General features: G+C 69.4%; 44 protein-coding genes and 1 pseudogene. 30 read left to right on the top strand and 15 right to left on the bottom strand.

Features of this window, described 5'->3' with window-relative positions:
- Positions 1-73: 73 nt before the first annotated feature.
- Complete coding sequence (locus tag BST10_RS19255; RefSeq protein ID WP_083039993.1) at positions 74-406, bottom strand: hypothetical protein; 333 nt, start codon at positions 404-406, stop codon at positions 74-76.
- A gap of 70 nt (positions 407-476) precedes the next feature.
- Here BST10_RS19255 and BST10_RS19250 point away from each other — a divergent pair, with 70 nt between their 5' ends.
- From BST10_RS19250 to BST10_RS19215, 8 genes are all read left to right on the top strand, one after another.
- Positions 477-1,109 (top strand): TetR/AcrR family transcriptional regulator, encoded by a 633-nt coding sequence (locus tag BST10_RS19250; protein WP_371869221.1) that lies wholly within the window; start codon positions 477-479, stop codon positions 1,107-1,109.
- A 139-nt stretch (positions 1,110-1,248) separates the two neighbouring features.
- Entirely contained in the window at positions 1,249-1,617 is a 369-nt protein-coding gene (locus BST10_RS19245; RefSeq protein WP_083039987.1) for a YraN family protein, read from the top strand.
- Entirely contained in the window at positions 1,617-3,128 is a 1,512-nt protein-coding gene (locus BST10_RS19240; RefSeq protein ID WP_083039984.1) for a YifB family Mg chelatase-like AAA ATPase, read from the top strand. The genes BST10_RS19245 and BST10_RS19240 overlap by 1 nt, the downstream gene beginning before the upstream one ends.
- The gene (dprA, locus tag BST10_RS19235; RefSeq protein ID WP_083039981.1) at positions 3,125-4,261 is read left to right on the top strand and encodes a DNA-processing protein DprA; all 1,137 of its coding nucleotides are present in this window, start codon (positions 3,125-3,127) and stop codon (positions 4,259-4,261) included. The genes BST10_RS19240 and dprA overlap by 4 nt, the downstream gene beginning before the upstream one ends.
- 40 nt (positions 4,262-4,301) lie before the next feature.
- Positions 4,302-5,159 (top strand): siderophore-interacting protein, encoded by an 858-nt coding sequence (locus tag BST10_RS19230; RefSeq protein WP_083039978.1) that lies wholly within the window; start codon positions 4,302-4,304, stop codon positions 5,157-5,159.
- Positions 5,160-5,163: 4 nt separating this feature from the next.
- Positions 5,164-6,324, top strand: coding sequence for an alpha-hydroxy-acid oxidizing protein (locus BST10_RS19225; protein WP_013829545.1), 1,161 nt, complete (start codon positions 5,164-5,166; stop codon positions 6,322-6,324).
- 4 nt (positions 6,325-6,328) lie between these two features.
- Complete coding sequence (locus tag BST10_RS19220) at positions 6,329-7,255, top strand: tyrosine recombinase XerC (protein ID WP_275987129.1); 927 nt, start codon at positions 6,329-6,331, stop codon at positions 7,253-7,255.
- Entirely contained in the window at positions 7,252-8,121 is an 870-nt protein-coding gene (locus BST10_RS19215; RefSeq protein ID WP_083039975.1) for an alpha/beta fold hydrolase, read from the top strand. Before BST10_RS19220 ends, BST10_RS19215 begins: the two co-directional genes overlap by 4 nt.
- A 2-nt stretch (positions 8,122-8,123) precedes the next feature.
- On the opposite strand, the gene BST10_RS19210 is transcribed toward BST10_RS19215, so the two are convergent.
- Positions 8,124-8,618: a M23 family metallopeptidase gene (locus BST10_RS19210; protein ID WP_083039972.1), complete on the bottom strand. Its 495-nt coding sequence runs from the start codon at positions 8,616-8,618 to the stop codon at positions 8,124-8,126.
- Between the two features lie 233 nt (positions 8,619-8,851).
- On the opposite strand from BST10_RS19210, the gene rpsB reads away from it, so the two are divergent.
- The 3 genes from rpsB (at position 8,852) to BST10_RS19195 (ending at position 12,032) form a co-directional block, all read left to right on the top strand.
- A complete protein-coding gene (gene rpsB / locus BST10_RS19205; protein ID WP_013829541.1) occupies positions 8,852-9,694 on the top strand; it encodes a 30S ribosomal protein S2 in 843 nt (280 codons plus the stop codon).
- A gap of 15 nt (positions 9,695-9,709) precedes the next feature.
- Positions 9,710-10,537 (top strand): translation elongation factor Ts, encoded by an 828-nt coding sequence (tsf, locus tag BST10_RS19200; protein WP_083039969.1) that lies wholly within the window; start codon positions 9,710-9,712, stop codon positions 10,535-10,537.
- A gap of 85 nt (positions 10,538-10,622) precedes the next feature.
- Entirely contained in the window at positions 10,623-12,032 is a 1,410-nt protein-coding gene (locus BST10_RS19195) for an amidase (RefSeq protein ID WP_013829539.1), read from the top strand.
- Positions 12,033-12,089: 57 nt separating this feature from the next.
- Here BST10_RS19195 and BST10_RS19190 read toward each other — a convergent pair whose 3' ends face one another.
- Genes BST10_RS19190 through BST10_RS19155 form a run of 8 tightly spaced genes read right to left on the bottom strand, consistent with a single transcriptional unit; the run spans position 12,090 to position 19,850 of the window.
- The gene (locus tag BST10_RS19190) at positions 12,090-12,509 is read right to left on the bottom strand and encodes a MarR family winged helix-turn-helix transcriptional regulator (RefSeq protein WP_013829538.1); all 420 of its coding nucleotides are present in this window, start codon (positions 12,507-12,509) and stop codon (positions 12,090-12,092) included.
- 39 nt (positions 12,510-12,548) lie between these two features.
- Positions 12,549-14,027 carry a hydrogenase large subunit gene (locus BST10_RS19185; protein ID WP_083039966.1) on the bottom strand — a complete coding sequence of 493 codons (1,479 nt, stop codon included), beginning with the start codon at positions 14,025-14,027 and terminating at the stop codon, positions 12,549-12,551.
- Positions 14,027-15,490, bottom strand: coding sequence for a proton-conducting transporter transmembrane domain-containing protein (locus BST10_RS19180; RefSeq protein WP_083039962.1), 1,464 nt, complete (start codon positions 15,488-15,490; stop codon positions 14,027-14,029). The genes BST10_RS19185 and BST10_RS19180 overlap by 1 nt, the downstream gene beginning before the upstream one ends.
- Positions 15,490-16,146 (bottom strand): hypothetical protein, encoded by a 657-nt coding sequence (locus tag BST10_RS19175; protein WP_013829535.1) that lies wholly within the window; start codon positions 16,144-16,146, stop codon positions 15,490-15,492. The genes BST10_RS19180 and BST10_RS19175 overlap by 1 nt, the downstream gene beginning before the upstream one ends.
- Entirely contained in the window at positions 16,143-17,096 is a 954-nt protein-coding gene (locus tag BST10_RS19170) for a respiratory chain complex I subunit 1 family protein (protein WP_013829534.1), read from the bottom strand. The genes BST10_RS19175 and BST10_RS19170 overlap by 4 nt, the downstream gene beginning before the upstream one ends.
- A 5-nt stretch (positions 17,097-17,101) precedes the next feature.
- A complete protein-coding gene (locus BST10_RS19165) occupies positions 17,102-19,048 on the bottom strand; it encodes a proton-conducting transporter transmembrane domain-containing protein (RefSeq protein WP_109559589.1) in 1,947 nt (648 codons plus the stop codon).
- Positions 19,045-19,524: an NADH-quinone oxidoreductase subunit B family protein gene (locus BST10_RS19160; RefSeq protein WP_013829532.1), complete on the bottom strand. Its 480-nt coding sequence runs from the start codon at positions 19,522-19,524 to the stop codon at positions 19,045-19,047. Before BST10_RS19160 ends, BST10_RS19165 begins: the two co-directional genes overlap by 4 nt.
- On the bottom strand, positions 19,521-19,850 hold the full coding sequence (locus BST10_RS19155; RefSeq protein ID WP_085975774.1) for an ArsR/SmtB family transcription factor: 330 nt from the start codon (positions 19,848-19,850) through the stop codon (positions 19,521-19,523). The genes BST10_RS19160 and BST10_RS19155 overlap by 4 nt, the downstream gene beginning before the upstream one ends.
- Positions 19,851-20,031: 181 nt before the next feature.
- Between BST10_RS19155 and pyrH the strand changes: the two genes are divergently transcribed.
- Genes pyrH through rlmN form a run of 4 tightly spaced genes read left to right on the top strand, consistent with a single transcriptional unit; the run spans position 20,032 to position 23,400 of the window.
- Positions 20,032-20,781: a UMP kinase gene (gene pyrH / locus BST10_RS19150; protein ID WP_041318244.1), complete on the top strand. Its 750-nt coding sequence runs from the start codon at positions 20,032-20,034 to the stop codon at positions 20,779-20,781.
- A 48-nt stretch (positions 20,782-20,829) separates the two neighbouring features.
- Positions 20,830-21,387 (top strand): ribosome recycling factor, encoded by a 558-nt coding sequence (frr, locus tag BST10_RS19145; RefSeq protein ID WP_013829529.1) that lies wholly within the window; start codon positions 20,830-20,832, stop codon positions 21,385-21,387.
- A gap of 21 nt (positions 21,388-21,408) precedes the next feature.
- Positions 21,409-22,266 (top strand): phosphatidate cytidylyltransferase, encoded by an 858-nt coding sequence (locus BST10_RS19140; protein WP_083039959.1) that lies wholly within the window; start codon positions 21,409-21,411, stop codon positions 22,264-22,266.
- Positions 22,267-22,290: 24 nt separating this feature from the next.
- Positions 22,291-23,400, top strand: a complete 1,110-nt coding sequence (rlmN, locus tag BST10_RS19135) for a dual-specificity RNA methyltransferase RlmN (protein ID WP_083039957.1) — start codon at positions 22,291-22,293, stop codon at positions 23,398-23,400.
- A gap of 3 nt (positions 23,401-23,403) precedes the next feature.
- On the opposite strand, the gene BST10_RS19130 is transcribed toward rlmN, so the two are convergent.
- From BST10_RS19130 to BST10_RS19115, 4 genes are read right to left on the bottom strand one after another with little or no spacing between them, the layout of a single operon-like run.
- Entirely contained in the window at positions 23,404-23,655 is a 252-nt protein-coding gene (locus tag BST10_RS19130) for a DUF2631 domain-containing protein (protein ID WP_013829526.1), read from the bottom strand.
- Between the two features lie 50 nt (positions 23,656-23,705).
- Positions 23,706-24,326 carry a TetR/AcrR family transcriptional regulator gene (locus tag BST10_RS19125; RefSeq protein ID WP_013829525.1) on the bottom strand — a complete coding sequence of 207 codons (621 nt, stop codon included), beginning with the start codon at positions 24,324-24,326 and terminating at the stop codon, positions 23,706-23,708.
- 4 nt (positions 24,327-24,330) lie between these two features.
- Positions 24,331-24,567, bottom strand: a complete 237-nt coding sequence (locus BST10_RS19120) for a hypothetical protein (RefSeq protein ID WP_041318237.1) — start codon at positions 24,565-24,567, stop codon at positions 24,331-24,333.
- Complete coding sequence (locus BST10_RS19115; RefSeq protein WP_013829523.1) at positions 24,564-25,649, bottom strand: oxygenase MpaB family protein; 1,086 nt, start codon at positions 25,647-25,649, stop codon at positions 24,564-24,566. The genes BST10_RS19120 and BST10_RS19115 overlap by 4 nt, the downstream gene beginning before the upstream one ends.
- 182 nt (positions 25,650-25,831) lie before the next feature.
- Between BST10_RS19115 and BST10_RS19110 the strand changes: the two genes are divergently transcribed.
- The 15 genes from BST10_RS19110 to BST10_RS19040 all read left to right on the top strand — a co-directional run bounded on the left by BST10_RS19110 (position 25,832) and on the right by BST10_RS19040 (position 41,948).
- Positions 25,832-26,686: a helix-turn-helix transcriptional regulator gene (locus BST10_RS19110; RefSeq protein WP_083039996.1), complete on the top strand. Its 855-nt coding sequence runs from the start codon at positions 25,832-25,834 to the stop codon at positions 26,684-26,686.
- Positions 26,628-27,041: a VOC family protein gene (locus BST10_RS19105; RefSeq protein WP_049792892.1), complete on the top strand. Its 414-nt coding sequence runs from the start codon at positions 26,628-26,630 to the stop codon at positions 27,039-27,041. Before BST10_RS19110 ends, BST10_RS19105 begins: the two co-directional genes overlap by 59 nt.
- A 19-nt stretch (positions 27,042-27,060) precedes the next feature.
- Complete coding sequence (gene dxr / locus BST10_RS19100; RefSeq protein ID WP_232062417.1) at positions 27,061-28,242, top strand: 1-deoxy-D-xylulose-5-phosphate reductoisomerase; 1,182 nt, start codon at positions 27,061-27,063, stop codon at positions 28,240-28,242.
- Positions 28,239-29,456, top strand: coding sequence for a M50 family metallopeptidase (locus BST10_RS19095; RefSeq protein ID WP_041318233.1), 1,218 nt, complete (start codon positions 28,239-28,241; stop codon positions 29,454-29,456). The genes dxr and BST10_RS19095 overlap by 4 nt, the downstream gene beginning before the upstream one ends.
- A gap of 13 nt (positions 29,457-29,469) precedes the next feature.
- On the top strand, positions 29,470-30,642 hold the full coding sequence (gene ispG / locus BST10_RS19090; RefSeq protein ID WP_013829518.1) for a flavodoxin-dependent (E)-4-hydroxy-3-methylbut-2-enyl-diphosphate synthase: 1,173 nt from the start codon (positions 29,470-29,472) through the stop codon (positions 30,640-30,642).
- 111 nt (positions 30,643-30,753) lie between these two features.
- Positions 30,754-31,605: a GNAT family N-acetyltransferase gene (locus BST10_RS19085; protein ID WP_013829517.1), complete on the top strand. Its 852-nt coding sequence runs from the start codon at positions 30,754-30,756 to the stop codon at positions 31,603-31,605.
- Between the two features lie 158 nt (positions 31,606-31,763).
- Positions 31,764-33,584, top strand: coding sequence for a penicillin-binding transpeptidase domain-containing protein (locus tag BST10_RS19080; protein WP_041318229.1), 1,821 nt, complete (start codon positions 31,764-31,766; stop codon positions 33,582-33,584).
- Between the two features lie 47 nt (positions 33,585-33,631).
- Positions 33,632-34,204, top strand: coding sequence for a DUF1707 SHOCT-like domain-containing protein (locus tag BST10_RS19075; RefSeq protein ID WP_083039954.1), 573 nt, complete (start codon positions 33,632-33,634; stop codon positions 34,202-34,204).
- Positions 34,205-34,305: 101 nt separating this feature from the next.
- A complete protein-coding gene (gene map, locus BST10_RS19070; RefSeq protein WP_013829514.1) occupies positions 34,306-35,163 on the top strand; it encodes a type I methionyl aminopeptidase in 858 nt (285 codons plus the stop codon).
- Positions 35,164-35,243: 80 nt separating this feature from the next.
- Positions 35,244-35,807 carry an alpha/beta fold hydrolase gene (locus BST10_RS19065; RefSeq protein WP_013829513.1) on the top strand — a complete coding sequence of 188 codons (564 nt, stop codon included), beginning with the start codon at positions 35,244-35,246 and terminating at the stop codon, positions 35,805-35,807.
- A gap of 93 nt (positions 35,808-35,900) precedes the next feature.
- Positions 35,901-37,640, top strand: coding sequence for an AMP-binding protein (locus BST10_RS19060; RefSeq protein ID WP_013829512.1), 1,740 nt, complete (start codon positions 35,901-35,903; stop codon positions 37,638-37,640).
- A gap of 63 nt (positions 37,641-37,703) precedes the next feature.
- Positions 37,704-39,068 (top strand): glutamine synthetase family protein, encoded by a 1,365-nt coding sequence (locus BST10_RS19055; RefSeq protein WP_083039951.1) that lies wholly within the window; start codon positions 37,704-37,706, stop codon positions 39,066-39,068.
- A 22-nt stretch (positions 39,069-39,090) separates the two neighbouring features.
- On the top strand, positions 39,091-39,810 hold the full coding sequence (locus BST10_RS19050) for a gamma-glutamyl-gamma-aminobutyrate hydrolase family protein (protein ID WP_083039948.1): 720 nt from the start codon (positions 39,091-39,093) through the stop codon (positions 39,808-39,810).
- The gene (locus BST10_RS19045) at positions 39,807-41,171 is read left to right on the top strand and encodes an aldehyde dehydrogenase family protein (protein ID WP_083039945.1); all 1,365 of its coding nucleotides are present in this window, start codon (positions 39,807-39,809) and stop codon (positions 41,169-41,171) included. Before BST10_RS19050 ends, BST10_RS19045 begins: the two co-directional genes overlap by 4 nt.
- Positions 41,172-41,948: a 3-oxoacyl-ACP reductase gene (locus tag BST10_RS19040; protein WP_013829508.1), complete on the top strand. Its 777-nt coding sequence runs from the start codon at positions 41,172-41,174 to the stop codon at positions 41,946-41,948.
- An 8-nt stretch (positions 41,949-41,956) separates the two neighbouring features.
- Here the strand turns inward: BST10_RS19040 and BST10_RS19035 are convergent.
- Positions 41,957-42,157, bottom strand: a pseudogene (locus tag BST10_RS19035) (HNH endonuclease signature motif containing protein); the annotation flags it as partial.

The raw sequence follows: 42,157 nt of genomic DNA, 5'->3' as shown, positions 1-42,157 counted from the left end.
GTTGCTGATTCTTCCTGCCCGAACACCGGGCATCAGAGTCGCACAACAACTGGACCACTACGAGGGGCTCACCTCAGCCGGTCAACGGCCAGAACGACTGCGGCGTGGTGACTGCATGCATATCGGCAGAGTCGCCGAGGTGCAGATATAACGCGTTGGCGGCGGCCATGTAGCCCGGCGGTGGTGTGGGTAGTCCGCTCGCGCCCACGATCAGGGCGGTGCCGTCCCCGCGTAACGAAACCGCGGCGTCGCTGCTGTCCGGTCGCGCGGCACGCAGGTGGGCGTCGGGTCCCGGTGGCGCCGATGCGGGAGCGGCAAGGATGCAGGCGGCGATGACGACTCCGGCGGTGTGGCCGGGGCTCCTGCAACCGCTTGGCGTGACGGCCCATCGTGACTGCGCTGTCATGGCGCATGATCCTACATCGATGTAGGGAAATTATACAGAGCTGAAGGATCTTTGCTACATTCTTGTGGTGATTGCTGCACCTCTACCTGCGCCGGCGCGTGAGCGGGCAGCTCACCTGGGCCCCGAACGCCGCCGACCCCAGGTGCTTGACGCCGCGCTGGCGATTGCCGCCTCATCGGGCACCGCCGCGGTGACCGTCGGTTCGATCGCCGGGCGGCTCGGCGTAACGCGGCCCGTGGTGTACGCGTGCTTCGCCGATCGGGTGACATTGATCGAGGCATTGGTTGAGCGCGAACGCAACGTGATCGTGCAGGGTCTGCTCGATGCGCTCCACGCCGCGCGTGGCGACGACCCCGAGACCGCATTCGTTGCCGGTTACCGGGCACTGCTGCGAACCGTCGAGGAGCACCCTGACACGTGGCGATTGATCTTCACCTCCAACCCCGATCCGTCGGTGGCCGGCGTGATCGCCACCGCGCGTCATGAAATGGCTGCCAGTGCGACGCGCTGGATCGGCCCCGCGCTGAACAGCTGGTGGGGCACAGCGGAACTGGACCGCAAACTTCCGGTTCTCATCGAGTTGTTCATGTCCTCCAGCGAGGCCGCATCGCGGTCACTGCTCGACCCGGAGAACGACTGGACCGCTGACGACCTCGGTGAGTTCTACGGACGAATCATCTGCAGCGCCTTCCGTGCGGCGTGAGCTCCGAAGCGGGCCGGTTTGTCTCGGGCTTGGTCGCCGCTGTGGATGAAGCCGCAACTGTGCATAACCGACTGTGATGCAGCCGGTTTCGGCGCGGCGCGGCTCGACGCTGTCGGTGCGATGACCGAATCTGACCGGCATGACAACCATGACGCGCGCCGAGCTCGGGGCGCTTGGGGAACAGCTGGCCGTTGACCACCTGCTCGGGCAGGGGTGGACGATCCTGGCCCGCAACTGGCGGTGCCGGTACGGCGAACTGGACGTAATAGCTGACGATCCGGCCGCAGGAGCCGTGGTGTTCGTCGAGGTGAAAACCCGCACCGGTGACGGGTTCGGCGGGCTGGCGTATGCGGTACCCCCGGAGAAAATACGCCGGGTGCGCCGGCTGGCCGGATTGTGGCTCGCCGGCCAGCAATCGCACTGGGTTGAAGTCCGGGTGGATGTGATCGGGGTCCGGATCGGGCGGTGCCGCACGCCGGAGATCACCCACTTGCGGGGAGTGGTCTGATGACGCTGGGGCGGGCGTTCTCGGTCGCGGTCCGCGGCCTCGACGGCCTGATCGTGGAGATCGAGGCCGACATCACCTCGGGGCTGCCCGGCGTGCATCTGGTGGGCCTGCCCGACGCCGCCTTACAGGAGTCGCGGGATCGGGTGCGGGCGGCGATCACCAACAGCGAACAGAACTGGCCGAAATCCCGTCTGACGCTGGCACTGTCGCCGGCGACGCTGCCGAAGATGGGGTCGGTCTATGACCTGGCGCTGGCCGCCGCGGTGCTTTCGGCGGATCGTGGCACGCCCTGGCCCCGGCTGGAGAAGACGGTGCTGCTGGGCGAGCTGGCGCTGGACGGGCGGGTGCGACCGGTGCACGGGGTGCTGCCGGCGGTGCTGGCCGCTAAGAACGAAGGCTGGGCGCGCGCGGTGGTCCCGGTGGACAATCTCGCCGAAGCCAGCCTGGTGGACGGCATCGAGGTCCTCGGGGTGGCGACGCTGCGCCGACTGCACGGCTGGCTGGAGGGCTCGGCACGGCTGCAGGAACGGATCACCACCGTAGCTCCGGTAGCCGAGCCGGCCGCGGACCTGGCCGAGGTGGTCGGCCAGGCCCAAGCCCGGTTCGCCGTCGAGGTGGCTGCGGCCGGATCGCACCATCTGATCCTGACCGGCCCGCCCGGCGTTGGCAAAACCATGTTGGCGCAACGTCTTCCGGGCCTGTTACCACCGCTGACCGAAAGTGAATCGCTGGAGGTCACCGCGATCCACTCGGTCGCGGGACTGTTATCCGGTTGCGCGCCGTTGATCACCCGGCCACCGTTCATCGCACCGCACCACAGCTCCAGCGTGGCGGCACTGGTCGGCGGCGGCTCCGGAATGGCCCGGCCGGGCGCGGTGAGCCGCGCGCACCGCGGAGTGTTGTTCCTCGACGAGTGCGCCGAGATCCGGGTCAGCGCCCTGGAAGCGTTACGCACACCGTTGGAGGACGGCGAGATCCGGCTGGCCCGCCGCGATGGGGTGGCCTGCTACCCGGCCCGCTTCCAGCTGGTGATGGCGGCCAACCCCTGCCCGTGTGCACCGGCCGACCCGCGCGACTGCACTTGCAAGTCGATGGCGAAGCGGCGCTACCTCGGCCGGCTGTCCGGGCCGCTGTTGGACCGGGTGGACCTACGGGTGGAGATGCATCCGGTGCGCGCCGGCGCGTTCTCCGCCGCCGACGGCGAATCGACGGCCGCGGTGCGTGCACGGGTGGCAGGCGCGCGTGCCGCGGCGGCGACACGCTGGGGGCCGCACGGCTTTCACACCAACGCCGAGGTCAGCGGCGCGTTGCTACGCCGCAAGTTTCGGCTCTCCGGCGCGGCGATGGCCCCGCTGCGCACCGCGCTGGACCGCGGCCTGCTCTCGATCCGCGGCGCCAACCGCACGCTGCGGGTGGCCTGGACGTTGAGTGACCTGGCGGGCCGGAACTCGCCCGGCCTCGACGAGGTCGCCGCGGCCCTGAGCTTTCGGCAGCCGGGGGCGGCCCGGTGAGCGCCGATGAGGCCACCCTGCGGGCCTGGGCGTATCTGTCCCGAGTCGCCGAACCGCCGCGCCCGGAGCTGGCCACATTGGTCGCGCGGGCCGGCCCGGTCGAGGCGGCGAAACGCATCCGGTCCGGCGACGTCGAACCGGAACTGGCAAAGTATACCGAGGCTAGACGCGAGATCGACTCTGCCGCTGAGGATCTGGAGTTGGTGGCACGCCGCGGTGGCCGGCTGGTCACTCCTGATGACGACGAATGGCCGCTGCTGGCGTTCGCCGCGTTCGACGGCGCCGCGGCCGCGCGAAAGCCGGATTGCCGCGTACCGCTGGTGTTGTGGGCGGTAGGTCCGGCGCGTCTGGATGAGATCGCCGAACGCGCCACCGCGATCGTCGGCACCCGGGCCGCGACCGCCTACGGCGAGCTGGTGGCCGCGGACTTGGCCGCCGGGCTGGTCGAACGTGACGTGGCGGTGGTCTCCGGCGGCGCCTACGGGATCGACGGTGCGGCTCACCGCGCCACGCTCGCCGCAGACGGAACCACGGTGGCGGTGTTGGCCGGCGGCATCGACATCAGTTATCCGGCAGGCCATTCCGCGCTGCTGCACCGCATCGGCGGCAACGGACTGCTGGTCACCGAATATCCGCCCGGGGTCCGTCCGGTTCGGCACCGCTTTCTGACCCGCAACCGGTTGGTGGCGGCGCTGGCCGGTGCCACCGTCGTGGTCGAGGCCGGAGTTCGCAGCGGCGCGGCCAACACCGCGGCGTGGGCGCGGCTGCTGGGCCGCCCGGTGGCCGCGGTTCCCGGGCCGATCACCAGCGCGGCGTCGGCTGGCTGTCATGTCTTGCTGCGCGCCGGCGCCGAACTGGTCACCCGACCCGACGAGGTGGTCGAATTGGCCGGGCGGGTGGGGGAGCTGGCCGACGTCCCGCCACATCCGGTGACTCCGCTGGACGGACTCAGCGCCGCCGAACGTCAGGTCTACGAAGCCCTGCCGGGCCGCGGTGTGGCGACCGTCGATCAGGTCGCGATCGCATCCGGGCTGGCCCCTGCGCAGGTGTTCGGGCCGTTGGCGATGCTGGAGGTGGCGGGTCTGGTCGAGCGTCGCGACGGCAGTTGGGCAATAGTGCGGCGCAGCCGGTAGCTCGTATAGTCGGCGGGAACAGCCGAAACGGGGAGGCAACGTGGCGGGACGACCGGTTCACACCTTCGCGGTGGTCCGCACCGAACAGCTCTCGGAGCACATGACGCGGGTGGTCTTGGGTGGTACCGGATACGACACGTTCCGCCCGAGCGAATTCACCGACTCCTACGTCAAGGTCGTCTTTGTACGCTACGACCTCGACGTCGCCGCGCTACCGCAGCCGTTGACGCTGGACAGTTTCGACGCCCTGCCGGAAGAGGATCGGCCGGTGATCCGCACCCTGACGGTGCGGCGCGCCGACCCGGTCGCCCGCGAGATCACCATCGATGTCTCGGTGCACGGCGAACACGGCGTCGTCGGTCCCTGGGCCACCGCCGCGCAGCCCGGTCAACCGGTCTATCTGATGGGGCCCAACGGCGCCTATGCGCCCGACCCTTCGGCCGACTGGCACCTGTTGGCCGGTGACGAGAGCGCGCTGCCGGCGATCTCGGCGGCCCTGGAGGCGCTGCCGGCCGACGCGGTCGGCAAGGCTTTCATCGAGGTCGCCGGCCCGGAGGACGAGATAGCGCTCGCCGCGCCGTCAGGGGTGCAATTGAACTGGCTGCACCGCGGTGGCCGCGCCGATCTGGTCGGCCAGGACCGGGCCGGCGACAACGCCCCGTTGGTCGAGGCTGTCACCACCACGCTATGGCTGCCGGGCCAGGTTCAGGTGTTCATCCACGGCGAGGCCCAGGCCGTCATGCACAACCTGCGGCCCTACATCAGAAAAGAGCGCGGTGTGGCGGCCAAGTGGGCGTCGATCTCGGGCTACTGGCGGCGTGGGCGCACCGAAGAGACGTTCCGGCAGTGGAAGAAAGAGCTCGCACGTAAAGAGGCAGCCGAGGCTGCGGCAGACTAGCGGCATGGCATTCGGCGACTACCAGTTCGAGATCTACCTGCAGGGTCTGGCCGGGGTGGTGCCCGCGCTGCCGATGACCTACAGCGAGTTGGAGGCCAAAGCCGCTGCCGCGCTTTCGCCGTCGGTGTGGTCCTATGTGGCCGGCGGTGCCGGCGACGAACGCACCCAGCGGGCCAATGTCACGGCCTTCGACGGTTGGGGGCTCATCCCGCGGATGTTCGTCGGCGCCACCGAACGTGACCTGTCGATCGAGCTGTTCGGGTTGCGGCTGCCCTCGCCGGTCTTCATGGCCCCCATTGGCGTCATCGGGATCTGCGCCCAAGACGGCCACGGCGACCTGGCGAGCGCCCGGGCCGCGGCAGCCACCGGCGTCCCGCTGATGGTGTCCACCCTCACCGCCGACCCCCTGGAGGACGTCGCCGCCGAGTTCGGTGACACGCCGGGGTTCTTCCAGCTCTACACGCCCAAGAACCGGGAACTGGCCGCCAGCCTGGTGCGCCGTGCCGAGGCGGCCGGCTACCGGGCGATCGTCGTCACGCTGGACACCTGGGTTCCGGGCTGGCGTCCCCGGGACCTGGCGACGTCGAACTTCCCCCAGCTGCGTGGGCACTGCCTGTCCAACTACTTCTCCGACCCGGTGTTCCGGGCCGGGCTGGCCCAGCCGCCCGAGGAGAACCCGCAGGCCGCAGTGCTGTCCTGGGTGCAAACCTTCGGTAATCCGCTGACGTGGGACGACCTGGGCTGGCTGCGGTCGCTGACCGACCTGCCGCTGATCGTCAAGGGGATCTGTCATCCCGACGACGTCCGGCGCGCCAAAGATGGCGGGGTCGACGGCATCTATTGCTCCACCCACGGCGGGCGGCAGGCCAACGGCGGGTTGCCGGCGCTGGACTGCCTGCCCGATGTGGTGGCGGCCGCCGACGGGCTGCCGGTGCTGTTCGACTCGGGCGTCCGTACCGGCGCCGACATCATCAAGGCCCTGGCGCTGGGCGCGACCGCGGTGGGAATTGGCCGGCCGTATGCCTACGGGCTGGCGCTGGGCGGAGTCGACGGGATCGTGCACGTCCTGCGTTCGCTGCTGGCCGAAGCCGACCTGATCATGGCGGTCGACGGCTATCCATCACGGCTTGATCTCACCCCGGACACGCTGCGGCGCGTCACCTGAGCCGATGACCGGCCTCTGCGACCGTAAGCCGGTGGACGCGATTCTCGAGGAGTTCGACGAGCATCTGGCGCTGGAACGAGGGCGGTCCGAACACACCCGGCGGGCGTATCTGGGCGACCTGCGGTCGCTGTTCGCGTTTCTCGCCGAGCGGGGGCACAGCGGCATCGACGGCCTGAGCCTGCCGGTGTTGCGCAGCTGGCTGGCCGAACAGGCCAGCGCCGGCGCGGCCCGCAGCACGTTGGCACGGCGCACCTCGACGGTCAAGACCTTCACCGCCTGGGCGGCTCGCCGTGGCCTGCTGGCATCGGACCCCGGGGCGCGTCTCGCCCTGCCCAAGTCCCGCCGGACGCTGCCCGCGGTGCTGCGTGAAGACCAGGCGCACGACGTCATGCTCGCCGCGAAATCCGGTGCAGAGCAAAATGATCCGATTGCGTTGCGGGACCGGCTGATCGCCGAGATGCTTTACGCCACCGCGGTACGGGTCAGCGAACTATGTGGGCTCGACGTCGACGACGTGGACCTCTCTCGGCGGCTGCTGCGGGTACTCGGCAAGGGCAACAAGCAGCGGACGGTGCCCTTCGGCGAGCCGGCCGCCGAGGCGTTGCAGACCTGGCTGGCCCAGGGGCGCCCACTGCTGGCGACGGCGGAGTCCGGCCCCGCCTTGCTGCTCGGCGCCCGCGGTGGTCGGCTGGACCCGCGGCAGGCCCGCACCGTGGTGCACCAGACCGTCGCCGCGGTCGGTGGCGCCCCCGACATGGGGCCGCACGGACTGCGCCACACCGCGGCCACCCATCTGTTGGAGGGCGGCGCGGATCTGCGCATCGTGCAGGAACTGCTCGGCCACTCCAGCCTGGCCACCACGCAGCTCTACACCCACGTCACGGTCGCCCGGCTGCGCGCGGTGCACGATCTGGCCCATCCGCGGGCGTGACGGTGCGAGCGACCCTCGAACTGCCGTCGGGACCGGTCTCCTACCTCGACTTTCGTCCCGACGACGCGGTTCGCGCCGTGGTGCTGCTGCACGGCGGCGGGGTGGACAGCGCCACGTTGTCCTGGGGCGAGATCGGCCCCCGGCTGGCCGCCGCCGGCTACCGGGTCATCGCACCGGATCATCCCGGTTTCGGGCACAGCCCGCCCGCGCCGTGGCCGCTGACCCAGCAACGGCTGATCAGCTACGTCGGGCGGTTCGTCGACGCGCTGGCCCTCGACCGCTATGTCATCGGGGGGCTTTCGCTGGGCGGTGGGATGGCCCTCGGCCATGTCCTGCAACGGCCTGGACGGACGGCGGGGGTGATGCTGCTGGGCAGCTACGGCCTGATGTCGCGAGCCTCGGACGGGCCCCTGGCCGGCCTACGGCAGGCGGTGACCTGGGCGATGCTGCGCAGCGGAGCGCTCGCTCTGGTGGGCCGTTGGACGGCCCGCAACCCCGCCCTGCTGGCCTGGAGTGTCAAGACCGCGCTGATCCGCGACCCCGCCCGCCGCACCCCCGAACTGATGGCGGAGATCACCGCGGCGGTCGAGCAGGACTCCGGCGTGTTCGAACAATGGCAGCGCGACGAGGTGCGGTGGAACCGACTCAAAACCGACTACACCGCGAGGCTGCCGTCGCTGCGGTGCCCGGCCCTGATCATTCACGGCGACAAGGACACCGGGGTCCCGGTGGCCCGCGCCCGCGCCGCCGCCCAGCTGATCCCGGACGCCTCGCTGTCGGTCCTGGCGGGTGCAGGCCACTGGGTGCAGCGAGAGCGCCCCGCCGAGGTGCTGGCCGCGATGACACAGTTCCTGTCCCGCATGTGAGCTCAGCCCGGCCGCACCGGTTTGAGCCGGATTGGCGTGCCCACCAGCAGCCCCAGCGGATCGACATAGTCGGCTCGCGACGCCGGACCCCACATCGCACCCCAGTGCAGGCACGCCGGCGCCGGACACCCCGGATGCCCCGGCTCCAGCGTGCCGATCACCGAACCCGCGGCCACCTGCTGCCCGGCGCGCACCGTCGCGGCCACCGGTTCGTAGCTGGTCCGCAGACCACCGGGATGCGCCAGCGATACCACCGGGACCCCGCCGGCCCGCCCGGCGAAGATCACCGTCGCCACTCCCGCCGCATACACCGGCCGGCCCGCGGCACCGGCCAGATCCACCCCCCGATGCCCGCGCTGCCAATCGGGGCGCGGCGCGTCGAATCCGCGCACCACAGCCGGGCGCGGGCGCAGCGGCCAGTCCAGCCGGAACCTCTCGGCGTGCGCCGGAGCGGCCGCCAGCACGCTCGCGACCAGGAACAACGCCGTGAACCGCACCGGGCCAGTTCACCCTGGCGGAGCCGAAACCGACCAGTCACCGCTGTGGACAAAGCACCTGTTGGGAGCGTGTAAACTCATTTGCGCAGTTCGCGTATGCGAGCTGACTTCGCGTGTCTGCGGCACAACCGGATGTCGACGGTCCCCGAGCGGGGTTCGGCATCTCAGCAGGCACCAGGGCCCGGCCTCACCCGACGCCGGGCGGCAACCGACAAAAAAGGATATGGCCAACCATGGCTGTTGTAACCATGAAGCAGCTGCTCGACAGCGGCACCCACTTCGGGCATCAGACCCGTCGCTGGAACCCCAAGATGAAGCGGTTCATCTTCACCGACCGCAACGGCATCTACATCATCGACCTGCAGCAGACGCTGACCTTCATCGACAAGGCGTACGAGTTCGTCAAGGAGACCGTCGCCCACGGCGGTTCCATCATGTTCGTCGGAACCAAGAAGCAGGCGCAGGAGTCGGTCGCGGCCGAGGCCACCCGGGTCGGGATGCCGTATGTCAACCAGCGCTGGCTAGGCGGCATGCTCACCAACTTCTCCACCGTGCACAAGCGGCTGCAGCGCCTCAAGGAGCTCGAGGCCATGGAGCAGACCGGCGGCTTCGAGGGACGCACCAAGAAGGAAATCTTGATGCTGACCCGCGAGAAGAACAAGCTGGAGCGCAGCCTCGGCGGTATCCGCGACATGGCCAAGGTGCCGTCGGCCGTCTGGGTCGTCGACACCAACAAGGAGCACATCGCCGTCGGCGAGGCCCGCAAGCTGGGCATCCCGGTCATCGCGATCCTGGACACCAACTGCGACCCCGACCTGGTCGACTACCCGATCCCGGGCAATGACGACGCGATCCGCTCGGCGGCGCTGCTGACCAAGGTGATCGCCTCCGCGGTGGCCGAGGGCTTGCAGGCCCGTGCCGGTCAGGGCAACGGCGAGGGCAAGGCGGAAGCCGAAGCGGTCGAGCCGCTGGCCGAGTGGGAGCAGGAGTTGCTGGCTTCGGCGACAACGACGGCCACCACCTCGGCCCCCGAGGCGCCCGCCGCTACCGACACCACCACCACCGACGCATCGTAGGAAAGGCACACAACAGTGGCGAACTACACCGCTGCCGACGTCAAGCGGCTTCGGGAACTCACCGGCGCAGGCATGATGGACTGCAAGAACGCGCTGGCCGAGAGTGACGGCGACTTCGACAAGTCCGTCGAGTTGCTGCGGATCAAGGGCGCCAAGGACGTCGGCAAGCGCGCCGAGCGCGCCACCGCCGAAGGGCTGGTCGCCGCCAAGGGCGGCGCGCTGATCGAGCTGAACTCCGAGACCGACTTCGTCGCCAAGAACGACGAGTTCAAGGCGCTCGCCGACGAGGTCGTCACCGCCGCCGCGGCGGCCAAGACCTCCGACGTCGAGGAGCTCAAGGGCGCCAAGATCGGGGACCGCACCGTCGGGGAGGCCGTCGAGGCGCTGTCCGCCAAGATCGGCGAGAAGCTGGAGCTGCGCCGGGTCGCCTACTTCGACGGCACCGTGGAGACCTACCTGCACAAGCGGGCCTCCGACCTGCCGCCGGCCGTGGGTGTCCTGGTGGAGTACGAGTCCGGTACGGACGCGAATGGCGCAGACGCGGCCCACGCGGTGGCGCTGCAGATCGCCGCGCTCAAGGCCAAGTACCTGAGCCGCGACGATGTGCCCGCCGAGCTGGTGGCCAACGAGCGGCGCATCGCCGAGGAGACCGCCAAGGAGGAGGGCAAGCCCGAGGCCGCCCTGCCCAAGATCGTCGAGGGCCGGGTCACCGGTTTCTTCAAGGACGTCGTGCTGTTGGAGCAGTCGTCGGTATCGGATTCGAAGAAGACCGTGAAGGCGCTGCTCGACGAGGCGGGCGTGACCGTGACCCGGTTCGCGCGGTTCGAGGTCGGCCAAGCCTAGGGCGGTTGCGGCGGGGCCGTCGGCGGCGACCCGCCGCGCCCGGCTCCGCCGCGCTTGCGATCGCCGCGCTTGCTAGCGTCTGTACATGCAACACGTCCATGCTTTCGGCGACGACGCGCTCGGCGACTGTGACGCGGTCGGTCTGGTTGAGCGGATCCGATCGGGCGACGTGTCGCCCGCCGAGCTCGTCGACGCCGCGATTGCGCGCACCGAGGCGGTCAACCCGCAGCTGAACGCGCTGGCCTACCAGGCGTTCGACCGCGCCCGGGCCGAGGCGACGGCACCCCGCGGGGGCTACTTCGCGGGCGTGCCGACGTTCGTCAAGGACAACGTCGACGTCGCCGGGATGCCGACGATGCAGGGCACCGACGCATGGCAGCCGCGCGCCGCGACCGCCGACGGCGATTTCGCCCGGCTGTACCTGGCCACCGGCCTCATCGCGCTGGGCAAGACCCAGCTGTCCGAGTTCGGGTTCAGCGCGGCCGCCGAGCATCCGCGGCTGGGTGCGGTACGCAACCCGTGGAACACCGATCACACCGCGGCGGCGTCGTCGTCGGGCTCGGCGGCGTTCGTCGCCGCGGGGGTCGTGCCGATCGCGCACGCCAACGACGGCGGCGGCTCCATCCGGATCCCGGCGGCGTGCAACGGGCTGATCGGCCTCAAACCATCGCGGGGCCGGTTGCCGCTGGACCGGGATATGCGCGCCATGCCGCTGCGCATCGTCTACAACGGGGTGGTCACCCGCTCGGTGCGTGATACGGCGGCCTTCTATGCCGAAGCCGAACGGATCTGGCGCAACCGCAAGCTCCCACCGGTCGGTGACGTCAAGTCGCCGGGCGCCGAGCGGCTCAGGATCGCGGTCATCACTCAGTCGATCGCGCGCGAGACCTCCACCGAGATGCGTGAGCTGACGTGCAAGACCGCCGCATTGCTCGAGGAACTCGGCCATCACGTCGACTACCTCGACCGGCCGCCGGTGCCGGCGCACTTCGCCGACGACTTCCTGCTCTACTGGGCCTTTTTGGCGACGGCGTTGGTGCGCGGCGGGCGGCGGATGTTCGGGCCGAGCTTCGATCGCAGCCGGCTGGACAGCCTGACGCTGGGGCTGGATCGCCACGCCACCCGGCGCCTGCACAAATTGCCGCTGGCGATCGCCCGGTTGGCGAGCGTGCGTCGCCACACCGCGCGGATGTTCCGCGACTACGACGTCGCGCTCACCCCGACACTGGCCCACGAGACGCCGCGTGTCGGCCACCTGGACCCCACCGCCGGCTACGAGCAGGTCATCGACCGGCTGATGGACTGGGTGGCGTTCACCCCACTGCAGAACGTCACCGGTGATCCGGCAATCTCGTTGCCGCTGGCCGAATCCGCGGCCGGACTGCCGGTGGGCATGATGTTCAGCGCCCACCTCGGCCAGGACGCCCGGTTGCTGGAATTGGCCTACGAACTGGAGGCGGCGCAGCCCTGGCCCACCATCACCGGCCGGGGATAGCGGCGATCGCGAGCGCGGCGAAGCCGGGCGAAGCGGGTCGCCGCCATCAACCTAGCGTCACTCTGCGCCGATGCGCTCCAGCATCTGCCTGAACCGCTGTTGTTCGGTCGGGCTCAGCGCGGCCAGCACCCGGCCGTCGGCGACCCGCACCGCGTCCTCGGCCCGGGTCAGCAACTCCCGGCCGGCGTCGGTCAGTGTCGCGGGCAGCGCCCGCCCGGACGGCACCGATTGCGGCCGGCTCACCGCGCCCCGGTTCTGCAGCCGGTGCAGCACGGTGTTCATGGCTTGTGGTGTGACGCTGGTATGACGAGCCAATTCGGCGCTGGAGAGTCCCGGCCGCACGGAAAGTACTCGCATGCAGACGAATTCGGGCAACGTCAGCCCCAACGGTCCGAGCACCGCGGACACCTGGGGGCGCAGCGCCGAGCTGACCCGGTAGAGCAGATAACCCAGCGGAGCCTCGTTCACGTCACCCATATCAAACATATTGACATATATCGGGTCCGCGCCGAGCCGCTATAAGTCGTTTCCCGCGTAGGACAGGTTGAAGCTTTTATTCGTCAGCGGGAAGTCCGGGACGATGGTGTCGGTCATGGCGAGCGGCAGTGCGGGCCAGTTGAACCAGGACGGGTCGACGATCTTGGCGCGGGTGATGGTTCCGTCGGCGCCGGTCTCCACCCGGTGCACGATGCTGCCGCGCCACCCCTCGACGATCCCGACCCCGTTGCCGGCCCCAGCCGACCCGGGAAGCTGCGCCCGAACATCGATCGGCCCGTGGTGACCGTCGATCAGGGTGCGGCACAACGCCACCGAGGCGGCGAATTCGTCGCGGCGGACGGTGTAACGCGCCAGCACGTCGCCGGCTGTCGCCGTCACCTCCGTCACCGGCAGGTCGGTAATCGGATGGTCGAGGCGGGCATCGGTGACCAGCCCGCTGGCCCGCGCCACATACCCCAGCGTGCCGAGCGCCTCCGCATCCGTGCGGTTCAACACCGAGGTACCGGCGAACCGGTCGTAGATCACCGAGTGGCCCAGGGTCAGCTCCGCGATCTCAGCGACGTCGTCGGCCAGCGCCTGCAGTCGATTCGGGTCAGGCAGTGCTTGCAGCACCACGCCTCCCGGCCGGATCGCCTTACGCAGCAGCCGATCTCCGGTCGTTTGCGCGTTGATGCGCAGCAGCTGCTCACGGGCGCGTTGGGCGTGGGCGTTGGCCAGCCCGAAACCGACGTCGTTGGCCAAGGCACCCAGGTCGGCGACATGGTTGTAGAGCCGCTCGAGCTCGACGAGCAAGGCGCGCAGCCGGTGTGCCGGATCGGGCAGTTCGACGCCGAGGGCCTCCTCGACGGCGAGGCTGTGCGCCAGCGCGTGACCGGCGGAGGTGTCACCGCTGATCCGCTCGGCCAGCTCGACCGCGCCGACCGCGGACCGGCCGGCAAACAGTCGCTCGATTCCGCGGTGCACGAACCACAGCCTGGCTTTGAGCCGCAACACCGATTCGCCGACCACCGAGAACCGGAAATGGCCCGGTTCGATCAGGCCGGCGTGCACCGGGCCGACCGGAATCTCATAGACACCGGCCCCTTCGACGTTGAGGAACGGAAAACGGCCCGCCGCAACGAAGTCCGGCGCCGGACCGGCGTCGTTGCGCATCGGGTGCCAATCCTGCGGCCAGTGCGCGTGCCGGATCAGCCGGCGTGGTTGCGGATGGTCGAGCGGGGTGATCCCGTACAGGTCCTGCATCTCGCGTTCGAAGCGGCCGGCCTGAAACGACAACCGGGCCAGCGAGGGAATCGACGGCCGCTGCGCCGGAATGGTCAGGGTCAGCTCGCAACGACGGTCGGGTCGGCCCGCCAGGAACAGATACACCACCCGCAAGCTGTCGTCGTCGTCGTGGGCCGCCACCAGCGCGAGCCGGAAGCCGTCGGCCAGCAGGGCCGCGGCCGCATCGGGCAGCTCCGCATCGGAGACCGGTCGACAGTGGTTGATCGGAGCCATCACAGCGCCCCGAGTTGGGTTGCCGCGGCGGTGAACAACCCTGTCAGCGGACCGGCTGTCACGCCCAGTGCGAGGGAGACCAGCACGCCTGTCACCAGTGCGGCAGCGACGGTGGCCGGCACCAGGATCGTCGGGCCGTCGGCACTCGGTGTGCCCAGCAGGATACGGCCGGACTTGGCCATCAGCGCGGCGAACGCCACCAGCAGCGCCACCAGCGTCAGCCCCAACGCCCACGCCAGCCGGGCGTCGGCCAGTGCCGTCGCGATCGCCAGCTCGCTGGCGAACATCGCGAACGGGGGCAGGCCGAGCAGCACCACCATCCCCACCGCGAACGCACCGCCGACCAGCCGTGACCTGCCGAGCACGCCGGTGATCTCGCTGATCGCGGTGGTGCCGTGGGCGGCCTGCAACTGACCGCCGGCCAAGAACAGCACCGTCTTGCCGACACCGTGCGCCAGCACGTGCAACAGCAGCGCCGCGACCGCCAGCCGGGTGCCCGCGGCTGCGGCCACGGCCATCAGGCCCATCGTCTCCATCGACGAATAGGCGAGCAGCCGTTTGAGATCGGTGGTGACGGTCAGCAGCAGTGCGGCGATGAGCAACGTCGCCAGGCCGGTGGCCAGCAGCGCGGCCCGCAGGAAAGCGGGGCCGGTCGCGGCGTCGATGATCGGCTTGAGGCGGATCAGCACCGAGAACGCGACCGACAGCAGCACCCCGCTCATCAACGCCGAGACCGGTGCCGGGGCCTGGCTGTGCGCGTCGGCCAGCCAGGTGTGAAACGGTGCCAGGCCCATCTTGGCCCCGTAGCCGATCAGCAGCAGCGCGCCGGCCAGCCGGGTCACCGCCGGGTCCAGTGCCGCCGCGTGGGCCGCCAGCACATCGAGGTGCAGCGCGTCGTCGCCGGCGCCGGCGTGGCGCGCGGCGAAGTGCAGTAACACGGTGCCCAGGAACGCGACGGTGATCCCCACCGAACACACCATGACGTATTTCCAGGTGGCCTCCAGCGCGGCACGGCTGCGGTGATGCCCGACCAGAAACGCGGTCACCACCGTGGTGGCCTCGACGGCGACCCACACCACGCCGATGTTGTTGGCCGACACCGCCAGAACCATTGCCGCGAGAAACGCCGGGGTGAGGACGCCGTATATGCGTGCCCCACGCCGATCGGTCACCCCGCGGGCCAACTCGGCGTCGACGTAGCCGATGCTCGCCCAGGTGGCCAGGCTGGCGACGACCCCGATCACGATCAGCATGGTCGCCGACAGCGCGTCGGCGCGCAGCAGGCCGTTGAGTGCCAGGTGGGCCCGGTCGTCCACCCGGAAGCCCAGCACCACACCACATCCCAGAATCGTCAGTGCCGACCCGAGGGTCGCCACAGCGCTGAGCCGGCGCCAGCCCACGGCGACCGAGAGCAGTGACGCCAGGACGGGAGTCAGCAGCGGTAGCAGCATCAGCGGTGTCATCAGTCGCGCAGCTCCCGTAGCAGGTCCAGATCCACTCCGCCGAAGGTGTTGCGCAGTCGTCCGGTCAGCACGCCGAGCACGATCAGCACGAACAACACGTCCAGTGACGCGCCGAGTTCGACGATCAGCGGGACGCCGGCCGTGAGCAGGAAGGCGGTGGCGGCGATCCCGTTGTCCAGCATCAACAGCCCGGCTGCCTGCGAGATGGCATGGCGGCGAGTCGCCATCATGAAAAGCGCGATCAGCACGGTGGCGATGGCCGCCGCGGCCGCGGTGGTCGCCGAATTGCGCTGCAGGTCGATGACGGGCTGGGCGATCACGAACGCCACTACCACCAGGACGGTGACCACCAGCAGTGACGCGGCGGTGCCGACCAGGGGAGTGGCCTCGCGGCGTTCGCGTCGTTCGGCGCCGAGCGCGCGGGCCAGCAGCCACGGCAGCGCGACGGCGCGCACCGCCAATACCGCGATCGCCACCGCGATCAGCGCCCGGTCATGGTCGTGCACCCCGCGAATCAGCGGGATGGCGGCCAGCGCGGCGCCCTGGGCGACGAGCAACCGTTGCACGGTCACCGACAGGTCCCGGCGCCAGACCGCCAGCACCGCGGCCAACAGCACCCCGCCGGCCGCCAGGTCCAGCATGTTGTTGTAGCTCATCCGCCGACTCCGCTGAAGAAGTTCGCCGCGGTCACCGCAAGCAACGCCAGCAGAAACGACCCGGCCAGTAGTTCGGGCACCCGGAACAGCCGCAACCTGGCGATGAACACCTCGACGGCTGCCAGGGCGGTCGCGAGCAGCGCCACCTTGATCGCGATCGCGCCGACGCCCACCACCACGTCGAGCAGGCTCGGGTGCGCCCCGGCGATGCCCCACGGGAAGAACAGGTTCGCCAGCAGCGCCAGCAGCACCGTCAGCCGCATGCCGCTCGCCCACTCGACCAGAGCCAACTTGGGTCCGGCGTACTCCAGGACCATGGCCTCGTGCACCATCGTCAGCTCCAGATGGGTGGCCGGATTGTCCACCGGCAGCCGGCCGGTCTCGGCCACGATGACGATCACCAGCGCGACGAAAGCCAGCGCGCTGGCCAACGACACCACCTGACCCGGGTGGTCGACGGTGTTACCGACGATGGCGCTCAGATTGGCCGACCCCGCCGGAATCGACAGCGCGAACACCGCCAGCAGGATCGTCGGTTCGACCAGCGCGGCGATGGTGATCTCCCGGCTGGCGCCCATACCGCCGAACGCCGTCGCGGTGTCGATGCCGGCGAGCGCGAGCGCCACGGTACCCAGGAACAACAGGCCGACAACGGTGATCAGGTCGGCGACCGGGTCCAGCGGCGAACCCGTCGCCACCAGCGGTGCGGCGGCGACGATGACCAGTGTGGTGGCGGCCAGCGCTGCCGGGGCCGCGGCGAACGCCCAGGTGGTTCCCCGCGGATTGAGCAGCTGCTTACCCAGCAGCTTGCGCATATCCCGCCAGGGCTGCCGGATCCCCGCGCCGGTGCGGCCCTCCGCCCGCGCCCGGACCTGGCGCATCAGTCCGATCACCAGCGGGGCCCCGGCGATGACACCGGCGACCTGTAGGAAACCGGCCAGATAGGTCATCGTGTTCATCGCGCCACCAGCAGGGCGATCAGCACGCCGATGGCGCCGTAGGCCAGATACAGGTGCACGCTGCCGGTGTGGGCGCGCCGCACCAGCTGCGCGGCGGCGCCGACAGCCCGCGTCACCGGTGTGTACCACCGGTCTTCGATGACGTCGGCGATGCGCGCCCGGTAAGCGATCCGGTCGACCACATAGGTCGACGGCGCCTGCCCGCTCACCTCGACGCCGGTGTCGAACCGCAGCACGTCGTCGAACACCTGCTGCAGCGGTTGGGCGAACGACGTCGCGGTGTACTGCATGCGCGGGGTCAGCTCGTCGGCGCCACAGGCCCACAGCGGCACCGTGGCCGGCGCGGGCCGCCGCCGCGAACGCCACCGGGAGCCGATCGCCACCAGCAGGACGGCGGCGGCCAGCGCGGCGGCCAGCAGGCCCGGGGCCATGGACGCATCCAGGCCGGGCAGGCGCACGAAGACCCCGAGCGCCGGGGAGTCACCGAAGACCGGCACTGTGGCGATCACGCGGTTGAGCATCGGGGCCACCGCGCCGGGGACGACGGCCAGCACCACGCACGCCGCAGCGGGCAACGCCATCGCGGCGATCATCGTGTCGGGCGATTCCCGCGCCGCCGCAGCGGCATCCGAGCGTGGGCGGGCCAGGAAGCCGAACCCGAACGCCTTGACCATCGCGGCCACCCCAAGCCCGGCGGTCAGCGCCACCGCGGCCACCGCCAGTGGTGTCACCAGCGCGATCGTGACGTCGTCCCCGGGACGGGCGTTGATCAGCGACTGGATCAGCAGCCACTCACTGACGAAGCCCGCCCCCAGCGGCAACCCGGCGGCGCCGAGCGCGGCCACCCCGAACAGCGCTGTGGTGAGCGGCATTCGGCGGACCAAACCGCCGAGCCGGTCCAGATCGCGCAGGCCGGTCGCGGCCAGCACCGATCCGGCCGCGAAGAACCCGAGGCTCTTGAACGCGCTGTGGGCGATCAGGTGCAGCAGCGCCGCGGTGAGCGCCACCGCGGCGGCCGGCTGCGAGCCGGCGCCCGCCAACAACATCGCGGCGCCCAGCCCCAGGGTGATCAGGCCGATGTTCTCCGTCGTCGAATAAGCAAGCAGCCGTTTGAGATCGGTCGCGACCGAGGCCTGCAACACCCCGTACACCGCTGACACGCCGCCGACGGCCAACAGCGTCAACGCCCACCATCGCGGTCCGGGGCCCAACAGTTGCATGTCGATGCGGATGATGCCGTAGACGCCGAGATTGACCATGGCGGCACTGAGCAGTGCCGACACCGGACTCGGTGCTTCGGGATGCGCCCGGGGCAGCCACGCGTGTAACGGCAGCAGGCCGGCCTTGGAGCCGAAACCGATGAGGGTCAACACGAAGACCGTGTTGCGCACGCCGTCGGGTACCGCGCCGATCCGGGCGAAGACGTCATCGGTGGTCGCGGCCAGTATCACCATCCCCAGCAACAACGTCAGGAAGCCCAACTGCGTCATCACCGCGTAGATCAAGGCGGCCGAACGCACTTCGCTGCGCTGTTGATCGGTGAGCACCAGCACCAGCGAGGTCAGCGCCATCAGCTCCCAGGCGAACAGGAAGGTCGTCACCGACCCCGCCGCTGGAACGGCCAGCAGCGTGACGACGAACACCGGCAACGCCGTCAGCGGGACGGCGCCGAAGCCCTCGTGTCGGCTGTAGCCGATCCAATACAGGCCGGCGGCCACCGCCACCGCGCCGGTCAGAACCATGAAGAAGCCGCCGAGCGGCTCGACCCGCAGCTGTACGCCCAGCAGCGGCAGCAGCCAGCCGATCCGGACCGTGGGCAGGGCACCGAACATGCCGGCCACTCCGGCGCCGAGCCCCCCGGCGCCCAGACCGACCGTCGCCGCACCGCTGATCAGCGGCCCGAAGGCAGCGCGGGGCAACAACTGCGGAGCAGCGGTGCTCACCTTTCGGTCACCGACCGTAGCGCGGTGACGATCTGGTCCGGGGTAGGCGGGCAGCCGGGGATCTCGACGTCGACCGGCACGACTTCGCCCACGGCGCCCACGGTTCCGTAGGCCTGCGCGAAGACGCCACGATTGAGCGCGCAGTCGCCGCACGCGATGACCCGGCGCGGCCGCGGGGTCGCCTCGACGGTATTGCGCAGTGGCTCGGCCATGTTGCGGGTGACCACCCCGGTGACCAACAGGGCATCGGCGTGCCGAGGTGAGGCGACGAGCCGCGCGCCGAACCGTTCGGCGTCGTACACCGGACCGAAGGCGCCGGCTATCTCGATCTCGCAACCGTTGCAGGATCCGGCGTCGACATGGCGGACCTGCACCGAGCCGGCCAGCCCGCTGGATCGGTCGGAGGTCTGCGGCGGGCGGTCGCCGGCCGGTTCGGCGATGCGGCCGAGCGCAAGGATCCTGCTGAGCCAGCTCATCGACGGGCTCGTAGATCGTCGAGGATCGCGACCTGATCGCTGAGCAGTCCGGTCAATGCCTTGCGGGCCACCGCGAGCAGTTCAGTGATCACCGGTGAGGCGATCGAGTAGACCACTGTGTTGCCCTCCTTGGTCGCCGTCACGACTCCGGCGCGCCGAAGCACCCCCAGCTGCTGGGAGAGGTTCGACGCCTCCAGTCCGATCTCGGGCAGCAGTTCGCCGACCGTTCGGTCGCGTTCGGCCAACAGTTCCAGTACCCGGATCCGAGCCGGGTGTCCGAGCGTCTTGAAGAACTCGGCCTTCACCTGGTGCAGCGAGTTCGGCACGGCCCCGACCATAGCAGCGAAATCATCAATTGAAAATATTTTCACCTGTTGTGACATTCGATCGTCTGCGTCCGTACCCCCGGGCACCGTCTGACCGGCCCGGTAGGGCAGGATGGCAACTGCCGTCGCGGACGTATCTCCGCGATGGCGCTGTCATGCGCGCCAGCCCCCGAGGAGCCTGATGACGGAGCCGACGAGTACCGATCGTGTCTCACCGACCGGCCGCCCCCATTACTCCCGGGTGTTACTCAAACTCGGCGGAGAGATGTTCGGCGGCGGCCAGGTCGGGCTCGACCCCGACGTCGTCGCCCAGGTCGCCCGCCAGATCGCCGAAGTGGTCCGTGACGGTGTGCAGGTCGCGGTCGTGATCGGCGGCGGCAACTTCTTCCGCGGTGCGCAGCTGCAGCAGCGCGGCATGGAGCGGATGCGTTCGGACTACATGGGCATGCTCGGCACCGTGATGAACAGCCTTGCGCTACAAGACTTTCTGGAAAAGGAAGGTATCGACACCCGGGTTCAGACGGCGATCACCATGGGTCAGGTCGCCGAGCCGTACATCCCACTGCGCGCCCAGCGGCACCTGGAGAAGGGCCGGGTGGTGATCTTCGGCGCCGGTATGGGGCTGCCGTATTTCTCCACCGACACCACCGCCGCGCAGCGCGCGCTGGAGATCGGTGCCGAGGTGGTGCTGATGGCCAAGGCCGTCGACGGGGTGTTCACCGAGGACCCGCGGGTCAACCCCGACGCCGAACTGCTCACCGCGATAAGTCACCGCGAAGTCATCGACCGCGGGCTGCGGGTGGCCGACGCCACCGCGTTCAGCCTGTGCATGGACAATGGCATGCCGATCCTGGTGTTCAACCTGCTGGTGGACGGAAACATCGCGCGGGCGGTCGCAGGTGAGAAGATCGGAACACTGGTCACCACCTGAGAGTTCGGTGGGGCACCACCCGCCTTGCGGGGGAGAGGAACGGCAAAGATGATCGACGAGGCTCTCTTCGATGCCGAAGAGAAAATGGAGAAGGCCGTGGCGGTGGCCCGCGAGGATCTGGCGACCGTTCGCACCGGCCGGGCCAACCCGGGCATGTTCTCCCGGATCGTCATCGACTACTACGGGTCGCCCACCCCGATCACCCAGCTGTGCAGCATCAACGTGCCCGAGGCACGGCTGGTGGTCATCAAGCCCTACGAGGCCTCCCAGCTCGGCGCCATCGAGACGGCGATCCGCAATTCGGATCTGGGCCTGAACCCCAGCAATGACGGCTCGCTGATTCGGGTGGCGGTGCCCCAGCTCACCGAGGAGCGACGTAAGGAACTGGTCAAGCAGGCCAAGTCCAAGGGTGAGGACGCCAAGGTCTCGGTGCGCAACATCCGTCGCAAGGCGATGGAGGAGCTGCACCGTATCCGCAAGGACGGTGAGGCCGGTGAGGACGAGGTCGGCCGTGCGGAGAAAGACTTGGACCGCTCCACCCAGCAGTATGTGAGCCAGATCGACGAGCTGGTCAAACACAAAGAAGGCGAGTTGCTGGAGGTCTAGCGACCTCGGCAACCAATCCCCGTGGCAGACAACGACACCGGTGCAGACACCGGTAAGAGGCAGTCGCGGGCGGGGCGCAATCTCCCCGCCGCGATCGTGGTGGGGGCGATCCTCGCCGGGATGCTGGTCTACACGTTGTTGTTCGCCCCGCGGTTCTGGGTGCTGATCCTGGCGGTGGCCACCCCGGTCGCCACCCACGAGATCACCAGGCGGCTGCGGGAGGTCGGCTACGACGTCCCGTTCATCCCGCTGGCGCTCGGCGGCCAGACGATGCTCTGGCTGTCGCTGCCGTTCGGGGCCAGGGGGGTGCTGGGCGCGTTCGGCGCCACCGTGGTCATCTCGATGATGTGGCGGCTGGTACACCGCGGGCTGAACACCGCCCCGGTCAACTACCTGCGGGACATGTCCGCGATGGTGCTGATCGCGGTCTGGGTTCCGCTGTGCATGAGCTTCGCGGCGCTGCTGGTCTTTCGCGACGACGGCCCCGGCCGGGTGCTGTGTCTGCTGTTCCCGGTGGTCTTCTCCGACATCGGCGGGTACGCCGTCGGGGTGCTGTTCGGCAAGCACCCGATGGCGCCGGCGATCAGCCCGAAGAAGTCCTGGGAGGGTTTCGTCGGATCGCTGGTGCTCGGTATCGCCGCGGCGGTGTTCGCGGTGACGGTGTTCCTCGACCGGCCGTGGTGGGTGGGCCTGCCGCTGGGGCTGCTGCTCGTATTCACCGGGGTCTTCGGCGACCTCATCGAGTCGCAGGTCAAACGCGATCTGGGGATCAAGGACATGGGCCGGCTGCTTCCCGGACACGGCGGGATCATGGACCGGCTCGACGCGCTGCTGCCGGCGGCCGTGATGACGTGGGTCGTGTTGACCGTTCTGCCGTGAGTCGCGGGCATACTGGTACCGATCGTGACGCAACAGTTGGTGTTCAGCGCACCGCGACGGGCCCTGCCGCCGCGGCACTTGGCCGATCTCGACGCCGCCGGTCGTGCCGCCGCCGTTGCTGAACTGGGGTTGCCCGCGTTCCGGGCCAACCAGCTGGCCCACCAGTACTACGGCCGGCTGGTCGCCGATCCGCAGCAGATGACGGACCTGCCGGCCACGGTGCGGGCCTCGGTGGCCGAGGCACTGTTCCCCGCCCTGCTGACCGCCGCCAGCGAGATCGAATGCGACGCCGGTGAGACCCGCAAAACCCTGTGGCGGGCGCACGACAACACCAAGTTCGAGTCGGTGCTGATGCGCTACCCCCGGCGCAACACGGTATGCATCTCCTCGCAGGCCGGTTGCGGTATGGCCTGCCCGTTCTGCGCGACCGGCCAGGCCGGGCTCACCCGCAACCTGTCCACCGCCGAGATCCTCGAGCAGGTGCGTGCGGCGGCGGTGACACTACGAGATCGCGACGGTGCCCGATCTTCTGGGGTGCGGCTGTCCAACATCGTGTTCATGGGCATGGGGGAGCCGCTGGCCAACTACGCCCGGGTGGTGGCCGCCGTGCGGCGGATCACCGAGCCGCCACCCAACGGGTTCGGCATCTCGGCCCGGTCGGTGACGGTGTCGACGGTCGGACTTGCGCCGGCGATCCGCAAGCTCGCCGATGAGGGGCTGGGGGTGACGCTGGCGCTGTCGCTGCACACCCCCGACGACGAACTACGCGACACGCTGGTACCGGTCAACAACCGCTGGAAGGTCGACGAGGCTCTCGATGCCGCGCGCTACTACGCCGACGTGACCGGCCGGCGGGTGTCGATCGAGTACGCGTTGATCCGCGACGTCAATGACCAGCCGTGGCGGGCCGATCTGCTGGGCCGCAAGCTGCACCGGGCGTTGGGACAGTTGGTGCATGTCAACGTGATTCCGCTCAATCCGACGCCGGGCAGCGACTGGGATGCCAGCCCGAAGCCGGTGGAGCGGGAGTTCGTCCGCCGGGTCCGGGCCCAGGGCGTGGAGTGCACGGTGCGGGACACCCGCGGGCGTGAGATCGCCGCCGCCTGTGGCCAGCTGGCGGCGGAGAGCCGGTAGCGCCTAGCGCAGCCAGCCGCGTTTGCGGCCGATCATGTCGCGCAGAATGACGAACAGTGACAGCGCGGCGAATCCCAGCAGGAAGTAGTCCTCGACGTGACCGATGTGGTTGCCGCGCAGCATCAGCAGCAGGAACCCCACGATCACCAGGCCGAAGATGTGCCAGGTGCGGTAGTTGATCGCGCTCCAGCCCCAGGCCGCCGAGGGCACCTCGGCGGTGTCGACACTTCGGCGCTCCACCTCGGTACTGGCCACTTCGACTCCTTCAGTTCGGTCACCTGCGCAACATTCTGGCATACCGGGGTTTAGCCGCCGATCTCGAACGTCCGATAGGCGGCGCGGCCGACGACCTCGGCCAGGCCCTCCGGTGTCCACTCCCGGTCACCGTCGAGCAGCATCCGAGCGGCGGCTTCGCAGATGGCCAGGAACACCTCGGTGAGCGCCGCCAGGGTGCGCTCGGACTGGGCTCGTTGCTCCAGCAGCGGCCGCATCACCGTCGCGACCCGATCGGTGAGCCGGGCGCGGCCCGAGACGACTGCGGCGGCCAGCACGGGATCCTGGTCGGCGGTGAAGATGATCCGCCATGACGCCGGACGCTCACGCACGGTGGACAAGAACGCGCCGAACCCGGCGACGAACCGGTCCTCGACACTGCCGGTCCGCTGCGGCGGCAATGCGGCGAGCAGACTGGCGAGCATCAACTCGGTCTCCCGGTCGAGCAGTGCAGCGAGGACCTCGCCGCGGCCGTCGTAGCAGGCGTAGACCACCGGCCGGGTCACGCCGATCCGCTCGGCGATGGCCGCCATGGTCACCCCGGCGACACCATGGTCGGCGGCGATCTGCAAGGCCGCGTCGAGCACCTGCGGGCGACGGCGTTGCGGCCCGAGATGCTCGGCGCGGGACCGGTTGGGGGCTGGGTCCGGCACCGGCTCAGCGTAGTTGGATGTCGGCAATGATCAGTACCGGCCAGGCGACGATTTCGCCGAGTACGGAGAACACCTTGTCCACGCCGCGGACCTCGGCCAGGTGCTGATAATGACTGCCGGCCCAGAATAATCCGATCGTCAGGTAGGCGCCCAGCACCACTGAACCCATGACGGCGAGATAGACCAGCTGGCGGATGCTCAGCCGGCGGTCGAGTAGCTGCGCCACGCCGTCCAGCCTCATCCGATGCTCCCCAGGATCGGCTGGGACTCGACAAGCGCCTCGTCGCTCGGGGCGCGGCCCTCACCGAAAACACGGTTCGCCTGTTTCTCCCGGAACTCGAGGTGCGCCTGCGCCGGTACGGCGTAACCGAAACGCCGCTGGGCCTCGCGCGGCGTCGTCGTCACGGGGTTGACCGGCCGGATCGACCGCAGCACCCGGGTGCCGATCGGCAACGTCATGGGTGAGATAAGCCGCAGCAGCATCAACTGCACGCGAGTGCTCAGGCTCAGCACGGTGAATGTCGCATTGAGCGGCGGCACGATCAGCGCGTCGAGCACGCGGGAGGTGTCAGTGGCTTTCAGGCCGCCCAGCTTGCGCATCCACCGGGGCATGGTCGCCAAGGTGCCGCGGCGCAGGAAAGCGGTGATGACCAGCGTGGCCGGCCACAGCACCCGCGGCAGCGACGGCGGCATGATGACCTCGGCGTGCAACAGGTGTGCCATCGCGCGCCGGGCGATGTCGGAGTCAACCAAGTCCGGGCGCATCTGCTCGAAGTAGGCGCGGACGCCCGCTCGGGTGCGCGGCACGTCCGCCGGGTCGAGGGTCTGCAACTCAGCCGCCTTGGCGCAATCGGCCCAGTACGACGCCTCTTCGTCGGCCGACAGCGGCCCGGGCCCGAACTTCTCGTAGGCGTACAGGATGGAATGCCATGCCGTCAGGTGGATCCACCGCTGGGCGGCCGGGTCGTTGGCGTCGTAATTGTTACCGGTGACCGGGTCGACACCGATGGCCTTGGAGTGGATCCGCACCAGGATGTCGGCGGCCTCGGCGGTGGTGCGGCTCTCGCCGAACGCCACCATCGCGAAGTAGCGCAGCGTGCGGTCGTACCGGGTCCGCGGCCGGTCGTAAATCGCCTGGGTGGCATCGACGGAGGCGACCAGCCCCGGGTCGAGTTCCTCGATGACCACAGCCCGCTGGAATCCGATCGACAGCGAGGTCGGGTAGCTCCACACCTTCCAGGTCACTGAGTCGGGGCCGAAGAACCCGTAGTCCTCGGCGGGCTCGGCGTCGGGCAGCGACAGCCATCCGCGCAGCGTGTTCAAGTTCGTCCCCTTTCACAGTTCCTACGCACCGTAGGAATTCCTACGGTGCGTAGGATTCTGCGCCGGGCAGCGACGGCCGTCAAGGGTCTACCGTGGGCGCAATGGCCTCCCAAGCCGACCAAGATCCGCGGATCTCGGAGTTCGCCGTGGCGCCGCCACACAGCGCGCCCGGTGTGACGTCGATGGTGGGCTACCGCGTGCGGGAGATCCCCGGCACCGTTCATCGGGGGATGCCGTCGTCGACGTTGGTATTCATCGTCAGCCTCGACGACGGGGTGCAGGCAGCCGCCACCGCCGAGGCGTTGCCGGCCGCAAAACCGAGTCCGGTCATCTTGGGCGGACTGCACACGCAGGCCAGCCAGGTACGGCAGCGCCGCGGGCAGGCCGGAGTGCAGTTGGCCGTGCACCCGCTGGCGTCACGTGCCCTGTTCGGGGTTCCCGCCGCTGAACTCAGCGTGACCGACTTCGATGCGGCACCGGTGCTGGGGCGTGCAGCGGCCGAACTTCATGAACGGGCCGCCGAAGCGCGCGGGTGGCCCGACGCCTTCGCGCTGGTTGCGCATCACCTGCTGGATGCGCACCGTCGCCGTGAGGGCGTCACCGTGCGCCCCGAAGTGGCGTACGCCTGGCACCAGCTGGAGCGCAGCCGCGGTACAGCGCCGGTTGGCGTGCTCGCCGAGCAGGTCGGGGTGAGCACGCGGCACCTGATCACGCTTTTTCGCCGCGAAGTGGGCCGAACACCCAAGACGGTGGCCATGCTGATGCGGTTCGAGTATGCGACCGCCCGGATCGCCGACGTTGCGCGCCGGTACCACCGCGTCGATCTCGCCGCCGTCGCCGCCGAAGCCGGATACGCCGATCAGGCCCACCTGACCCGCGACTTCGTCCGGTTCGCCGGTGTCCCGCCGGGAATCTGGCTGGCCGAAGAGTTCCAAAACATTCAAGACGGCGGGCACGGCATCAGATCACAGTGGTGCTATGACCACTTCCAAGACCACTTCCAATCCGACCGTCTGGGTGACCCTGCAAGCGCATAACCCGATCAAACTCATCGACTACTACGTCGACACCTTCGGCTTCGTCGAGACAGCCCGCTGCGGCGTGGACGGCGACACCATCGCGCACGCCGAACTGATCTGGCCGGAAGGCTGCGGCGGCATCATGCTGGGCAGCCACAAGCCCGGCAATGAATGGTGCCGCGAGCCCGGCACGACCGGCGCCTACGTCGTCACCGCCGATCCCGACGGCCTCTACCAGCGCGTCGTGAGCCGTGATGCCGATGTCGTGCGCCCGCTGGCCGGCACCGACTACGGGGCCCGCGAGTTCGTCGTCCGCGACCCGGAGGGCAACCTGTGGAGCTTCGGCGACTACACCGGGGAACCACGCGACTGATCTCGGGCACAATGAGCAGGTGAGTGTGTCTGCGGCGGGCCGGACCAGAGTTCTGCTGCTGGGCTCGACCGGCTCGATCGGAACCCAGGCGCTGCAGGTCATCGCCGCCAACCCGGATCGCTTCGAGGTGGTCGGGCTGGCGGCCGGCGGCGGCAACCCGAAGCTGCTGGCCGCTCAGCGCGCCCAGACCGGCGTCACCAACATCGCCGTGGCCGACGCGCAGGTCGGTGACGCGCTGGACGCCACCCACCTCGGGCCCAACGGCGTCACCCGTCTGGTCGAGGAAACCGAGGCCGATGTGGTGCTCAACGCCCTGGTCGGCGCATTGGGGCTGCGACCCACGCTGGCCGCGCTGCAAACCGGGGCCCGGCTGGCGCTGGCCAACAAGGAATCACTGATCGCCGGCGGGCCGCTGGTGCTGCAAGCCGCTGCGCCCGGCCAGATCGTGCCGGTGGATTCCGAGCATTCGGCGATCGCTCAGTGCCTGCGCTCCGGCACCGCCGACGAGGTCGCCAAGATCGTGCTCACCGCCTCGGGCGGCCCGTTCCGCGGCTACCGCGCCGCCGAGCTGGAGCACGTCACACCCGAGCAGGCGGGCGCGCATCCGACCTGGTCGATGGGCCCGATGAACACGCTGAACTCGGCATCGCTGGTGAACAAGGGGCTCGAGCTGATCGAGACCCACCTGCTGTTCGGCGTCGCCTACGAGCACATCGACGTCGTGGTGCACCCGCAGTCGATCGTGCACTCCATGGTCACCTTCACCGACGGCTCGACGATCGCCCAGGCCAGCCCGCCGGACATGAGGCTGCCGATCGCGTTGGCCTTGGGCTGGCCCGCCCGGGTGCCCGGCGCGGCGGCGGCATGCGACTTCACCAGCGCCTCCAGTTGGGAGTTCGAGCCGCTGGACGATGCGGTGTTCCCGGCGGTGCAGCTGGCGCGGCACGCCGGTCAGACCGGTGGCTGCATGACCGCGGTCTACAACGCCGCCAACGAAGAGGCAGCCGAAGCGTTCCTGGCGGGCCGGATCGGTTTCCCCGCGATCGTCGACACCATCGCCGAGGTGCTGGGCGCCGCCGACCAGTGGGCCGCGCAACCCGCTACCGTGGATGAGGTACTCGATGCGCAACGCTGGGCCCGCCAACGGGCGGCTCGCGCCGTCGAGGCGCTAGCTATGAGAAAGGTCGGAAGCACCCGATGATGTTTGCGGTCGGCATCGCGCTGTTCGCGCTGGCCATCCTGGTATCGGTGGCGCTGCACGAATGCGGCCACATGTGGGTGGCCCGGGCCACCGGGATGAAGGTGCGCCGCTACTTCGTCGGCTTCGGCACCACATTGTGGTCGACGCGCCGCGGCGACACCGAATACGGCCTCAAAGCGATCCCGGCCGGCGGCTTCTGCGACATCGCCGGCATGACGGCGGTGGAGGAACTGGCGCCCGACGAAGTCGAGCGCGCCATGTACAAGCAGCAGACCTGGAAGCGGGTGGCGGTGCTGTTCGCCGGCCCCGGCATGAACTTCGTCATCGGCCTGGTGCTGGTGTATGCCATCGCCACCATCTGGGGCCTGCCCAACCTGCACGCGCCCACCAGCGCGGTGATCGGCGAAACAGCTTGTGTGGCACCGGAAGTCGTCAAGGGGGAACTGGGCACGTGCTCGGGTCCCGGTCCGGCGGCGCTGGCGGGCGTGCGGGCCGGCGACGTGGTGGTCAAAGTCGGTGACACACCCGTGTCGACTTTCGAGGAGATGGCCGCCGCCGTGCGCAAACAGCACGGCACCGTCCCGATCGTCGTCGAACGCGACGGCCACGAGTTGACCAAGTACGTCGATGTGACGCCCACGCAGCGTTGGATCGCCGACGGGCGTGACAGCGAGGCGGTTCCCAGCACCGTGGGAGCCATCGGGGTGGGGGCCGCCCAGTTCGGGCCCACCCAGTACAACCCGATCACCGCGGTGCCGGCTACGTTCACCTTCAGCGGTGACCTGGCGGTGCTGCTGGGCAAGTCGCTGGCCAACATCCCGTCGAAAGTCGGCGCGCTGATGCACGCCATCGGCAACCCGAACGGGGAGCGTGACCCGGAGACTCCGATCAGCGTGGTGGGCGCCTCGATCATCGGCGGTGACACCGTCGACCACGGGCTGTGGGTGGCGTTCTGGTTCTTCCTGGCGCAGCTGAACTTCATCCTGGGCGTGCTCAACCTGGTGCCGTTGCTGCCGTTCGACGGCGGGCACATCGCGATCGCGCTGTACGAAAAGCTCCGCAACATGGTTCGTTCGGCACGCGGGAAGGTCGCGGCCGCGCCGGTGAACTATCTCAAGCTGATGCCGGCCACTTACGTAGTGTTGATCGTGGTGGTCGGTTACATGTTGCTTACCGTGACCGCCGACTTGGTCAACCCGATCAGGTTGTTTTGACAGGAGACCCCGCATGTCCGTCGGCCTAGGTATGCCGGCGGTGCCGGCGCCGACACTGGCGCCGCGCCGTAAGACCCGCCAGTTGATGGTCGGTGGCGTCGGGGTGGGCAGCGACCACCCGATCTCGGTGCAGTCGATGTGCACCACCAAGACCCACGACGTCGACGCGACGCTGCAGCAGATCGCCGCGCTGACCACGGCCGGCTGCGACATCGTGCGGGTGGCCTGCCCGCGCCAGGAGGACGCCGACGCGCTGGCGACCATCGCGCGCAAGAGCAAGATCCCGGTGATCGCCGACATCCACTTCCAGCCGAAGTACATCTTCGCCGCGATCGACGCCGGCTGTGCTGCGGTGCGGGTGAACCCGGGCAACATCAAGGAGTTCGACGGCCGGGTGGCCGATGTCGCCAAGGCTGCCGGCGCGGCCGGTGTGCCGATCCGGATCGGCGTCAACGCCGGCTCGCTGGACAAGCGGTTTTTGACCAAGTACGGCAAGGCCACCCCCGAGGCGCTGGTCGAGTCGGCGCTGTGGGAGGCGTCGCTGTTCGAGGAGCACGGCTTCGGCGACGTCAAGATCAGCGTCAAGCACAATGACCCGGTCGTGATGGTGGCCGCCTACGAGCAACTGGCCGAGCAGTGCGACTACCCGCTGCACCTGGGCGTCACCGAGGCCGGACCGGCGTTCCAGGGCACCATCAAGTCCGCCGTGGCGTTCGGCGCGCTGCTGTCCCGCGGCATCGGCGACACCATCCGGGTGTCGCTGTCCGCGCCGCCGGTCGAAGAGGTCAAGGTCGGCAACCAGATCCTGGAATCGCTCAACCTGCGTCCGCGGGGGCTGGAGATCGTCTCGTGCCCGTCGTGCGGTCGCGCGCAGGTCGACGTCTACAAGCTGGCCAACGAGGTCACCGCCGGGCTGGAGGGGCTCGACATCCCGCTGCGGGTCGCGGTGATGGGATGCGTGGTCAACGGACCCGGTGAGGCCCGCGAGGCGGATCTGGGTGTGGCCTCCGGCAACGGCAAGGGCCAGATCTTCGTCAAGGGCCAGGTGATCAAGACCGTCCCCGAGGCGCAGATCGTCGAGACCCTGATCGAGGAGGCGTTGCGCCTGGCTTCGGAGATGGGGGCGGTGGGAGCCGACGCCGGGGACGGAACTCCCGGCGGTGCGCCCACCGTCACCGTAAGCTGAACCCGGCGGTTCAGCGAGCCTCGACGGAGGAGCGGCGAAGCTGGGACCGCCGCATAAACCAGCCGATCCGCCGACCGCGCGCGGCACGTCAGTTCGCAAGAAAGAGTCACTATGTCGGCTCCGCCGGATTTCCGCCTCGATCAGCGACGGGTGTCCGTCGCGCGCGACGTCGGCGCGGTGTGGCGAGTGCTCGACGCCGATCCGGTCGGCTCCTGCATGGTTGCTGCCCGCGTCGCCGACCACGGTGTCGATCCCCGTTCCATCGGCGGCGAACTGTGGACGCGCGGCGGCGTGGACGAATCGCTGTGCTACGCCGGGGCGAACCTGATACCGCTGCGCGGGACGCCGGCCGACCTGACGGCCTTCGCCGACAAGGCGGTGAGCGCCATCCGGCGGTGTTCATCGCTGGTCGGCCGTGCCGAGTTGGTGTTGCCGATGTGGCAGCGCCTGGTAGATGTCTGGGGTCCGGCCCGCGACGTGCGCGAGAGCCAGCCGCTGATGGCGTTGCGCACCATGCCCGACTGCGCGATGGACCCGGAGGTTCGTCAGGTGCGCCCGGACGAACTCGACGCCTACCTGGTGGCGGCCGTCGACATGTTCATCGGCGAGGTCGGGGTGGATCCGCGGCTCGGTGACGGTGGCCGCGCCTACCGCCGCCGGGTGGCCAACCTGATCGCGGCCGGCCGGGCGTGGGCTCGGTTCGAACGTGGCGAGGTGGTGTTCAAGGCCGAGGTGGGCTCGCAGTCGCCGGCGGTGGGGCAGATCCAGGGCGTCTGGGTGCACCCCGAACGACGGGGACAAGGGCTGGGCTCCGGGGGCACCGCGATGCTGGCCGCGGTGATCGTCGGCACCGGCCGTGTCGCCAGCTTGTACGTCAACGATTTCAATGAGGTGGCTCGGGCCACCTACGAGCGGGTCGGGTTCACCCAGACCGGCACCTTTGCGACCGTGTTGCTGGACTGATCGGATGTGTGCCTGCCGCGAGTTGCTCGCCGAAGCTGGAGTTGGCGCGGACAAGTTCGAGTACCGGACACGCTGACTCTCCCCCGCAAGCGGCAGGTGCCCGCTGTCTCGGTGCGCCTCCGCGCCTCGGCCGTTTCCATTTCGTAACATCTGCCTCAATGACAACTGCAAGCTCATTAGCCACACGAGTCACAGGCATGTTCGCGGTGTTGCTCACCGTGGCCGGCTTGGCGGCGTGCACGCCCCGCCCGGACGGTCCCGCACCGGTCGCCGAGCGATTCTTCGCCGCGCTGGCCACCGGTGACACCGCGACCGCCGCCGAGCTCAGCGACGACCCGGCCACCGCCCGTAGCGCCCTCAACGCCGCCTGGGCAGGATTGCAGGCCGAGCACCTCGACGCCCAGGTCATCGGCACGCGCTACAACGACGACACCGGCACGGTGTCCTACCGCTACACCTGGCAGCTGCCGAAGAACCGCGCCTGGTCCTATGACGGCCAGCTCAAGATGGTGCGCAACGAAGGGCACTGGGCGGTCCGCTGGACGGCGACCGGCCTGCATCCCAAGCTCGGGGAACACCAGACCTTCGCGCTGCGGGCCGACCCGCCGCGCCGCGCCTCGGTCAACGAGGCCGGCGGTACCGACGTGTTGGTGCCCGGCTACGTCTACCACTACGAACTCGACGCCGGCCGGGCCGGGCGGAATCTGATGCGCACCGCGGGCGCGGTGATCGAGGTGCTGCGGCCGTTCGACGACACCCTGGGCGACCCGCAACGGCTCGCCGAGCAGGCCAGTTCCTCGGTCACTCCGCTGGACCTGATCACGCTGCGCAAGAACGACCACGACCGCGTCGAGGCGGCGATCGGCGCGCTGCCCGGGGTGGTGATCACCCCGCGTCCGGAGCTGCTGCCCACCGACGACCGGTTCGCGCCGGTGCTCGTCGGTGAGGTGAAGAAAGCCGTTGCGGACCGACTCGACGGCGAGGCGGGCTGGCGCGTCGTGAGCGTCAACCAGAACGGTGTCGACGTGGCGGTGCTGCACGAGGTCGACCCGTCACCGGCGCCGTCGCTGACGATCAGCCTGGACCGATCGGTTCAGCGTGCCGCCCAGAACGCGGTCAACACCCGTGGCAACAAGGCGATGATGGTGGTGATCAAACCGTCGACCGGCGAGCTGCTCGCGGTCGCGCAGAACGCCGCCGCCGACGCCGACGGACTGGTCGCGACCACCGGTCTGTACCCGCCCGGCTCGACGTTCAAGATGGTCACCGCCGGCGCGGCGATCGAACGGGACATGGTCTCCCCGAATTCGATGGTGGGCTGTCCCGGCAGCCTCGACATCGGCCAGCGCACCATCCCCAACTACGGCGGGTTCGACCTGGGGATGGTGTCGATGTCGCGGGCCTTCGCCAACTCGTGCAACACCACGTTCGCCGAACTGGCCAGCCGGATGCCGCCGCGGGCGCTCTCCCAGGCGGCCAGCCGGTATGGGATCGGGGTCGACTACCTGGTGGACGGCATCACCACCGTCACCGGTTCGGTGCCGCCGACGGTGGATCTGGCCGAACTGACCGAGGACGGATTCGGCCAGGGCAAGGTGCTGGCCAGCCCGTTCGGCGTCGCGTTGGCCGCGGCGACGGTGGCCGCCGGCAAGACTCCGGTGCCCCGGCTGATCGAGGGCCGGCCGACCACCGTCAACGGCCCGGTGGGCCCGCCGGTGAGCGACGAGATGCTCGACGGCCTGCGTCAGATGATGCGGCTGGTGGTCACCGACGGCACCGCCCGGGCCCTGGCCGGGTGCGGACCGGTGTTCGGCAAGACCGGCGAAGCCGAGTTCGCCGGCGGGTCGCATTCGTGGTTCGCCGGCTACCGCGGCGACATGGCCTTCGCGGCGCTGATCGTCGGCGGCGGGAGCTCGGAGTACGCGGTGCGGATGACCAAGGTGATGTTCGACTCGCTGCCGGACAACTTCCTGCTCTGACCGCACTCTGACGCACGCGCCGGCCCGCGGCGGTAAATTGAGAAGCCATGACCGGTCTCGATGACGTGGCCTTGCGTATTTCCGATGCGGACCGCAACGGCACGCTGCGTCGCCTGCACAACGCCGTCTCCCTCGGGCTGATCGACATCGGCGAATTCGAGGAGCGTGCCGCCCAGGTGTCGCAGGCGCGGATGCGCTCGGAACTCGACACCCTGATCGGAGACCTGCCGGGGCCGCGGGCGATCGTCAGCTCGGCGGCCGACCGGGTCGAACTGCGCGGCTGGGCCGGCTCGCTCAAGCGGCACGGGGAGTGGATCGTGCCGACTCGGCTGGCCCTGGTGCGGCGCCTGGGCTCGGTGGACCTCGATCTCACCAAGGCGCGGTTCGCCGGGCCGGTGGTCGTCATCGAACTCGACATGCGGTGCGGCTCGGTCGCCATCCGGTTGCCCGACGGCGCCAGCGCCTCCATCGACGACGTCGAGGTCTACTTCGGCAGCGCCAAGGACCATCGCAGGGACGCCCGCGCCGAGGGCACTCCGCATGTGGTGCTGGCCGGACGCGTGGTGTGCGGGTCAGTGGACATCAAGGGCCCCCAGCGCAAGCTGCGCTGGCGGCGCTGAACAGCTCCGCGGTGTCGATGGCGGTGACCCTCCCCCGCAAGCGGGAGGTGTCCCCATTTGCCCGGCTCCGCGGGCCTTGCGATCACCGCTAGGCTGGCGTGATGGCCGTCCGTACCCCGCTTTCCCCCGGTGTGGTGTCTCCGACGCTGCCGGTGCCCAAGTCGATCCCGCGGCCGGAATACGTCGGCAGATCCACCGCCGCCGAGGGCAGCGAGCCGTGGGTGCAGACACCCGAGGTGATCGAGAAGATGCGGGTGGCGGGCCGGATCGCCGCGGGCGCGCTGGCCGCGGCGGGCAGCGCCGTCGCCCCCGGGGTGACCACCGACGCGCTGGACCGCATCGCCCACGACTACATGGTCGACCACGGCGCCTACCCCTCCACGCTGGGCTACAAGGGCTTTCCGAAGTCGTGCTGCACCTCGCTCAACGAGGTCATCTGCCACGGCATCCCGGACTCGACGGTGATCGCCGACGGGGACATCGTCAACATCGACGTCACCGCTTATATCGACGGTGTGCACGGCGATACCAACGCCACCTTTCTGGCCGGGGAGGTCTCCGAGGAGCACCGCCTGCTGGTCGAGCGCACCCGGGAGGCCACGATGCGCGCGATCAAGGCGGTCAAACCGGGCCGGGCGCTGTCGGTGATCGGCCGGGTCATCGAGGCGTACGCGAATCGGTTCGGTTACAACGTGGTCCGCGACTTCACCGGCCATGGGATCGGCACCACCTTCCACAACGGACTGGTGGTGCTGCATTACGACCAGCCCGAGGTGGACACCGTCATCGAGCCGGGCATGACGTTCACCATCGAACCGATGATCAATCTCGGGACGTTGGACTACGAGATCTGGGATGACGACTGGACGGTCGTCACCAGCGACGGGCAGTGGACTGCGCAGTTCGAGCACACCTTGGTGGTCACCGATGACGGGGCCGAGATCCTGACACTTCCGTGACGTCACCGCCGTTTCTGTTGAGCTGCTGAGGGCCTGTCAAAACCGCCCCATGCGGCCCCGCTGGCGGTAGCGTTGCGAAAATGCCGGGCACGATGATGACCATCGACGGGTTTCCGATCCCGATCGATGTCGCCGGCCCGCACAACGGGCCGGTCGTGGTCATGCTCGCGGCGGCCCAACACCCGCTGACCGCCTACGAGGCGGTCTGTCAACGGCTGCACACTGCGTCGTTGCGAACCATCGTGATCGGCGCCGACTCGCGACTGACACCCAAGGCCGTGGTGGGCATCCTGGATTCGCTGGGAGTCCAATGCGGGGTACTGGTGGGCGACCGCAGCGGTGGTGACAACGCCTGGGAGCTCGCGGCCACCCGCCCGGACCGGTTCACCGGCCTGGTGGTACTCGACCGCGGACATCCGCGGGCACCGGATCTGGGCGGGGCGATCCGCGACGAACGCTGCCCGCCGGTGGAGATCAACACCACCGTGCTGGTCAGTTCCCGCGCCGCCGCTTCGGTGGCCGAAGCCAGCCAGCGGTTCGTCTACGGCGAACACCGGCTGGTGATGCTTCCCGGGCGCCGCAGCGCGAGTGAGTTCACCGCGCAACTCGCGATGGAGATCGTGTTGCGGGCCAGTACCTGGTAGAGGCTGGCGTCAAGAGTAAGTTCGGCATCGCCGTGCGGCATCGGGGGCCGCCGCGTTCGGAAAAATCGAATAGCACAAATCTGGGGGTAAGAAGTGTTGTCGTGGGGGCATTCGATACCGGCACTGCTGCGTGAACGGGCTCAGCAATGGCCGGACCGGCCGGCGTTCACCTTCATCGACTACGACGTCGATCAAGCGGGCTACGCAGAGACCCTGACGTGGCCGCAGATCCTGCGGCGCACGGAGTCGGTCGCCGTCGAGGTGGCCGCGGTGGCTTCGCCGGGCGACCGCGTCGCGTTACTGGCGCCGCAGGGCCTGGAATACATCGCCGCCTTCTTCGGCGCGATGGAGGCCGGCTGCATCGTGGTCCCGCTACCGGTGCCGGCGTTCGGCAGCCGCGACGAACGCGTCACCGCGGCGCTGAAGGACTGCGCCCCAGCCGCGGTGCTGACCACATCGGCCGTGGCCGGTGACATCAACGCCTGCGTGAGCGCCGTCGGGGGCAACCCGCCGGCGATCATCGAGGTGGATCTGCTCGACCTCGACTCGCCCGCCGGCTGGAACGGTGCCGGCGCGCTCACCACCAAGACCGCGCTGCTGCAGTACACCTCGGGCTCGACCGGTTCGCCGCGAGGCGTGGTGGTCTCGCACCGGAACGTGTTCGCCAACATCGAGCAGGTCCTGGCCGACTACTTCGGCGACGACGGGGGAGTGGCACCGGCCGACACCACCCTGGTGTCGTGGCTGCCGTTCTACCACGACATGGGGCTGCTGCTCGGCGTCATGGGCGCCGTCACGCTGGGCCGCCACTCGGTGATCATGAGTCCGATCGCCTTCCTGCAGAAGCCGGCCCGGTGGATGCAGCAGCTCGCCGGCAACCCCTGTTCGTTCACCGCCGGGCCGAACTTCGCGTTCGAGCTGGCCTCGCGACGCACGACCGACGACGACATGGCCGGACTCGACCTCGGCGGGGTGCACACCATCTTGAGCGGCAGCGAGCGCATCCACGCGGCGACGATCCGCCGCTTCACCGAGCGATTCGCCCGCTTCAACCTGCCGGCCAACGCCCTGGCACCCTCCTACGGGCTGGCCGAGGCGATGGTCTACGTGGCATCGGCGCCGCGCACGCATCGGCCGGTGACGGTCCGGCTCGACTACGAGAAACTGGTGGCCGGCACCGCCGAGGTCAGCCCCGCGGGCGCCGACCTGGTCAGCATCGGTGCCCCGCGCGCCTGCACGGTGCGGATCGTCGACCCCGACAGCCGTACCGAGAACCCCGCGGGCAAGGTGGGCGAGATCTGGATCCACGGGCCCAACGTCGCCAGCGGCTACTGGCACAACCCGGAGGCGACCGAACGCACCTTCGGGGGGCGGCTCGACGTTCCGACCCCGGGCACCCCTACGGGACCCTGGTTGCGCACCGGGGATCTGGGCGTCATCCACGACGGTGAGCTGTTGGTCGTCGGCCGTATCAAGGATCTGTTGATCGTTGATGGCCGCAACCACTACCCCGACGACATCGAGGCCACGGTGCAGGAGCTCACCGGCGGCCGGGTGGCTGCCGTCCCGGTCAGCCGGGACGGCCGCGAGCAGCTGGTCGTCATCGCCGAAGTCAAGAGCCGGGGCAATCCCGACGAGGAATCTCAGCGGATGCAGACCCTGAAACGGGAAGTGGCGGCGGAGGTTTCGCGATTGCACGGGGTCCGGGTGGCCGATCTGGTGCTGGTGGCGCCCGGCTCGTTACCGATCACCACCAGCGGCAAGATCCGCCGGTCGACCTGTGCCGACTGCTACCGGTCCCAGCAATTCCGTCGGCTGGAGGCCATCGGCTGACGGCGGGCGGGTAGCCTGGCAGCACTCAACTGTCAGGGGGACCGTCGTCGGCGAAGGAGCACTATGACCCGGCCAGCGATGCTGTCCCAGATCGAACTGCAGCAACTGGTCGGGTCCGGCGATATCGACACCGTCGTGGTGGCATTCACCGACATGCAGGGCCGGCTGGTCGGGAAGCGGGTCGCGGCGCAGCACTTCCTCGACGAGGTCGCCGGCCACGGCGTGGAATGCTGCAGCTACCTGCTCGCCGTCGACGTCGAGATGAACACCGTCCCCGGCTACCCGATCGCCGACTGGGGAACCGGCTACGGCGATCTGGTGCTGCGACCCGACTTCGCCACGCTGCGACGCATCCCGTGGCTGCCCGGCACCGCCCACGTTCTCGCCGATGCCCGCTGGCCCGATGGCAGCCAGGTCGCGGTGTCGCCCCGCCAGATCCTGACCGCTCAGCTCGCACGGTTGGCCGAACGCGGGCTGGTCGCCTACGCCGCAACGGAACTGGAGTTCCTGGTCTTCGACGACAGCTACCGGCAGGCATGGGCCGCAGGTTATCGCGGCTTGACAGCGGCGACCGACTACAACGCGGACTACGGTCTGGTCGCCGGTGCCCGGCTGGAACCGCTGCTGCGTGACATCCGGTTGGGCATGGCCGGCGCCGGCATGCGTTGCGAGGGCGTCAAGGGGGAGTGCCACACCGGCCAGCAGGAGATCACCTTCCGCTACGAGGAGGCGCTGGTCGCCTGCGACAACCACAGCGTCTACAAGAGCGGCGCCAAGGAGATCGCCGACCAACACGGCAAGAGCCTGACGTTCATGGCCAAATTCGACGAACGCGAAGGCAACAGCTGCCATGTGCACCTGTCGCTGCGCAGCGCCGACGGCGAGGCGGTGTTCGCCGACCCGGCGGCACCGCACGGCATGTCGGGGTTGTTTCGCAGCTTCCTGGCCGGCCAGCTCGCCACCCTGGCTGAGCTGACGCTGTGTTACGCGCCGAACATCAATTCCTACAAACGGTTCGTCGGCGGCAGCTTCGCGCCGACCGTGATCGGGTGGGGCCTGGACAATCGCACCTGCGCCCTGCGGGTCATCGGCGGCGGTGACTCGCTGCGGGTGGAGTGCCGGGTGCCCGGCGGTGACGTCAACCCCTACCTGGCGGTGGCGGCGCTGATCGCGGCCGGCCTGCACGGGATCGACAACGATCTGGAACTTCCGGACCCGGTCGATGGTGACGCCTATCGCGCCGGACTGCCACAGTTGCCCACCACGCTCGCCGAGGCAGCCGCGGCGTTCGCCGAATCGGCGGTGGCGCGCAAGGCGTTCGGTGACGACGTGGTCGAGCATTACCTGCACGGCGCCCGAGTGGAGATGGACGCCTTCAACACCGCGGTGACCGACTGGGAAAGGGTTCGGGGCTTTGAGAGGTTCTGAACCGCGTGAACCGGTCGGCCCGGTGATCGGACTGACCAGCTACCTGGACCGGGCGCGGTTCGGGGTGTGGGATGTGCGGGCGGGGCTGTTGCCCGCCGCCTACCTTGAGGGCGTCACCGCCGCCGGTGGTATCGCGGTGCTGCTGCCGCCGCAGCCGGTGACACCCCAGATCGCCGCTCGGGTGCTCGACGGCATCTGCGGTCTGGTGATCACCGGCGGCCGAGACCTCGACCCGGCCGGCTACGGCCAGCCGCCGCACGCCGAGACCGATCAGCCCGACGCGACGCGTGACGCCTGGGAGTTCGCGCTGCTCGCCGAGGCGCTTCGGCGCCGGCTGCCGGTGCTGGGCATCTGCCGCGGCGCCCAGGTGCTCAATGTCGCACTCGGCGGGACGTTGCATCAGCATCTACCCGACGTGCTCGGCAGTGGCGGCCACCGGGCCGGCAACGGCGTGTTCACCCCGATGCCGGCGCGCACCGTGGCGGGCACCCGACTGGCCGACTTGCTGGGCGAGACCTGCCAGGTGCAGTGCTACCACCACCAGGCGATCGCCGAGCTGGGGGACAAGCTGGTGGTCAGCGCGCGCGATGACGACGGTGTCATCGAGGCGATCGAGCTTCCCGGAGAGGACTTCGTGCTCGCGGTCCAGTGGCATCCGGAGGCGTCGCTGGACGATCTGCGGCTGTTCACCGCGATCGTGGACGCGGCGCGCGACTATGCGGCGGCGCGGGTGAGCCGATGACGACACACGACCTCATCAACCCGGCCACCGGGGCGGCGTTCGGCTCCGTCGAGCACGTCGACGCCGCCGCGGTCGACGATGCGGTGGGCCGCGCGCAGGCCGCGCAGCGGCGGTGGGCGCGGTCGGCGCCGGCCGCGCGGGCGTCGGCGTTGCGGGACTTCGCCGCGGCAGTCGACGCCCACGTCGACGAGCTGGCCGCCCTCGAGGTGAGCAACGCCGGTCATCCGGTGTCGGCCGCCGAATGGGAGGCCGGGCATGTCCGCGACGTGCTGCAGTTCTACGCGGCCAGCCCGGAACGGTTGTCCGGTCAGCAGATACCGGTGGCCGGCGGGCTGGACGTCACCTTCCACGAGCCGCTCGGCGTGGTCGGCATCATCACCCCGTGGAACTTTCCGATGCCGATCGCAGCGTGGGGGTTCGCCCCGGCGCTGGCCGCCGGCAACGCGGTGCTGATCAAGCCCGCCGAGTGGACCCCGCTGACCACTATCAGGTTGGCGGAGTTGGCCGTTCACGCCGGCTTGGACCCTGATCTGCTGCAGGTGCTACCGGGACCCGGCGCCGAGGTGGGGGAGCGCCTGGTCACCCACCCGGATGTGGCCAAGGTCGTGTTCACCGGTTCCACCGTCACCGGCACCCGGGTGCTGGCGGCCGCGGCGCCCGGCGTCAAACGGGTCACGCTGGAGTTGGGCGGCAAGAGCGCCAACATCGTGTTCGCCGACTGCGACCTGGAGCAGGCGGCGGCCACCGCACCCTACGGGGTGTTCGACAACGCCGGGCAGGACTGCTGCGCCCGCAGCCGGATCCTGGTGCAGGCAAGTGTTTACGACCGTTTCATGGAGCTGCTCGAGCCCGCGGTCGCCGGTGTCGTGGTTGGCGACCCCGCCTCGCGTGACACCGAGATGGGCCCGCTGGTCTCACGACCGCACTGGGAGAAGGTGGCCTCCTACGTTCCCGACGACGCGCCGGTCGCCTTCCGCGGCCGGGCGCCCGACGGCCCGGGATTCTGGTTCCCGCCGACGGTGCTGACCCCGGCACGTGATGACCGCTGCGTCACCGAGGAGATCTTCGGCCCGGTGGTGACGGTACTGCCATTCGAGGATGAGGCCGACGCGGTGGCGCTGGCCAACGACACCGTCTACGGGCTGTCGGGTTCGATCTGGACCGACGACCTGTCGAGGGCGCTGCGGATGTCGCGCGCGGTGGAAGCCGGCAATCTGTCGGTGAATTCGCACTCGTCGGTGCGCTTCAACACACCGTTCGGCGGCTTCAAACAATCGGGGCTGGGCCGTGAGCTGGGGCCGGATGCCCCGCTGGCCTTCACCGACACCAAGAACGTGTTCATCGCAGTGAAGGAGAAGTGAGTGACCGACCTGACCCAACGCCTGGCCGGGCGCGTCGCCGTGGTGACCGGTGCCGGTGGCGGAATCGGCCTCGCGGCCGCCCGGCGCATGCGCTCCGAGGGTGCCCGCATCGTGGTCGGTGACCTCGACCCCTCGGCGGGCGCCGCGGTCGCCGAAGAACTGGACGGTCTGTTCCTCCCGGTCGACGTCTCCGACCAGGAGCAGGTCGACGCGCTGTTCGACACCGCGGCGCAGACCTTCGGCGCGGTCGACATCGCCTTCAACAACGCCGGCATCTCGCCGCCCGACGACGACCTGATCGAAACCACCGAATTGCCGGCCTGGCAACGTGTTCAGGACGTCAACCTGAAGTCGGTCTACCTGTGCTGCCGGGCTGCGCTGCGACACATGGCGCCGGCCGGACGCGGCTCGATCATCAATACCGCATCGTTCGTGGCGGTGATGGGTTCGGCCACCTCACAGATCTCCTACACGGCTTCCAAGGGCGGCGTGCTGGCCATGTCGCGGGAGCTCGGCGTGCAGTACGCCCGCCAGGGCATCCGGGTCAACGCCCTGTGCCCCGGACCGGTGAACACTCCACTGCTGCAGGAGTTGTTCGCCGCCGACCCGGAGCGCGCGGCGCGCCGGCTGGTGCACGTACCGGTGGGCCGGTTCGCCGAGCCGGAGGAGATCGCGGCCGCGGTGGCGTTCCTGGCCAGCGACGACGCCTCGTTCATCACCGGCTCGACGTTTCTGGTCGACGGCGGGATCAGCTCGGCGTATGTGACGCCGCTGTAATCCGCTGATTAGGGGCCATCGTCGTCGTTGGCGCTGTCGCGTAGCAGTTTCTCGGGGTGGTGGTAGCTGTTGGTGCGGGGTTGGCCGCGGTCGAGGTGGGCGGGGGGCAGCGTCTCGGTTACCCCGTCGGCGCGTTTGCGGGTGCGCCAGCCGTTGGACAGCAGTCGGTGGTGGGGGCCGCAGCGCAGGGTGAGGTCGTCGATGTCGGT

This window comes from Mycolicibacter algericus DSM 45454 (assembly GCF_002086455.1).
GTDB lineage: Bacteria > Actinomycetota > Actinomycetes > Mycobacteriales > Mycobacteriaceae > Mycobacterium > Mycobacterium algericum.
This window is presented reverse-complemented; position numbering and strand designations above follow the sequence as displayed.

Excerpts from the sequence above, each read along its gene's own strand:
- BST10_RS19255 (WP_083039993.1), bottom strand. The coding sequence starts at position 406 with ATGACAGCGCAGTCACGATGGGCCGTCACGCCAAGCGGTTGCAGGAGC.
- BST10_RS19245 (WP_083039987.1), top strand. The coding sequence starts at position 1,249 with ATGACAACCATGACGCGCGCCGAGCTCGGGGCGCTTGGGGAACAGCTG.
- BST10_RS19240 (WP_083039984.1), top strand. The coding sequence starts at position 1,617 with ATGACGCTGGGGCGGGCGTTCTCGGTCGCGGTCCGCGGCCTCGACGGC.
- BST10_RS19225 (WP_013829545.1), top strand. The coding sequence starts at position 5,164 with ATGGCATTCGGCGACTACCAGTTCGAGATCTACCTGCAGGGTCTGGCC.
- BST10_RS19220 (WP_275987129.1), top strand. The coding sequence starts at position 6,329 with ATGACCGGCCTCTGCGACCGTAAGCCGGTGGACGCGATTCTCGAGGAG.
- rpsB (WP_013829541.1), top strand. The coding sequence starts at position 8,852 with ATGGCTGTTGTAACCATGAAGCAGCTGCTCGACAGCGGCACCCACTTC.
- BST10_RS19195 (WP_013829539.1), top strand. The coding sequence starts at position 10,623 with ATGCAACACGTCCATGCTTTCGGCGACGACGCGCTCGGCGACTGTGAC.
- BST10_RS19190 (WP_013829538.1), bottom strand. The coding sequence starts at position 12,509 with ATGGGTGACGTGAACGAGGCTCCGCTGGGTTATCTGCTCTACCGGGTC.
- BST10_RS19185 (WP_083039966.1), bottom strand. The coding sequence starts at position 14,027 with ATGGCTCCGATCAACCACTGTCGACCGGTCTCCGATGCGGAGCTGCCC.
- BST10_RS19180 (WP_083039962.1), bottom strand. The coding sequence starts at position 15,490 with ATGACACCGCTGATGCTGCTACCGCTGCTGACTCCCGTCCTGGCGTCA.
- BST10_RS19175 (WP_013829535.1), bottom strand. The coding sequence starts at position 16,146 with ATGAGCTACAACAACATGCTGGACCTGGCGGCCGGCGGGGTGCTGTTG.
- BST10_RS19170 (WP_013829534.1), bottom strand. The coding sequence starts at position 17,096 with ATGACCTATCTGGCCGGTTTCCTACAGGTCGCCGGTGTCATCGCCGGG.
- BST10_RS19160 (WP_013829532.1), bottom strand. The coding sequence starts at position 19,524 with ATGAGCTGGCTCAGCAGGATCCTTGCGCTCGGCCGCATCGCCGAACCG.
- pyrH (WP_041318244.1), top strand. The coding sequence starts at position 20,032 with ATGACGGAGCCGACGAGTACCGATCGTGTCTCACCGACCGGCCGCCCC.
- frr (WP_013829529.1), top strand. The coding sequence starts at position 20,830 with ATGATCGACGAGGCTCTCTTCGATGCCGAAGAGAAAATGGAGAAGGCC.
- BST10_RS19120 (WP_041318237.1), bottom strand. The coding sequence starts at position 24,567 with ATGAGGCTGGACGGCGTGGCGCAGCTACTCGACCGCCGGCTGAGCATC.
- BST10_RS19110 (WP_083039996.1), top strand. The coding sequence starts at position 25,832 with ATGGTGGGCTACCGCGTGCGGGAGATCCCCGGCACCGTTCATCGGGGG.
- BST10_RS19105 (WP_049792892.1), top strand. The coding sequence starts at position 26,628 with ATGACCACTTCCAAGACCACTTCCAATCCGACCGTCTGGGTGACCCTG.
- BST10_RS19095 (WP_041318233.1), top strand. The coding sequence starts at position 28,239 with ATGATGTTTGCGGTCGGCATCGCGCTGTTCGCGCTGGCCATCCTGGTA.
- ispG (WP_013829518.1), top strand. The coding sequence starts at position 29,470 with ATGTCCGTCGGCCTAGGTATGCCGGCGGTGCCGGCGCCGACACTGGCG.
- BST10_RS19085 (WP_013829517.1), top strand. The coding sequence starts at position 30,754 with ATGTCGGCTCCGCCGGATTTCCGCCTCGATCAGCGACGGGTGTCCGTC.
- BST10_RS19080 (WP_041318229.1), top strand. The coding sequence starts at position 31,764 with ATGACAACTGCAAGCTCATTAGCCACACGAGTCACAGGCATGTTCGCG.
- BST10_RS19075 (WP_083039954.1), top strand. The coding sequence starts at position 33,632 with ATGACCGGTCTCGATGACGTGGCCTTGCGTATTTCCGATGCGGACCGC.
- map (WP_013829514.1), top strand. The coding sequence starts at position 34,306 with ATGGCCGTCCGTACCCCGCTTTCCCCCGGTGTGGTGTCTCCGACGCTG.
- BST10_RS19065 (WP_013829513.1), top strand. The coding sequence starts at position 35,244 with ATGCCGGGCACGATGATGACCATCGACGGGTTTCCGATCCCGATCGAT.
- BST10_RS19055 (WP_083039951.1), top strand. The coding sequence starts at position 37,704 with ATGACCCGGCCAGCGATGCTGTCCCAGATCGAACTGCAGCAACTGGTC.
- BST10_RS19045 (WP_083039945.1), top strand. The coding sequence starts at position 39,807 with ATGACGACACACGACCTCATCAACCCGGCCACCGGGGCGGCGTTCGGC.